61 protein-coding genes (2 of these 61 cut by a window edge) are annotated in these 57671 nt (G+C 40.1%); 33 read left to right on the top strand and 28 right to left on the bottom strand.

Going from position 1 to position 57671, the window contains the following annotated elements; translation table 11 throughout:
* From ASF92_RS10465 to ASF92_RS10495, 7 genes are all read right to left on the bottom strand, one after another.
* Positions 1–1051: the 5' portion of a DNA polymerase Y family protein gene (locus tag ASF92_RS10465; protein ID WP_056092065.1), read on the bottom strand. It extends 446 nt beyond the left edge of the window; the window shows 1051 of its 1497 coding nt (coding positions 1–1051); its start codon is at positions 1049–1051; its stop codon lies off the left edge, out of view.
* Positions 1052–1054: 3 nt separating this feature from the next.
* Positions 1055–1774, bottom strand: a complete 720-nt coding sequence (locus ASF92_RS10470; RefSeq protein ID WP_056092069.1) for an ImuA family protein — start codon at positions 1772–1774, stop codon at positions 1055–1057.
* A gap of 11 nt (positions 1775–1785) precedes the next feature.
* A complete protein-coding gene (locus ASF92_RS10475) occupies positions 1786–2046 on the bottom strand; it encodes a hypothetical protein (RefSeq protein ID WP_157263830.1) in 261 nt (86 codons plus the stop codon).
* A gap of 203 nt (positions 2047–2249) precedes the next feature.
* Positions 2250–3950, bottom strand: a complete 1701-nt coding sequence (locus tag ASF92_RS10480) for an alpha-amylase family protein (protein ID WP_056092075.1) — start codon at positions 3948–3950, stop codon at positions 2250–2252.
* Positions 3940–4212 (bottom strand): hypothetical protein, encoded by a 273-nt coding sequence (locus ASF92_RS10485; protein WP_056092077.1) that lies wholly within the window; start codon positions 4210–4212, stop codon positions 3940–3942. Before ASF92_RS10485 ends, ASF92_RS10480 begins: the two co-directional genes overlap by 11 nt.
* A 135-nt stretch (positions 4213–4347) precedes the next feature.
* Complete coding sequence (locus ASF92_RS10490) at positions 4348–4563, bottom strand: hypothetical protein (protein WP_056092080.1); 216 nt, start codon at positions 4561–4563, stop codon at positions 4348–4350.
* A gap of 173 nt (positions 4564–4736) precedes the next feature.
* Positions 4737–5000: a hypothetical protein gene (locus ASF92_RS10495; RefSeq protein WP_056092083.1), complete on the bottom strand. Its 264-nt coding sequence runs from the start codon at positions 4998–5000 to the stop codon at positions 4737–4739.
* Between the two features lie 270 nt (positions 5001–5270).
* Here ASF92_RS10495 and ASF92_RS10500 point away from each other — a divergent pair, with 270 nt between their 5' ends.
* The 3 genes from ASF92_RS10500 to ASF92_RS10510 all read left to right on the top strand — a co-directional run bounded on the left by ASF92_RS10500 (position 5271) and on the right by ASF92_RS10510 (position 6479).
* Positions 5271–5504: a hypothetical protein gene (locus tag ASF92_RS10500; RefSeq protein WP_056092086.1), complete on the top strand. Its 234-nt coding sequence runs from the start codon at positions 5271–5273 to the stop codon at positions 5502–5504.
* Positions 5505–5715: 211 nt separating this feature from the next.
* Entirely contained in the window at positions 5716–6072 is a 357-nt protein-coding gene (locus tag ASF92_RS10505; RefSeq protein ID WP_197413276.1) for a PleD family two-component system response regulator, read from the top strand.
* A gap of 209 nt (positions 6073–6281) precedes the next feature.
* Positions 6282–6479, top strand: a complete 198-nt coding sequence (locus ASF92_RS10510; protein WP_056092093.1) for a hypothetical protein — start codon at positions 6282–6284, stop codon at positions 6477–6479.
* A gap of 402 nt (positions 6480–6881) precedes the next feature.
* On the opposite strand, the gene ASF92_RS10515 is transcribed toward ASF92_RS10510, so the two are convergent.
* On the bottom strand, positions 6882–7244 hold the full coding sequence (locus tag ASF92_RS10515) for a response regulator transcription factor (RefSeq protein WP_056092096.1): 363 nt from the start codon (positions 7242–7244) through the stop codon (positions 6882–6884).
* A gap of 205 nt (positions 7245–7449) precedes the next feature.
* On the opposite strand from ASF92_RS10515, the gene ASF92_RS10520 reads away from it, so the two are divergent.
* From ASF92_RS10520 to ASF92_RS10540, 5 genes are all read left to right on the top strand, one after another.
* Entirely contained in the window at positions 7450–8529 is a 1080-nt protein-coding gene (locus ASF92_RS10520) for a HAMP domain-containing sensor histidine kinase (RefSeq protein WP_056092099.1), read from the top strand.
* A 199-nt stretch (positions 8530–8728) separates the two neighbouring features.
* A complete protein-coding gene (locus tag ASF92_RS10525; protein ID WP_056092102.1) occupies positions 8729–9109 on the top strand; it encodes a LytTR family DNA-binding domain-containing protein in 381 nt (126 codons plus the stop codon).
* A gap of 356 nt (positions 9110–9465) precedes the next feature.
* Positions 9466–10995, top strand: coding sequence for a DEAD/DEAH box helicase (locus ASF92_RS10530; protein WP_157263832.1), 1530 nt, complete (start codon positions 9466–9468; stop codon positions 10993–10995).
* 168 nt (positions 10996–11163) lie between these two features.
* Positions 11164–12249, top strand: a complete 1086-nt coding sequence (locus ASF92_RS10535) for a glycosyltransferase (RefSeq protein WP_056092108.1) — start codon at positions 11164–11166, stop codon at positions 12247–12249.
* Positions 12233–13303 (top strand): glycosyltransferase, encoded by a 1071-nt coding sequence (locus tag ASF92_RS10540; protein ID WP_082489531.1) that lies wholly within the window; start codon positions 12233–12235, stop codon positions 13301–13303. Before ASF92_RS10535 ends, ASF92_RS10540 begins: the two co-directional genes overlap by 17 nt.
* Here the strand turns inward: ASF92_RS10540 and ASF92_RS10545 are convergent.
* The 4 genes from ASF92_RS10545 to modA all read right to left on the bottom strand — a co-directional run bounded on the left by ASF92_RS10545 (position 13289) and on the right by modA (position 16462).
* Positions 13289–14110: a glycosyltransferase family 2 protein gene (locus ASF92_RS10545; RefSeq protein ID WP_056092114.1), complete on the bottom strand. Its 822-nt coding sequence runs from the start codon at positions 14108–14110 to the stop codon at positions 13289–13291. The genes ASF92_RS10540 and ASF92_RS10545 overlap by 15 nt on opposite strands.
* 269 nt (positions 14111–14379) lie before the next feature.
* A complete protein-coding gene (locus tag ASF92_RS10550) occupies positions 14380–15009 on the bottom strand; it encodes an ATP-binding cassette domain-containing protein (protein WP_056092117.1) in 630 nt (209 codons plus the stop codon).
* The gene (modB, locus tag ASF92_RS10555; RefSeq protein ID WP_231729791.1) at positions 15006–15671 is read right to left on the bottom strand and encodes a molybdate ABC transporter permease subunit; all 666 of its coding nucleotides are present in this window, start codon (positions 15669–15671) and stop codon (positions 15006–15008) included. The genes ASF92_RS10550 and modB overlap by 4 nt, the downstream gene beginning before the upstream one ends.
* 20 nt (positions 15672–15691) lie before the next feature.
* Positions 15692–16462 (bottom strand): molybdate ABC transporter substrate-binding protein, encoded by a 771-nt coding sequence (gene modA / locus ASF92_RS10560; protein ID WP_056092123.1) that lies wholly within the window; start codon positions 16460–16462, stop codon positions 15692–15694.
* A 291-nt stretch (positions 16463–16753) separates the two neighbouring features.
* On the opposite strand from modA, the gene ASF92_RS10565 reads away from it, so the two are divergent.
* The 9 genes from ASF92_RS10565 to ASF92_RS10605 are packed head-to-tail and all read left to right on the top strand — an operon-like array spanning position 16754 to position 24149.
* Entirely contained in the window at positions 16754–17863 is a 1110-nt protein-coding gene (locus tag ASF92_RS10565; RefSeq protein ID WP_056092127.1) for an XdhC family protein, read from the top strand.
* Positions 17863–18450, top strand: a complete 588-nt coding sequence (locus ASF92_RS10570; RefSeq protein ID WP_056092129.1) for an NTP transferase domain-containing protein — start codon at positions 17863–17865, stop codon at positions 18448–18450. The genes ASF92_RS10565 and ASF92_RS10570 overlap by 1 nt, the downstream gene beginning before the upstream one ends.
* On the top strand, positions 18450–19430 hold the full coding sequence (moaA, locus tag ASF92_RS10575) for a GTP 3',8-cyclase MoaA (protein ID WP_056092132.1): 981 nt from the start codon (positions 18450–18452) through the stop codon (positions 19428–19430). Before ASF92_RS10570 ends, moaA begins: the two co-directional genes overlap by 1 nt.
* Before the next feature lie 3 nt (positions 19431–19433).
* Complete coding sequence (glp, locus tag ASF92_RS10580) at positions 19434–20606, top strand: gephyrin-like molybdotransferase Glp (protein ID WP_056092134.1); 1173 nt, start codon at positions 19434–19436, stop codon at positions 20604–20606.
* Between the two features lie 15 nt (positions 20607–20621).
* Positions 20622–20855: a MoaD/ThiS family protein gene (locus tag ASF92_RS10585; RefSeq protein WP_056092137.1), complete on the top strand. Its 234-nt coding sequence runs from the start codon at positions 20622–20624 to the stop codon at positions 20853–20855.
* Between the two features lies 1 nt (position 20856).
* Positions 20857–21963, top strand: a complete 1107-nt coding sequence (locus ASF92_RS10590) for a ThiF family adenylyltransferase (protein ID WP_056092139.1) — start codon at positions 20857–20859, stop codon at positions 21961–21963.
* The gene (locus tag ASF92_RS10595) at positions 21956–22399 is read left to right on the top strand and encodes a molybdenum cofactor biosynthesis protein MoaE (protein WP_056092143.1); all 444 of its coding nucleotides are present in this window, start codon (positions 21956–21958) and stop codon (positions 22397–22399) included. Before ASF92_RS10590 ends, ASF92_RS10595 begins: the two co-directional genes overlap by 8 nt.
* Position 22400: 1 nt before the next feature.
* Complete coding sequence (gene moaCB / locus ASF92_RS10600; RefSeq protein ID WP_056092145.1) at positions 22401–23309, top strand: bifunctional molybdenum cofactor biosynthesis protein MoaC/MoaB; 909 nt, start codon at positions 22401–22403, stop codon at positions 23307–23309.
* 12 nt (positions 23310–23321) lie between these two features.
* Entirely contained in the window at positions 23322–24149 is an 828-nt protein-coding gene (locus ASF92_RS10605) for an MOSC domain-containing protein (protein WP_056092148.1), read from the top strand.
* Positions 24150–24155: 6 nt separating this feature from the next.
* Here the strand turns inward: ASF92_RS10605 and cobA are convergent, their stop codons facing one another.
* On the bottom strand, positions 24156–24938 hold the full coding sequence (gene cobA / locus ASF92_RS10610; protein ID WP_056092151.1) for a uroporphyrinogen-III C-methyltransferase: 783 nt from the start codon (positions 24936–24938) through the stop codon (positions 24156–24158).
* 217 nt (positions 24939–25155) lie between these two features.
* Between cobA and nirB the strand changes: the two genes are divergently transcribed.
* From nirB to ASF92_RS10645, 7 genes are read left to right on the top strand one after another with little or no spacing between them, the layout of a single operon-like run.
* Complete coding sequence (nirB, locus tag ASF92_RS10615; RefSeq protein WP_082489532.1) at positions 25156–27672, top strand: nitrite reductase large subunit NirB; 2517 nt, start codon at positions 25156–25158, stop codon at positions 27670–27672.
* Between the two features lie 39 nt (positions 27673–27711).
* Positions 27712–28056, top strand: a complete 345-nt coding sequence (gene nirD / locus ASF92_RS10620; protein WP_056092154.1) for a nitrite reductase small subunit NirD — start codon at positions 27712–27714, stop codon at positions 28054–28056.
* 43 nt (positions 28057–28099) lie between these two features.
* The gene (locus tag ASF92_RS10625; RefSeq protein ID WP_231729792.1) at positions 28100–28495 is read left to right on the top strand and encodes a hypothetical protein; all 396 of its coding nucleotides are present in this window, start codon (positions 28100–28102) and stop codon (positions 28493–28495) included.
* Between the two features lie 35 nt (positions 28496–28530).
* Positions 28531–29898, top strand: coding sequence for an MFS transporter (locus ASF92_RS10630; protein ID WP_056092160.1), 1368 nt, complete (start codon positions 28531–28533; stop codon positions 29896–29898).
* A gap of 29 nt (positions 29899–29927) precedes the next feature.
* Entirely contained in the window at positions 29928–33476 is a 3549-nt protein-coding gene (locus tag ASF92_RS10635) for a nitrate reductase (RefSeq protein ID WP_056092163.1), read from the top strand.
* A gap of 12 nt (positions 33477–33488) precedes the next feature.
* Positions 33489–33995, top strand: coding sequence for a nitrate reductase associated protein (locus ASF92_RS10640; protein WP_197413277.1), 507 nt, complete (start codon positions 33489–33491; stop codon positions 33993–33995).
* Between the two features lies 1 nt (position 33996).
* Positions 33997–35478, top strand: a complete 1482-nt coding sequence (locus tag ASF92_RS10645; protein ID WP_056092166.1) for a rubredoxin — start codon at positions 33997–33999, stop codon at positions 35476–35478.
* On the opposite strand, the gene ASF92_RS10650 is transcribed toward ASF92_RS10645, so the two are convergent.
* From ASF92_RS10650 to ASF92_RS10665, 4 genes are all read right to left on the bottom strand, one after another.
* Positions 35473–36057: a molybdenum cofactor guanylyltransferase gene (locus ASF92_RS10650; RefSeq protein ID WP_082489533.1), complete on the bottom strand. Its 585-nt coding sequence runs from the start codon at positions 36055–36057 to the stop codon at positions 35473–35475. The genes ASF92_RS10645 and ASF92_RS10650 overlap by 6 nt on opposite strands.
* A gap of 5 nt (positions 36058–36062) precedes the next feature.
* The gene (locus ASF92_RS10655) at positions 36063–36707 is read right to left on the bottom strand and encodes a Crp/Fnr family transcriptional regulator (protein WP_231729793.1); all 645 of its coding nucleotides are present in this window, start codon (positions 36705–36707) and stop codon (positions 36063–36065) included.
* A 128-nt stretch (positions 36708–36835) separates the two neighbouring features.
* Positions 36836–37999: a PepSY domain-containing protein gene (locus tag ASF92_RS10660; protein ID WP_056092177.1), complete on the bottom strand. Its 1164-nt coding sequence runs from the start codon at positions 37997–37999 to the stop codon at positions 36836–36838.
* Between the two features lie 2 nt (positions 38000–38001).
* Positions 38002–40374, bottom strand: coding sequence for a TonB-dependent receptor (locus tag ASF92_RS10665; RefSeq protein WP_082489534.1), 2373 nt, complete (start codon positions 40372–40374; stop codon positions 38002–38004).
* A gap of 350 nt (positions 40375–40724) precedes the next feature.
* Between ASF92_RS10665 and ASF92_RS10670 the strand changes: the two genes are divergently transcribed.
* Positions 40725–41135: a response regulator gene (locus tag ASF92_RS10670; protein WP_056092180.1), complete on the top strand. Its 411-nt coding sequence runs from the start codon at positions 40725–40727 to the stop codon at positions 41133–41135.
* A gap of 184 nt (positions 41136–41319) precedes the next feature.
* Here ASF92_RS10670 and ASF92_RS10675 read toward each other — a convergent pair whose 3' ends face one another.
* The 9 genes from ASF92_RS10675 to ASF92_RS10715 form a co-directional block, all read right to left on the bottom strand.
* The gene (locus ASF92_RS10675) at positions 41320–41814 is read right to left on the bottom strand and encodes a DUF6691 family protein (protein ID WP_056092183.1); all 495 of its coding nucleotides are present in this window, start codon (positions 41812–41814) and stop codon (positions 41320–41322) included.
* Between the two features lie 8 nt (positions 41815–41822).
* Positions 41823–42386 (bottom strand): YeeE/YedE family protein, encoded by a 564-nt coding sequence (locus tag ASF92_RS10680; RefSeq protein ID WP_056092188.1) that lies wholly within the window; start codon positions 42384–42386, stop codon positions 41823–41825.
* A gap of 75 nt (positions 42387–42461) precedes the next feature.
* Positions 42462–43850 (bottom strand): rhodanese-like domain-containing protein, encoded by a 1389-nt coding sequence (locus ASF92_RS10685; protein ID WP_056092190.1) that lies wholly within the window; start codon positions 43848–43850, stop codon positions 42462–42464.
* 74 nt (positions 43851–43924) lie between these two features.
* Positions 43925–44722 (bottom strand): sulfite exporter TauE/SafE family protein, encoded by a 798-nt coding sequence (locus ASF92_RS10690; protein WP_056092194.1) that lies wholly within the window; start codon positions 44720–44722, stop codon positions 43925–43927.
* 58 nt (positions 44723–44780) lie between these two features.
* Positions 44781–45404, bottom strand: a complete 624-nt coding sequence (locus tag ASF92_RS10695) for a Crp/Fnr family transcriptional regulator (RefSeq protein WP_056092198.1) — start codon at positions 45402–45404, stop codon at positions 44781–44783.
* Positions 45405–45425: 21 nt separating this feature from the next.
* Positions 45426–46427 carry an NADP-dependent oxidoreductase gene (locus ASF92_RS10700; protein ID WP_056092201.1) on the bottom strand — a complete coding sequence of 334 codons (1002 nt, stop codon included), beginning with the start codon at positions 46425–46427 and terminating at the stop codon, positions 45426–45428.
* Positions 46428–46437: 10 nt separating this feature from the next.
* Positions 46438–47205 (bottom strand): SDR family oxidoreductase, encoded by a 768-nt coding sequence (locus ASF92_RS10705; protein ID WP_056093259.1) that lies wholly within the window; start codon positions 47203–47205, stop codon positions 46438–46440.
* Positions 47206–47215: 10 nt separating this feature from the next.
* Positions 47216–47944, bottom strand: coding sequence for an SDR family oxidoreductase (locus ASF92_RS10710; protein WP_056092205.1), 729 nt, complete (start codon positions 47942–47944; stop codon positions 47216–47218).
* A gap of 74 nt (positions 47945–48018) precedes the next feature.
* Entirely contained in the window at positions 48019–49113 is a 1095-nt protein-coding gene (locus tag ASF92_RS10715) for an alkene reductase (RefSeq protein WP_056092208.1), read from the bottom strand.
* Between the two features lie 95 nt (positions 49114–49208).
* Between ASF92_RS10715 and ASF92_RS10720 the strand changes: the two genes are divergently transcribed.
* From ASF92_RS10720 to ASF92_RS10730, 3 genes are all read left to right on the top strand, one after another.
* Complete coding sequence (locus tag ASF92_RS10720) at positions 49209–49616, top strand: helix-turn-helix domain-containing protein (protein WP_056092210.1); 408 nt, start codon at positions 49209–49211, stop codon at positions 49614–49616.
* Between the two features lie 144 nt (positions 49617–49760).
* Positions 49761–50504, top strand: a complete 744-nt coding sequence (locus ASF92_RS10725) for a GDSL-type esterase/lipase family protein (protein ID WP_082489536.1) — start codon at positions 49761–49763, stop codon at positions 50502–50504.
* Positions 50505–50648: 144 nt separating this feature from the next.
* The gene (locus tag ASF92_RS10730; protein ID WP_255353113.1) at positions 50649–51446 is read left to right on the top strand and encodes an NADPH-dependent F420 reductase; all 798 of its coding nucleotides are present in this window, start codon (positions 50649–50651) and stop codon (positions 51444–51446) included.
* Between the two features lie 200 nt (positions 51447–51646).
* Here the strand turns inward: ASF92_RS10730 and ASF92_RS10735 are convergent, their stop codons facing one another.
* Complete coding sequence (locus ASF92_RS10735) at positions 51647–52000, bottom strand: helix-turn-helix domain-containing protein (RefSeq protein WP_056093261.1); 354 nt, start codon at positions 51998–52000, stop codon at positions 51647–51649.
* 136 nt (positions 52001–52136) lie between these two features.
* Here ASF92_RS10735 and ASF92_RS10740 point away from each other — a divergent pair, with 136 nt between their 5' ends.
* The 5 genes from ASF92_RS10740 to ASF92_RS10760 all read left to right on the top strand — a co-directional run bounded on the left by ASF92_RS10740 (position 52137) and on the right by ASF92_RS10760 (position 56701).
* The gene (locus tag ASF92_RS10740) at positions 52137–53150 is read left to right on the top strand and encodes an LLM class flavin-dependent oxidoreductase (RefSeq protein WP_056092220.1); all 1014 of its coding nucleotides are present in this window, start codon (positions 52137–52139) and stop codon (positions 53148–53150) included.
* A gap of 14 nt (positions 53151–53164) precedes the next feature.
* Entirely contained in the window at positions 53165–54289 is a 1125-nt protein-coding gene (locus ASF92_RS10745) for an LLM class flavin-dependent oxidoreductase (protein ID WP_056092223.1), read from the top strand.
* A gap of 167 nt (positions 54290–54456) precedes the next feature.
* Entirely contained in the window at positions 54457–55275 is an 819-nt protein-coding gene (locus tag ASF92_RS10750) for an SDR family NAD(P)-dependent oxidoreductase (protein WP_056092227.1), read from the top strand.
* 135 nt (positions 55276–55410) lie between these two features.
* Positions 55411–56232 carry an AraC family transcriptional regulator gene (locus ASF92_RS10755; protein ID WP_231729794.1) on the top strand — a complete coding sequence of 274 codons (822 nt, stop codon included), beginning with the start codon at positions 55411–55413 and terminating at the stop codon, positions 56230–56232.
* Between the two features lie 49 nt (positions 56233–56281).
* Positions 56282–56701 (top strand): OsmC family peroxiredoxin, encoded by a 420-nt coding sequence (locus ASF92_RS10760; RefSeq protein ID WP_056092232.1) that lies wholly within the window; start codon positions 56282–56284, stop codon positions 56699–56701.
* A 669-nt stretch (positions 56702–57370) separates the two neighbouring features.
* Here the strand turns inward: ASF92_RS10760 and ASF92_RS10765 are convergent.
* Positions 57371–57671: the 3' portion of an AraC family transcriptional regulator gene (locus tag ASF92_RS10765; protein WP_157263834.1), read on the bottom strand. 491 nt of this gene lie beyond the right edge of the window; only the last 301 of its 792 coding nucleotides appear in the window; its start codon lies beyond the right edge, outside the window; its stop codon occupies positions 57371–57373.

Genomic DNA, 57671 nt, shown 5'->3' on the forward strand with positions numbered 1-57671 from the left:
TGGCTTCTGCCCATAATTGTTCCTGAACCACATCTACATCCTCAACTTTAAGTGCTTCCAGTATAAAAAGATCGATGCCTAGGGCAGGTTCAATTTTTGCAATTTGTAAATTAAATAATTTACGCAAATGCTGGAGGTTTTGCGATCCCCGGTTTGTGGTAATGCCCACCTGCACTTTTCGCCCATCTATGCGATGGCATTTAAGCACCGCTTTCCGCAGCCCTTTCCCTTCTGTTTTTAAACGAATGCATAAAGCAGACAATAGTTTTTCGATGGCGATTTCTATCCCCAAAGCTGTACGTATTGGTTCGAGACAAGGCAAACGCTCTACATAAGGAACCGGTGGCACAAGAGGCACTAACTCTTCTTCTTTTTTACCCAAAGCCTGATCAATACGAAGCAATAGCATATTGCCAAACCTTCTGCGCAATACGGAAGCAGGTATGGAAATTAAATTACCAACCGTTCTAAAACCCAGTTTTTGCAATCTTTCGAGTATATCCGGCTCAAGCCTTAATGCTGCCGGAGGCAATGTGGCTAATGCTTTTATTTGCATACCGCTTTCAACAATGGGGTTTGTTTTAGCATAACGCGATATGGCCCAGGCTGCACCAGGTGTATCTGCAATCGCCGCCCTGGCATCAAAGCCGGAATTCCTTAATTTTAAAACGATTTCTTTCAGGTAAGTCCGTTCATCTACCCAAAGGTGGGCACAACCTGAAATGTTAAGCATAAGGCCATCGGGCAAATCAATTGCAACCACAGGCGTATAACGGATACACCATAAACCTAAAAGCCTTAATAATTTCGCTGATTTCCCGGGGGTATCATTAATTACCAGTAGTTCTGCTACCGCAGCCCGGGCGTCTGCTGCTGCCATACCAGTAAAAACACCTTGTTGTTCGGCTGCTGCACTGGAAGCTGTAACGATCATTTTGTTCTTGACTGTCGCCGCGAGCACAAAAGGTAATCCCTTCAAATCAGGCCGGCGAAGTGCCAGCCCATCCGTCAGCAAATGCCGGAACCATATGGCCATATACCTTTTCTGCATTGATCACCCTGCCTTTCTTTTTTCTTCCAGAACAAGGTGTTCAACAGGCATGAACCTGCCGTTATTCCATTCCAATACCCAGCTACCTGGTTTACCGTTGCGTACTTTTAATAAATTTACCTGCCAGCGGAAAAAGCCTAAACCTGGCAAGCCATTCAGATCCGCACTTGGCATTGGTTTTACCTGCCAGCGCGCTGTGCAAGCTGTCGCACTCAGCTTAGCAGTGGCATTTCGCAGCACAAAACAAGTTACCCGGCTTTGCTCAACAGTAAGCTGTAAACGCTGCGACTGCTTAAAATTAAGTTCCTGCACCTCACAGACAACTGCAGTTAATCCCGAACATTTCAAGGCTTCCTCCATCACCCAAAGGGCATCTTCATCTTTACTCAGGCTTATAAAAACCACCCGGTGCGGTTCTATACCGAATACCGTCATTGCCGGGGCAAACAGGGGTTTTGCTTTACTAATCCAAACACAGATTCCATCCTGCTTCATCAGTGAGGATAAAATGCCAGTTACCAATCCTCCACCAGCAGCAGCCTGTTCAGCAGAATTGCAAATAAACTCATGTAACGCAGCAACCGGAAAAATACCGTTTGGAAAAGCGGACTCCACAGGACCAAGGCCAATCAAATTGTGCAAACCGGCAAGCGGCGGGCGGTAACCCTCCATTTGCAAAATGTTTTGCCTAAGTTTTTGTATGATGTCTTTCTTGCTTTCCATTTGTCATCAGATCATAAATTGCGAATTGATAAACCATTCAACGAAAGCTGAAAACCTGAACTCATGGCATCAGTACGTGGTTTATAAACAAAATCTTCATTTAAAATCCTGTTGTGGTGAAGCCTGATGTAATCTGCGGGCTGTATTAATAAAGATGGCCTTTTGCCAGAGGCGTGGGATGCAGGTAAAAATTGTGACTTATAAATCACACCCTCCTGCTGAGAAAGTAATTCCTTTGCGTGCCTCCGGGTCAATTTTTGTCTTAATTTCATATCCATACAATTCCAATCTTTAAACTACAAAATAATACTAAAAATATTAGTATTACAAATATTAAAATAGATTTGTTGGATTTATCATTAAGAAATTATCTAACATTTTGATTCTTAATTAATTAAATTAATAATAATCAACCCTTAAAAAACTAAATATTTTAGTAAACCCTTTAGTAGAGTTGCTTAAAAATCAGCGTGCATCAACCTTTAAGCCAGAGTCTTTCATAAGCTTTTAATTTCAATTTTCCTTTTGCCTCTAATCGCTGTTCACCAACAAGAACCTCTTCCTTACCTGTTAGGGGAATTTCTACTTCAATAGCTTTAGCACTGAAATTATGAACAATAGTAATTTGTCCCGAGTGGGATTTGTATCGGATGGCAAAAACGGCGTCGTTTCTTAAATTTAACACCTCCCAGTCTGATGTGCCAATTTCAGGCAAGGATTTTCTTATTCTTATTAAGGATTTTATAAAATTCAGTAAAGATTTCCTATCCTTCAGTTCTGAAGCAACATTAACTTGATGGTATGCATAATCACCCATCGATATCACCGGTCTTACAGTTTGCTTTGCCATGCTGAATCCTGCATTGTTCTTATTGTCCCATTGCATGGGCGTACGAACGGACAGCCTTTCCTGCAATGTCAAATCATCGCCCATTCCAATTTCTTCTCCATACCGTATAACGGCCGCACCTGGCAATGCATACAGGACACTGTATGCCATTTTTAATTGTTCGGGATTGTTAAGCATTGTTGCTAAACGACGCCTGATCCCACGATTGTACAGCTGCATATTTGGTTCGGGGCCAAATTTTTCATAGACTTTATTGCGCTGGGATTTCTTCAGCCTTCCTAAATCAATCTCATCATGGTTACGTAGAAAATAAGCCCACTGCGAAGTTTTTGGTTTTTGCCTGGTTTCATTCAACGCAGTGATAAGCGTTGTTGTTTTTCCTTCGGCCATGGAATAAAACAGATACTGATTCACATAAAAATTGAACATCATTTGTAAACGGTCGCCATTTTTACCGAAGTAGTCGGTATTTTCTTCCGGGCTTACATTAGCTTCACCCAAAAGCAATGTTTCTTTATCAATCAATTTTGCACCTCTTACGATGGAATCCAGTACACCAAACATCTTTGCGGGGTCTGCCGCTCCAGATTCCGGCACATCGATAATGAAAGGAACCGCATCAAGCCTGAAACCATTTATTCCCTTTGCAGACCAGAATTGCAAAATCTTAATGGCTTCCTCCTGCACCTCCTTATTCTGATAATTCAGATCAGGTTGAAAATCATAAAACCGATGGAAGTAATATTGCTTTGCTATTTCATCATAGGACCAGGATTGTGTTTGAAAACCTTCAAATACCATTCCTTTATCAAAATCTTTGGGTTTGGTTGCTGACCATACATATCTTGAACGGTATTTTCTACTGCTGTCGGATCGTGCTTTTTTATACCAGGGATGATCTATAGACGTATGGTTAAGCACCATATCCATCACGATTTTCAATTTATGTTTCTTAGCTTCAGCTATAAAGTTATCAAAATCGGCCATGGTACCTAACCTTGGATCGATTCCATAATAATCAGTTACATCATAACCATCATCTCTATCAGGAGTAGGCTGAAATGGCGAAAGCCATATTACATTAATTCCCAACGAATCCAGGTAAGGAAGTTTCTCGCTTAGCCCTTTAAAATCACCTATCCCATCGCCATCGCTATCTTTAAAGACATCGACATCAAGGTTATAGAAAATGCTATTGCGGTACCACTTATCCGGAACTGCTGCTGAAAAATCTTTAGCCCTTTGTTTGCAGCAGACTAAACTTAGGGAAATGAAAAGGAATAATCTATGAATTAACAGGTATTTATTAAAATACTTAAGTTTCATTTCTAAAAACTTTGTTATTGTTTTGCTTTAGCCTGGTTTTCTCTGGAGGTTTTCGTTTAGCGGAATCATTTTTTGATGGCTTGTTTTTTAAGCTATCCTGCTTTGGCCATTTATTGGATTTAGGATTGTACTTGACTGGCTTTGGAACCGGCTTTTTAATCAGCGTATCATCAGTACTTCTTTGCCGGGTTCCCGTTGGTACCTGACTGAATGCAAAAGTGGAAAAGACTATTGCAAATAAAAAACAGAACAGCAATTTCATCTCAAAACATTTTAAGCGTCATGAATAATTGATATGCTAAGACTAGCAACAACTGCGGCCTGTTCTTACAACCAGCTTAAACCGCAGTTGGGCTTATTAAACCTTAGATATTCCTATAAAAGCATAGGCATACCATTATCTACCTGAACCAGGTGTGTTCAGGCTATCTCTTTTACTGCTATCAGCCATTGTTGTATCCTGCATAGTAGAATCCTGCATTGGTTCGGTAGCACTCATGGAACTCATACTTGTATCAGATCCTGTTGAATCCGCACTGCCGGATTTAGAGTTTGAATTACAAGCCACTGCAATGGATACAAGCATACTTGCTAAAAAAAGGTACTTTTTCATCGTTTTTTAATTAAGAGTTTACCCTTAAAGAATGGTCTTTCGATTAAAAAAGTTTTAGGGTTTAATGATTCCATGATAAAACAGGTATTTATCATAACGCCTACGTATTTAACGCATAGGTGCGTGATTTGCTTCAAAATTTATATCTGAGCCGGGATAAAACCACCAATGTTCTAGTTTTTCTTTACAGTATTAGGCATGTTTCCTGCATGACCGTCATTGCCTTTATCTGGGTCTGCCCTGGCTTCCTCCGAGCCAAAATCACCCTCTCCCACTTCACGACTCAAAAAACCGGCATCGCTTTTTACTTTATTAATTTCATTATTGTCATTACTGCGATACCTTGGCACTTGGTTATCGGGCATATTGGTTCGTTCAGCACTATTTTCTGCTTGCGGATCGCCAAGATTTTCGTTTTTTTCATTTTTAGTTTCCATAGTCTTATATCTTTTAAAATATAACAACCTGTTTAGCTTAAGGTTTTAGTGATGTGAATTGAAAGCACTTCATAAATTTATAAACACATCCCGGGTTGTCAGGCAAGTGGAGGAAATGCAAATGTTATCATGCGTTCATAACGGATGGATTATCTTTATTAAGTTAAAACTAAAAAAATACGCAGTTGTTAATTAACTAAAGAGTCAGAATAGAAGACAGATAAATTATTGAAATTTTATGTCCATCTAAGATATAATGTATAAATAATTATGGCACAAAAAAATAACAATAGCGCTGATACCGATGATGCGCAGGAAAAACAAAACCAAAAGGCCTTAGGCAATACGGATGTAAGCAGTACAACAGGAGCTGATGAACTAAAAAGCACTCCGAAAATTACAGGTACTGGCTCCAATCCTCCTGCAGCTGCTCCTGAATCCCTAATTGTGCATGAAGATGAGGATGATGAAAACAGATATGAAAATCATAAACCCGGGAATTAGAACTCATCAAAAAAGACATTATACTATTTAAATATAGCACCAACAGAAAGTAATTTTCTTCATTGCACAGGCATCTTAAATAATTAAGGTTACGGAAAATACGTAATCATTGATTTAAACTACCTTTTTACAAGTAAAATGAATTCAAATACGAATAGATTTGCTAAATTCATTTATCTAAAATTGAGCTTAGTAGTTTAAATTAATGAAAATGTCGAAAATTCTTGTTCTCGATGATGATTTCAGCAATGCTGATGCAATCAAAACAGTCCTGGAAGATCAGGACTTCCTTGTAACCAGCATCAATCAGTCAGATGCCTTGAAAGAAACCATAAATAGCTTTAAGCCAGACCTTATTGTAATGGATATTTTACTTGACAAAGGAGATGGGCGTGAGTTATGCAACGAATTGAAAATTGATCGTCAGACAAAACATATTCCGGTTTTGCTGATTACCGCAATGCTTGAATCACAGGCCTCAAAAATACCTAATCTGGCAGACGATATTATTTTTAAACCCTTTAATTACAACGCACTTCAAGACAAGGTGACCAGGTTAATACATTAAAATGCCAGGTAATGCGAGACTTTTTCATCTTAAGAACTTTTTAGTTCTATGATAATTCCTTCGTCTGCCGCTACATATCCCCAGTCTTAAATAAGGTTAGCCTACGGTAAATACGCATACATGCTACAAATCAGCAAGTAACTACCTGAAAATAAAAAAACTAAACCATTTTTTTTTCGCTTCGTTTTTTCAATAAAATAATAATAGATATGGAACAAGAGAAAAGCAGTGCTCGAAGGGATCGGATCTCCATAGCAGAAAAAGCAATTGATGAAAGCCTACAGTATAAGCAACCTGAAAGCAATCAGGACCTGGCAAAAAAACTGTACAAACTCAGGGAAATAAAAGGAGAAATTTCCCCTTTGAAATGGAAGTCACCAACAAACGGAATAGCCGGTTTGTTGTAAAATGACATGCAGAACCAGCGGTCGAAACTGCTGGTTCTGCTTTATTTACCAGGATAGCATTTTGGCGGTTAACTATTAAATTATTCCTTTCTGACCGAAGATGATAAAAGTCATGAGCAGGGAACAAATGCTTTTAAATTCCTGTATTAAAACCAGTATAATTCCGAAACGAAATCCATATTTAAGGTATTTAACCTATAAAATTTTTCAGATTAGCTATTGATTTCCTGAAATTATCCAAAATCGCTCTCAATTTGGATCAAGGATAAGATATAATTAAGTTATCCTTGGTGTATCGATTGCAAACACCCATTCATCCTTACCAAACTATGTTTAAAGCTTTCATCAAAACAACAACCACGCCCTATTTTTGAAAAAGGATTATCTTATATGAAATTCCTTCTATGTCTGAACGCTTTCTACTTTCAATATAAGTTTGTCAATATCAAATGGCTTTGCAACATGGCCATCGGCCATACAATTTCTTGCGAGGGTTTCTAAATCCGTTTCGGCAGATAGGAGAACGACCGGAAATATCTGATCAGCAGGTAGCTTCTTGATATCTGCACAAATTTCATCCCCTCTTTTTGATGAGCCGGTAAGATTAATATCCAGCAAAACCACGTCTGGTGAAAGTAATGCGATTTCCATTACTTCCATGCTTTTTGCAAAAGAGCTCACATGATAGCCTTCATTTTCGAAAAGGTAAACCAGAAGTTCGAGGATATTATCATCATCTTCGATTATTACGATGCGCTTGGCCATGATCAAAGATGGGTTTAGTATTGTTCATTTATAACCCTGTCTATTCCATATTGTTTTACCTTTTCATTTTAAGGGGTTACCGAACTATTGAAGCATTGCTTGCAGCTTTTAGTACCTGAAATTTAGATTCCGGATGTATAAAAATACCTGAAAATATTGCATACCTTGCATTGCCTCTGCGGATTGATCCATGTGGCAAATTTGCATGCAAAATAAGAACGAACAAATAAGCTCGCTCATTGAACTTAATGAAGAGTTGGAGAATTATTTCAGAAATACGATAATACCACAACTTTTCATTGATGCGCATCTTATTTTAAGAAAATTTACCCCACCTGCAATGCGCCAGTTCAGTCTAAAGCTCACAGATGTAGGCAGGCCGCTGGCTGATATCAGGGAACATTTTCGTTTTCCCACCATAATGGAGAATATCCAGCATGTAATCGATACTGGTGAAGTTCTTGAAAAAGAGATCCAAACCACCGACCTCCGATGGTATCAAATGAACATCATTCCCTATCTCGTTCTAAAAGGCAAGAAGACGAATGGTGTAATTGTAACGTTTGTAGAGATTACCATGCGGATACGTGACTTAAAAGAGCAGGAAAAGCTTATCGCAGAGCATGAGCTTCTGCTAGACACGATTTCTCATGATATTAAGACACCACTGACCAGTTTGGGTCTAACGATAGAGATGTTAAAGCAATTGCCGGAAAAAGGCATGCAACGATTTCCCGTGTTATTGGAAAAGGTAGAGAACAGTCTGATAAAAATGCAGCATATCATCCACGACCTTACCGATTCACGTGAACATGAACACCGTTACAAAGCTGTTGAAGAAATCCTGGATTTTGAGCACATTCTGGAAGACGTGAGACTCACATTAGCGCCACAAATTAAAGAAGCTAATGTGAAGATTAAAACGGATATCGGTTTTTCAGAAATCGTATTTATCCGTAGAAAGCTACGAAGCGCAATATACAATTTGGTAAACAACTCCATTAAGTACCGATCGGAGGACCGGACTCCGCAAATTCTTATCAAAACCTACAAAGAAGACGATAATATGGTGATTACGGTATCGGATAACGGCATGGGCATTGCGGAATCAGAGACAGCTAACATCTTTCATAAGTACCACCGTGTATCCGGATCGGGAGAAGGCTCCGGAATAGGACTTTACCTGGTGAAAGAAATCATGGAGGCTTCGGGTGGCAGGATTACCGTTTCAAGTGAACTTGGCAAGGGTTCCGTATTTACGCTCTATATAAAAATTACTAATTAACATTATTCTTCCTGAATTAGCACAGGAATGTTTAAAAAACGGTATAGCTCAATTTGAGTCATCCCAAACTAGTCGAAATCGGTGATGCAAAAGCCTGAACTTTCCTGCTTGATTTATATCTTAAATTATATTTGTGGCTTAAACGATATTCCAAAAAGTTGTGAACCAAACTTTTAGGGCTTCTTCGAGTTTAACATAAATGAAACATTCGGATAAGCAATACAGATGCGTAATTATTGATGATGATTTCAGTTCAATCAATATTTTAAAAGAATATATTTCAATGACCCCTAAACTGACGCTTGTTAAAAGCTATCTCAGCCCGGTTATGGCGGTTAATGAAATAAAAATGTTCGAAAAAATAGACTTTCTCTTTCTGGATATTAACATGTCTATCTCCGGATTGGATGTCGCCAAGATGCTGCGAGATACTACGGAATTTATCATTTTAATAACCGGTCATCCGGAGCATGCATTGCAAGCTTTTAGTGCACATGTAGATAAATTCTTAGTTAAACCCATTCCATTTGAAAAATTCCTGACTTCTGTAAATCAATTGTTGAAAAGGGAAATAAGATAGACTTTGGACATATTTAGCAGGTCGTAAATATACTGAACCGTAGAGCGCTCGGGAGTAAATTTATAGTCATCTTGCGATGGATTACAACACACTTATCTTCGCAGTTCGATATGTCCGGAGAGCCAAAAGAACAGCGCAAAGACCAATGTATATTATTCTAACCACCCATTCTGGGCTAATTACTCAATCTATATCAGCTAATCCCCCTTAAGATATTGTTCTATCTCTAAAAAAAATGCGCGCCAATATAGAGCATAAACACTGCTAAACACCGTGCATTTTTTATTTTTATCAATGCCATAAATTTTCCTCTGCACCAAACTTTTGTTTGCCTTCTAAGTTATCAATACATGGAGATGAACCCGATAGAACAAACGTTACCTGCCAATAAGAAGAAGCTTTATAATTATCAAAAACACGACCTGGATGTCTTATTCCAAAAACTTTCTGGTCATCCAGACGGGAGGGCCAGGTTATTATACCAGTTGCCAACGGGCGGAGGTAAAACAGTTGTTTTTTCTGAAATTGCAAAAAAATTTATAAGGGACTTTGGTAAAAAAGTGATTGTGCTCACCCACCGTATAGAACTCTGCCGCCAAACCACAACGGCATTAAAAAACAGTGGTGTTATTAACAAAGTGGTAGATTCTAAAGTTAAAAGTATCTCCAATAAAGATAAATTTGAGTGCTATGTGGCCATGGTGGAAACGCTAAAGCATAGAATCGATGACGGGCTAATCAACACTAAAGATGTTGGCCTGGTCATCGTTGATGAGGCACATCATAATTCATTTCATAAGTTGCTGGGCAAATTTGAAAATGCAGCAATAATTGGGGTTACCGCTACTCCTTTTTCTTCTGATGTAAATTTACCTATGAAACGGTTCTACAATGAGCTCATCCTTGGCGAACCCATATCTTCCCTAATCCAGCAGGGCTTCCTTGCCAGGCCAAGGATTAATAGCTATGAAGTAGAACTGAATTCCTTGCTCACGGGCCTGACCGGAGATTTCACGGTTAACTCTTCCGATGCTTTATATGGATCAGACGTAATGCTCGACCTGCTGATTCATGCCTATAAAACCTATTCATTTAAAAAGAAAACACTCATCTTTAACAATGGGATATTTGCTTCAAGGCGAGTCGAGGAAAAGTTCATAAAGGCCGGGCTACCGATCCGTCATCTCGACAATAAGACTCCGGCATCCGAGCGCACAGAAATACTCAGGTGGTTCAAAAAAACACGTGGTGCGATTTTGACATCCGTTTCTATATTGACCACAGGATTTGACGAGCCTTCTATCCAGTCTGTAATACTTTACAGAGCAACAACCTCTTTAACACTATACCACCAAATGGTGGGCCGTGGGGCACGTAGGTTCAACGGGAAGAAGACTTTTACATTGGTCGATTTGGGCAACAATACGGACAGGTTTGGTGATTGGGATGGCGAAGTGGACTGGCACCACGTATTTAACCATCCGGAAGTATATCATGAAAACCTCCACCACAGCGTTCAGCAAAATCATTTGATACCTGCTGAAATGAGAAACAATTTTCCCAATAGCTTAGAAGTCGCTTTTGATGTAACTCATGAATACCAAAAAGCTATTGATTCAGGACAAAAGTCAAAAATTGTCATTAGAGATTCTATTCGTCAGCACGCACTGATGTGCATTGATAATTGCGGAGGAGATATCAGCAGGGCGCTTGAATTAAGCAAATCGCTGGATAAAGAAATAGATTTTCGTATCAAACAGTACGGAAAATGCCTTACAAAGGTGACCAGAGATTACCTTAAATGGCTGGGCGAAGATTATCGTAGCAGATTAAATAAGCTGATACAAAAACTAATTAACAAGCAGGTATTGGCCCGAACCGGATAATCACATATCAGTTATTAAAAGCTGCATCCTGTCTATTGGAAAGCAATAATTTAAACACATTGGCTTTCAGATTCAATATGGTAACCAGGATTATTTAATCTTTTTCCATAATGCATTTCTTTAAAAAGACAAAACTTAGAGACGATTTTAGTTTATAAATAATTATCTATGAATATTGGCGTAATAGCACACCTCAAACATCCAATTAAAAAACCCTTTATGGGAGGCCTCGAAGCTTTCACATATGAAATTACCCAAAGATTAATCGCTAAAGGTCACCAGGTGACGTTATATGCCAGTGAACAGTCGGACCCGACGTTAAATGTTTCTGTCATCATCAGCGACATTGATTACGACCGGGAGACTTTTAGCAGGTTCCGTTCACATGAGCTTAGTGAAGATTTTATTTCTACTCATCACGCCTATCTGGAACTTATGCAGGACATAGACGGCAAGGGGCATGATGTGATATTCAATAATAGCTTAAACTATGTTCCCGTAACCATGGCTACGCTTATCAATACCCCGATGGTTACGGTTTTGCATACACCTCCGATTTTTGAATTAAAACGGGCAATGTCGCATGAGCGAAAAAGTGGTAAAATCAGGTATGTCAGTGTATCCAACTCGAATGCAATTGCGTGGCAACCTTACCTAAATGCCTGTGAGGTGATTACGAATGGTGTTGATGTTGATAAATGGAGGTATATTGACCAACCCACCGGTAAATATGTAATCTGGTTCGGCCGTATCCATCCGGATAAGGGTACACATATTGCCATCCAGGCCGCAAAAATTGCGGGTTTCAAAATCAAGGTTGCAGGCAGTATTGCAGATCATCACTATTACCACACTTATGTGGAATCCCTATTGGATGATCAGGTAGAACTTTTAGGAAACTGTTCTCATGAGGAACTAAATTTGTTGATTGGAAATGCATTATGCTCCGTTATCACACCTTGCTGGGAAGAACCTTTTGGATTGGTTGTTGCCGAAAGCCTGGCTTGCGGGACGCCGGTTGCAGGCATAGCGAAAGGCGCACTACCCTACTTGCTCGATAATCAAACAGGTTGCTTAACCGATAGTAATAATCCCGCTGAATTGGCTGTTTGTATCAATAAGGCAATACAGCTGAATAGAGAAAACTGCAGAAAATATGCAGAAGAAAAACTTAATGTCGAGTGCATGGTAGATGCATACGAAATGTTATTAATGGATACAATTGAGCAGCAAAAGAATGTCCCGGCCTATTAACATTGCTTTTTACGTTCATCACCATGGTTCAGGTCACATTATGCGTACCCTGGCAATTGCAAAGGCTTTGCAACACAGTAATATTACGCTGATCGGAAGCAGGCTAACGGATTATGCAGGCATTATTCCGCCAGCCTATAATGTGATTAATCTGCCCATGGATACACCTGAAAATACGGATACAAATTTTAGGCCTTCCGACCCTGAAGGCATACATTATGCCCCGTTAAATATTGAAGGGCTGCGAAAAAGGATCGCTTTAATGACAGATTTTTTCGCTGAAACATTCCCTTTATTATTGGTGATCGATGTTTCGGTAGAGGTTGCCATGCTTGCAGCAATAGCGGGGGTACCTTTTATCGTGATAAAGCAACATGGATACCGAAAAGACTTACCACATTTGCATGCTTATCATAATGCTATCGGCATATTGGCGCCTTATCCGGAAATAATGAAAGATAACGACTTACCATGGGTGTTAAAGAAAACCTTTTTTGCCGGCGGAATCTCTCGTTTTGAGTTACAGCATGATGTGTCCAGCCCCGACAAAAAACTAATCGCAATAATTACCGGTAAGGGTGGTACAAGTATTACTACCGCTTTAATTGAACATATTGCCCGCTCTTGCCCGGAATGGCATTTTCAAATAATGGGAGGCCTGACATCGTCTACCAACAAACAAGAAAACGTGACCTACCTTGGGAATATAGAAGACCCAAAGCATATACTGGCAAATTGCACCATTGTTATCGGGAATGCCGGCCACAATACGGTTATGGAACTAGCCGCTTTAAATAAAAGATTTATAGCGATACCCGAACAACGGCCTTTTGATGAACAATCGATTAAAGCGGGAATTCTAAAGCAGCTTAACCTCGCATACATTATTAATCCCGAAAGCCTGTTCAAAGTTAATTGGAATGAATTGTTTCAATATACCAGTAAACAAAACCCTGACTGGACATCAATCGCATCAGATAATGCGGCGACTGAGGCAGCCAATTATTTGATACAAACCTATCATGAGTTATTTAAAAACTCAGCTATGCTTTAAAACAGCGGATATTTCGTCGGGTGTCGGTAACTTCAATAGGTTTATCTGCCCGTTAATAAACCTGGTATATCCCATTTCACAAAATTTTTTCAGCCAGCCCTCCATTGGCCATAGCCCCCATTTAGCTTTGAAACGCGTTGCATTTTTAACAATAGGTTCAATATGATTTATGGGCGGGTCATAACTTGGATGGTACTGATGGTACGCAAATGCATCAATTGTTATGAAATCAACTCCGTTTTTATTTGCTGAAAAAGCAAAATCTGTATCCTCTGCGCCATAGCCGGAAAAACCTTCATCAAAACCGCCGATTTTTGAATAAGTAGCCTTTGAGCAACCGAAATTTAATGACCAGAACAATTGATAGGGATATTGATCTAGCTCACCGCGTACGGGATCAGGAATACTAACCTGAGACATTACCTGGAGTAAATCGGGTGCCTTCATAACGGTTTTTGTTAAATATTTTACCCGTCCTGAAATCAGGATGTTTTCTTCATTCAGTATCTTATCATAAGCCTCAATAAAATTGACTGATGGAATACAGTCCGCATCCAGGAATATCATAGTATCAAAAGAAGCCTTTCGTACGGCAAAATTTCTGGCATGGGCCAGTGGCAGTAAGTCGATTGAAGACAATGTATATTCTTTAACGGGAAAAGGCAAGCCGGACAATCCGTATTTATCCTCATTCATGTGTACAATCACGAGTTCAGCAGGCAAACTTGTGCCATTGCACAGTCCGCTTATCATATTAAGTATGGCAGATTTGCGGTTTTTTACGATCGTTAGGAGCGATATATTCATATTTTTCTAACCAATATTATCAAAAATGGTTTGGTTACCCGACAGCTCTATGTTTTAAGCCTATTGCATAGCATAAAAGTTTGATTTGATAATTCATTTAAGGTTGTCTTTTTAGGTAAGCAAAAGATAACCCCAGGGTAAGCATAGGTTCAGGCACTGCATGTCCGTTAACCCAGATGCCCGTTAACAAGTGGTTGAACTACAAAAGATATGATTGGTGTCTGGTATCAATTGTCGATGATAAAACCAGGAAGATATAATCCATTATTTTAATTTCCGTAGCTTTTAAAGTTAAATACATAACCACTATGCTCACCAAATTCATTATCGTGATGGCTGGCGAAGATTACCGTGGTTTTTTGCTCCGCCAGCAAGGGTATGAGTTTATTTATAAACCTCAATTTTAATTCAGCATCAAGTGCGGCAAATGGCTCGTCTAATAAGAGCAGCTTAGGTTTTGTAGATAATGCCCGGAGTATGGCGAGGCGTTGTTGCTGTCCGCCTGAAAGTTGTTTGGGAAGCCTGTTTTCCAAATGCGCCATTTCACCAAATTCCAGCAGCCTGTTAATATAAGCCAGGTCATCTGTGCCATATTTGAGATGCGCTTTAACCGTCATATTCGGGAACAAAGCATAGTCTTGGAAAACAAAACCAATTTGACGTTCCTGAACCTCTTTCGAAATTTTTTCTTCTTTATCAAACCACACCTTATCGTCGACGGTGATGGTTCCGGCATCTGGTAGGATGAGTCCTGCAAGTATTTTGAGTAAAGTCGTTTTTCCGATTCCCGAAGGACCAGCTATTCGTGTAATAGAATTGGAATGGAAAGCGGTATTAACTTTAAGTTCAAAATTTCCATATCTGCCGCCGATGCGCTTAATGATATCAATCTTTATCATTCGAATGGACTTTTTACAGCATTTCTGTTTACTACGAAAACGCCTATTACAATAATAAAAGTTATCGCAAATAAAATAAGTGCGTAGGAATTTGCAGAATTGTAATCCATCGTCTCCACGGCATCATAAATAGCTACCGAGGCAACCCTGGTTTCCCCAGGGATATTTCCACCTATCATCAAAACAACGCCAAACTCACCGAGCGTATGTGCGAAGGTGAGTACCGCAGCCGTAAGAATAGAAGGTTTAATGTTCGGCAAGAGCACGTAAAAAAAAGTCTGAATTTTTGATTTTCCCATTAAATAGGAGGCCTGCGATATAGATTGGGGTAGATGAGCAAACGCTGCTTTTATGGGGCTAATCATAAATGGAAGGCTATAAATAATGGATGCAATTACAAGACCTTTAAAAGAAAACACCAGTTGTAAATCAAAATTACGGTGCAGCCAAATCCCAAATGCATTTTTGGGACTGAAAGCAAGGAGCAAATAAAACCCAAGTACAGATGGAGGCAATACCAGTGGCATCGTAATCAATCCTTCAATAACCAGCTTTATAATGTTTTGTTTTCGCGATAACCAGTAGGCTATTGGTATTCCAATAAACAGAAGTAAAATTGTTGTAATGATGGCCAGTTTTATACTCAACCAAATCGGTTCCATGTCCATTTTACTTATAATATTTATTTAGGAAGATGATAACCATTACTTGCTATAATTTTTCTTGCATATGATGAAGAAAGATAATCATAAAATTTTTGAGCATTACCATTTCCAGATTTTTTAGCGTAGGAAAGTAGGATCACAGCCTGTTCAATTTTTCCATAACTTTTTTCCTCCACCCTTGCCCATTTCAATTTTGTTTTATCGCTTTTTTCGTATAGGAAGGATTCAGTTGTAAAACCCAAATCAACAACACCTGTTTGAATATAGGTATTTACCTGAGCGATACTTTCTCCGTAGACCAGCTTATTTTTAAGTTTTTTATCCAGTTTATAAAACTTTAAGCTTTCCTCGGCTGCCTTGCCGTAGGGCGCAGTTTTTGGATTTGAAATTGCAACCTTACTAACCTGTCCTGAGCTCAACAAAGCCGGCCAGTTCTTTAAATCTGCAATGGCAGAACCACAAACAATTAAACTGCCTAAAGCATAAACCTTAGGTTTCGCCAATCCGAATCCATCATTAAAAAGCCTGTGTGGAAACGCAGTATCTGCTGATAAAAACACCTCATAAGGTGCGCCATTGATAATTTGACTAGTAAGTTTACCCGACGCACCAATGACGGCTTCAGTTTCAATGCCAGTTCGTTTCTTAAAATCGGACTGCAACTTTTTGATAAGACCATGTGCATTAGCGGCGACAGCAATACGCAGTTTTTGAGCTGATAAATTAAAATTAATTGTCAGTAAAATTAATAGAAATACACCGGCACAAAAAGACTTTATACTAATCATAAGCGATAAAATTAATGAATTTAATCTTTTTATTTTCCTAAACGCTCTAGAAAACAGGCAAACCGCTTTTAACTTTTCTCTGATAATTCTTCTTCTTTTTGCGCATGCCTAAGCATTATGTTTGCCACGGAAGCACGAAAAACTTTGATTTCCTCCGTGATTTCCGTGTTTCCGTGGCTAATAATTTTTGCAAATGTTTTAAAGCAATTTCCCTGCGCCAGAAAAACCCTTTGATATGGAAAAATTTAAGTTAATTTTATCCGGGGCTTTAGTCCCGGCTTTTAACATCCTATGAAAGAAATAGCCGACATCATTGGCGCCTATAATAGCGCCCTTAAAGAAAATCGCAAAGCAGCACTGGCAACCGTGGTTAAAGTAGAAGGATCTTCTTACCGGAGGCCTGGCGCCCGAATGCTCGTAACTGATGACGGTATGTTAACCGGTGCCATTAGCGGTGGCTGTCTGGAGGGCGACGCACTTCGTAAAGCGCTTTCGGCAATCCATCAAGGGGAAAACAAACTCGTAACCTACGATACAACGGATGAAGATGATGCCAAGTTTGGCGTTCAATTGGGTTGTAACGGCATCGTTTATATTCTTTTCGAACCCATTTTCGAGGAAGATGAGTTTAACCCGATTGAAATGTTAAAATCAGCAAATGCGAAAAGAGAAAATTGTGTAATCGCAACTTTATTCTCGCTTGAAAACAAAAAGCAGCCAGGCACAGTAATGCTATTCCGGGAGCAGGAATGGCTTGAAAAAATTACAGATGAAATTTCAGGATCAGTTAAAAATGATGCTTTCGATGTACTGAAATTAAAGCTATCCAGATTCGAGAATTATACTCTAGGAGAAGATGATTTCGAAGCTTTTCTCGAATTTATCACCCCTCCTGTTCAACTGATTATCGCCGGCGCCGGGAACGATGCACAACCATTAGCTGAAATGGCTCATATTTTAGGCTGGGAAGTTATTGTAGCCGATGGACGTCAGACGCATTGTTCATTTCAAAGGTTTCCAAATGCCAGGCAGGTTTTAATTGCAAAACCCGACCAGCTTCTTTCAAAGATTGAAATTGACGGCCAGACTGCTTTCGTGCTCATGACACACAATTACAACTATGATGCGGCACTTTTAAACCTGCTTTTAGATACAAACGCACCTTACATTGGCAGCCTTGGACCGAAAAAGAAATTAATCAGAATGCTGGAAGAACTCAATAAAACTGACCAGGAATATCGAATTCATGGCCCGATTGGTTTAGACATTGGCGCAGAAACTGCCGAAGAAATTGCTGTATCCATCATCGCTGAAATTAAGGCTGTGTTTTCAGGTGCATCAGCAGGCATGCTAAAGGAAAAGAAAAATCCGATACATTTTTACGATTTAAAGCGGAATTAATGAGTACAGCAATTGTTATCTTAGCTGCAGGCGATTCAAGCAGAATGGGAAGACCAAAGCAGTTGCTAAAATTTAACGGACAAACTTTGTTGAATATAGTGATAATAGAATCGCTGAAAACAATATTCAGGCCGGTAGTTGTTGTACTCGGCGCCTATGCAGTAGAAATACAGCAAGCGTCAGCAAATCCGGATGTGATTTACAGCGTTAATAAAGATTGGGAAAACGGGATGTCATCAAGTATTTCTTTGGGATTGAAAGTAGCGCTGGAGAACAATCCGAAAATTGAGGATGTAATTATAACAGTAGCCGACCAGGCTCATATTTCATGGGAAATATTTGAAGAACTACGAAGCAAACAGGAAAAGTCGCAAAAAAATATTGTGGCTTCAGCTTATGCGCAAACAACAGGCACGCCTGCATTGTTCAATAAAAAGTATTTCGAAGAATTACTAACCTTGAATGGTGCGAAAGGTGCTAAAAGTTTAATAAAACAATATGTTGAAGACACTACAACTATCCCTTTTGAATTGGGACATATTGATATCGACACAGAAACAGACTATAATAATTTAATAAACAATTAATGATAGCGGATTCGTTTGGAAGAGTGCATGATTATTTGCGAATATCATTAACCGATAATTGCAATTTCCGTTGCTTTTATTGCATGCCCGAAGAGGACTACGATTTTACTCCGGCATCCAGATTGATGCAACCTAACGAGGTTTTGGCTCTGGCAAGCACTTTTGTGGAACAGGGTGTAAAGAAAATCCGTTTGACCGGCGGCGAACCATTGGTTCGTAAAGATGCAGCAGAAATTATTTTAGCCCTCGGCAAACTTCCCGTTGAACTGGTTATTACAACCAACGGAACAAGAATTGCAGAAATGCTGCCTGTTTTAATTGAAGCCGGAATTAAATCTGTCAACATCAGCCTGGATACTTTACAGCCAGAGAAATTCTTCATGATTACCAGGCGGGATGTTTTTCATCAGATAAGAAGCAACATCGAATTATTATTGCAGCACAAGATTGCTGTAAAAATAAATATGGTGGTGATGAAAGGACTTAACGATGGTGAAATAAAAGATTTTATCGATTGGACAAAACACAATCCAGTTCAAATCAGGTTTATCGAATTTATGCCTTTTGCCGGCAACAAATGGACCAGCAATAAAATGTTTTCTCTTGAAGAAATATTGGCTGTGGTAGAAAAATATTTTGTGGTTTTGCCTGTAAAATCGGCGCCTAACGATACAGCGAAAAGCTTTATGATTCCCGGACACGAAGGTTCGTTTGCCATCATCAGCACCATGACGGCCCCGTTCTGCAGCACCTGCAACCGAATGCGGTTAACCGCAGATGGCAAAATAAAAAACTGCCTGTTTTCTGATGGTGAAACTGATTTACTAACCGCACTCAGAAATAATGAAGACGTACTTCCGCTGATAAAGGCTTCGATCTGGAGCAAGAAAAAAGAACTGGGCGGACAGCTTCTAACCAACTTCGAAAACATTGATGCAGATGCCATCAAAAACAGGAGCATGATTACCATTGGAGGATAAAAAATGATTGGTGTTGAGGAAGCCAAAAAACTGATAAGTGAAAATATTTCACCTTTGAAATCCAGGTTGAAGCCGCTGGAGGCATCTTCAGAACACATTCTTGCTCAGGATGTATCCGGTGCTTACGATATCCCGGCTTTTCGCCAATCTTCTATGGATGGCTACGCCATTATTTTCGATGACAAGGACAAGGAACTTGATTTAGTTGGAGAAATGGCGGCCGGAACTGCAAATCAGTTTATATTGAAAAATGGTCAGACCAGCAGAATATTTACGGGTGCGCCACTTCCTGAAGGCGCAGATACCGTTGTAATGCAGGAACGAACCATCAAAAATGGAAATCAAATAAGTTTCAGCGACGACAAATTGATTTCAGGTTCCAACGTTCGGAAGGTGGGTTCAGAAATTCGTTCAGGTGAACTGGCCATGCAAAAAGGAGATTTACTTACACCTGCTGCAATGGCTTTTCTGGCGGGAATTGGAATCAGCGAGGTTGAGGTTTATCCCATGCCTAGGGTTGCAATTATCCTTACGGGAAATGAGTTGCAACAGCCCGGCTTGCCGCTAAACTTCGGTCAGGTTTACGAATCAAACTCCTATTCGCTTTCAGCAGCGCTAAAAAAAGAAGGTATTCACGACATAGAAATTTTAAAAGCGGAAGATACTTTGGAAATACTTACTGAAGTATTAAAGTCAGCACTCGAAAATAATGATGTTGTATTGTTAACTGGCGGTGTTAGTGTGGGCGATTATGATTTTGTAATCAAGGCTGCTGGAGATTGCGGTGTAAAGCAAATTTTCCACAAGGTGAAACAGAAACCAGGAAAACCTTTATTTTTTGGAAAACAAAAGGATAAAGTTATTTTTGGCTTGCCGGGAAATCCGTCGTCAGTACTCAATTGCTACTATAATTATGTTGTTCCAGCGGTTAAAATGCTGTCGAATAAGCAAAACAGTATATTGGAAATTAGTGCCGAACTAACGCACAACTATACCAAACCTAAAGGTCTGACACATTTTTTAAAAGGCAATTATAAAGATGGAAAAGCAACACCACTAGGTGCCCAGGAATCTTACCGTTTGAGTTCTTTTGCGCAGGCAAATTGCCTGATTCAATTAAATGAAGAAGATGAAAATTTTACTACAGGCAAAATTGTAAATGTAATTTTAATTTAGATTTTAGATCAAAAAATGCAAATAGAATTAATCAGTTTTGGAAAGATTTCAGACTTCATCAGCAATCAAATTCTTGAAATTGAAGGAATTGAAACTACGGATGATTTGAAAAAACACCTGGAAAAAAATTTCCCTGGTCTCGCTGATATCAAATATAAATTAGCATTGAATAAAAACCTGGTTCAGCAAAACAGCGAGATTAAAAACAGAGACAGCATTGCCATAATGCCGCCATTTTCCGGAGGATAAAATGAATACGGAACGATATCAAAGGCAAATCATCTTAAAGGGTTTTGGCATGGAGGGGCAAGAACGTCTTACTATGGCGAAAATTCTGGTTATCGGAGCCGGCGGTTTAGGCTGTCCTGCCTTGCAATATCTGGTTGCCGCGGGTGTTGGCTTAATAGGCATTGCAGACCATGATGTTGTCGAGATTTCGAACTTACAGCGGCAGGTTTTGTTTGGATCATCAGATTTAGGCTTATTGAAAGTTGAAGTCGCAGCGAAACGCCTTAAACAATTGAATCCGGAAGTTAAAATCATCCTTCATCCTGTTTCAATTGATAAACAAAATATACTCGAAATCATCAGCCACTATGACTTTATATTTGATGGGACCGATAATTTCGAATCCAGATACCTGATTAACGATGCTTGTACACTGCTTAAAAAGCCCCTGATTTTTGCAGCCGTTTCAGGCTTTGAAGGTCAGCTGGCTGTTTTCAATGTAGAAGATGAAAGTGGAATAAAAACCAATTACCGTGATTTATTTCCTGTTTCGCCAGCGACCGGAGAAATCCCAAACTGTTCTGAAAATGGTGTTTTAGGTGTTGTGCCGGGGATTATCGGAACAATGGCAGCGGGCGAAATCATTAAATTGATTGCCGGAATCGGGAAGCCTCTGATAAACAAACTGCTCCATTATAACCTGCTGACCCAGGAACAATATGAAATTAATATATCTCCATCTGATGAATACAAGCAATTGGATTCCAAAGCAGATTTCATGAATCATTACAAAGAAAACACGAGCCAAAGTTACATGGAAATTAATCTGCAGCAAATGAACGAGTTGCGTAATCATCCATCAACAGTCATTATCGATGTTCGTGAGCGGCATGAATTTCCTCAATTGGATTCCAATATTTACAAACAAATACCAATGGCAGAATTTGCAGGCTTTGCATCATCTGAAATTGAACAACAAAACATTATATTAATTTGCCAGCATGGAATAAGAAGTGTAGCCGCAGCCGAAACCTTGCATCAGAAATATGGCGAAACAAAAAACATATATAGCCTTAAAGGCGGAATTTCCAAATGGCGCCGCCATTTTTTAACAAAACAGCATGAGTGAAAAAAAAATCAAAAACATATTTGTAACCGGATCAATCGCACCTGAGTTTATTGCAAAAAGCATCAGTAACCACAGCCCAAAAACAAGTATCGGCGGTCACAGTATTTTTTTAGGCCAGGTACGGAAAGATGAGGTAGACGGCAAATTGGTTTCTGCAGTTGAATATACCGCCTTTGAAGAATTGGCATTGACCAAGATGCATGAAATAAGGGAGGCTATTTTTTCTAAATACCCGCTTAGTTGCCTGCATGTTCATCACAGTCTGGGTGACATCAAAGCAGGTGAAATTTGCCTTTTTGTATTCACATCTTCAAAACACAGAAAACCTGCCATTGAAGCCTGCAATGAATTGGTAGAAAGAATAAAAGCAGAACTCCCGATTTGGGGAAAGGAAATATTTACTGACGAAACACATCAGTGGAAAGAAAACAGTTAACATGGTAAACATTACAAAGAAATCCAATACTTTAAGAAAAGCAATTGCCAGCGCAACACTATGTGTTTCCAAACAGGAAACGATTGATGCCGTAGTGCAAAGAAAAGTGCCCAAAGGCGATGTTTTTGAATTTGCAAGGGCGGCAGGTTTATTTGGAGTGAAAAGAACAAGTGATGTAATTCCTGACTGCCATCCACTTCCTGTTGAATACACTTCGATAACCTTCGAAATCAGCGGATTGGAAATAAATATTCTTGTTGAAGTACATACGATTTACAAAACAGGCGTAGAAGTTGAGGCCATGCATGGTGCCTCCGTTACGGCTTTAACGATGTACGATATGCTGAAACCCATTGATAAAGGTATCGAAATCAGAAACATTAAGTTACTCGAAAAATCAGGTGGGAAATCAGACTTAAAAAACAAACAGTTTCCCGAACTTAAAGCAGCAGTTGTGGTGTGCTCGGATTCTGTTTTTGAAAAACAAAGTGAAGACTACTCAGGAAAGGCTGTTATTTCAAGACTGGAACAATTAGGGATAGAAACCCTGAAATACGACGTCGTTCCCGATGAGATTGAATCAATAAAAAGTAAGGCTTTGCAATTATCCGGAAGCGAACATCAGCTTTTAATTTTTACAGGTGGTACTGGCTTGTCGCCACGTGATGTTACGCCCGAGGCCATTTCACCACTTCTTAATAGAACAATTGACGGCATTATGGAAACAGCAAGACGTTATGGCCAGGAACGGATGCCCTATGCCATGCTGTCAAGAGGTGTTGCAGGTTTCATTGGTGAAACACTTGTGATAACATTGCCGGGCTCAAAAAATGGCGTTGAAGAAACAATGGATGCTTTATTCCCTCAGGTACTCCATCTGTTCAAAATCAATAAAGGTCAAAAACATTGATATCTTTAGCACATGAGTAAGTTAGTCGTTTCAGGCATCTATGTTTATCCAATCAAATCTCTTGGAGGAATAAGCTTAAGCGAATCTCTGGTTGAAGAAAAAGGCCTGCAGTACGATAGAAGATGGGTCTTAACAGATGATACGGGTTTATTTATTACCCAACGGAAATATCCCCTGCTATCTCTGCTGCAGGTTAGCATCTCTGATGATGTAGTTACTGTTTTCCATAAAGAAAATCCAAAGCAAAAAATTTCCTTCGGTATTAGCCAACAAATCGGCGAACAGATCCCGGTTACAATATGGGATGACCTGACCAAAGGCATTGAGGTTGATGCGGAGGTGAGCAAATGGTTTTCCGATTATATGAATATGGAAGTAAAGCTCTTGCGGATGCCAGAGCAAGAACGCAGAAATGTAGATTCAAGGTATGCCGGCAATGATGAAATTGTGAGTTTTGCTGATGGTTATCCTTGTCTGATAATCGGGCAATCATCCCTTGATGAACTCAATACGAAACTCGAAAAACCAATTTTAATGGATCGCTTTCGTCCAAATATTGTGTTTACCGGAGGCGAACCGCATGCTGAAGATGGCATTAGCGAATTCGAAATCGATAAAATTTCATTCTCAGCCGTTAAACCCTGCGCCAGGTGCGTTTTAGTTACAGTTGACCAGCAGCACGGTACTAAAAGCCCGGAACCTTTGAAAACATTGGCCAAATACAGAACGTTGAACAATAAGATAATGTTTGGGCAAAACCTCATTCACAAGGGTTCAGGCTCCATTAAAATTGGAGCAGAAATAAAAATTAAGTCTACAAAAGAAAAAATTTTTAGCTAACCTATTTTAAGCACTAAACCTCACTGGCTTCATCTTCTGGTAATATTGCTGTCCGGACATAATTTCTCTTGCTTTAACAACATCCCCTATTATGATAATTGCAGGAAAAGCTAAACCTTCTCTTAACGCCATCTCCTGAAGGTCTTTTACCTCACACTTACCCTGTCTTTGTTGTGGTAGTGTGGCATGTTGTATAATTGCCGCAGGCGTATCACCCAAACCAGCCATTTTATATGCCGTTGATATCTCTGCAAGTTTTTTCATTCCCATATAGATAACTACTGTTGCCGATGTTTGCATGGCACAAGCCAAATCTTTAGATAAGCTGCCATCCTTCTTCGTTCCGGTGATAATCCATACGCTTTCACTGATACCGCGATGCGTTAAGGGAACATCGATAAAACCAGAACCTTGCATACTGCTGATGCCGGGAATATATTTAGAAGTTATTCCATGTGTCTCTGCATACAACAGTTCTTCAAATCCTCTGCCAAAAATAAATGGGTCGCCGCCCTTTAAACGAACAACAACTTTATGACTTTTGGCATATTTAACGATTAATTCGTTAATTCTTTCTTGTGGCGTGCAGTTTTCGTACGGTTTTTTACCTACATAAACCATTTTGCATCTTTCAGGTGCAATATCCAGCAATTCAGCGTTACTTAAGTTATCATAAAGTATAACTTCAGCTCTTTTTAACACATTATATGCTTTTAAGGTCAATAATTCTGGATCTCCAGGGCCCGCACCTATTATAAAAAGCCCAAAATCTTCACTTTTTAACTCCATAATTTTAATGATTTAGCTATTTAAATATAAAAGTGATGAAAATTTATTAAAAATTATAATATTTTATGACATAAATCATATTTTTATAAAATTAATTAAACAAATACATATATTTGAATATCAAAAATCATAAAATATACACAATCATTAAAATAAAGCTCACTCAAATCCAATAATTATCCAAAAAACTCCAATTCTTAACAAAACACTTAACGTCATGAATAAATTAAAAATAATTGTAATCGGAAATGGAATGGTAGGATACAAATTCTGCGAGAAATTAAAATCTAAATCTGATTCGTTTAAATTAATTGTTTTCGGAGAAGAACCCAGGAGAGCATATGACCGGGTTCATTTAAGTGCTTATTTTAGTGGCAAAACAGCTGAAGACCTTTCTATGTCCACAGCATCCTGGTATGAGGAGCAAGAGATTGATTTATATTTAAACAATCCTGTAACCGGTGTTAACAGAGTCACCAAAACCGTTTCTACTTTATCAGGTGAACAGTTTAGTTATGATTTTTTAGTTTTCGCAACGGGTTCGGCAGCATTTGTACCTAATATAAAAGGTATAGAGAAAGAAGGTGTTTTTGTGTATCGAACCATCGAAGATTTGGATTTAATTTCAGCATACTCAAAAAACGCAAAAAAAGCATCTGTTATCGGTGGCGGGTTATTGGGCCTTGAGGCGGCAAAAGCGTTAATAGATTTAGGAATTGAAGAAACCAGTATCATTGAGTTTGCGCCGCGATTGATGCCCAGGCAAATTGATATGGCGGGAAGCGAAATGCTGAAATCAATGCTAACGGATCTTGGTTTACAAATCCTCCTGAATAAAAACACGAGTAGCATAGCGGGCGAAAACAACATCATCGGATTAAAATTTAGTGATGATACCGAACTGGCAGTTGATATGCTCGTGATCTCAGCGGGAATTAAGCCCAGAGATGAATTGGCCAGACAATGCGGAATTACAGTTGGCCCAAGGGGCGGAATTGTGGTAGATGCCGAGATGCAAACCAACGACCCATGTGTTTTCGCTATTGGTGAATGTGCGCTCTTTGAGGAAATGATTTACGGACTTATTGCTCCGGGTTATGAAATGGCGGAAGTACTGGCATCCAACCTTTGCGCACAAAGTAAATCTTTCAAAAGCTTTGATATGAGCACAAAACTTAAACTCATTGGTATCGACGTTGCAAGTTTTGGCGACCCATTCATCAATGAGCCGGATTGCCGCACCATAGTTTTTGAAAATAAGCACAAAGGAATTTATAAAAGAATAAACATTAGTAATGACGGGCAGTACCTTTTAGGAGGTATTTTAATTGGCGATGCAACAGCATATAATATGCTGTTGCAAACCAGTGTAAACCGAATCGCATTGCCCGAAAATCCTGAAGAATTAATCCTGGGCAGCCGGGGCGGCGAGCAGGCTGGCGCAGGCATTACGAGTTTGCCCGATGAGGCGCTGATTTGCAGTTGCGAAGGTGTAACTAAAGGCGATATCTGTAATTCTGTTACTGAACAGGGCTGTGAAACACTAGATGGCATAAAAAAATGCACCAAAGCCGGAACAGGTTGCGGTGGTTGTTTACCAATGGTAAAAGATTTAATGCTCCATACCCTGAAAGCACAGGGCAAATATGTCAGGAATGTGATTTGTGAACACTTCAACTACAGCCGCCAGGAATTGTACGACCTGATTCACATTCATGAGCTAAAAAGTTATGATGAAGTGTTAGATAAATTAGGCGAATCTGATGGTTGCGAAACCTGCAAACCTTTAGTTTCCTCACTCCTTGCCAGTCTTTGGAATGAGATGATTCTCAAAAAAGGCAATGATACTGCTCAGGATAGCAATGACCGCTTTTTGGCCAATATTCAAAAAGGAGGCTCTTATTCTGTTGTTCCCCGTGTGGCTGGTGGAGAAATTACCCCCGAAAAACTTATTGTTATTGGCGAAGTAGCCAAAAAATACAACTTATATACTAAAATTACCGGCGGCCAAAGAATTGATATGTTCGGCGCCCATTTAAATGATTTGCCAATTATATGGGAAGAGTTAATCGCTGCAGGTTTTGAAAGCGGTCATGCCTATGGCAAAGGCTTAAGAACCGTAAAAAGTTGTGTGGGAAGTACCTGGTGCAGATTCGGATTACATGACAGCGTAAGTTTTGCCATCCGGATTGAAGAAAGATACCGTGGAATCAGAGCGCCACACAAATTTAAATCTGCCGTAAGCGGCTGCATACGTGAATGTGCAGAGGCCCAAAGCAAGGATTTTGGAATCATCGCTACCGAAAAAGGCTGGAACCTTTATGTATGTGGTAATGGCGGTAGCAAACCGCAGCACGCTTTGTTATTAGCTTCGGATGTAGATAGCGAAACCTGTATCAAATACATCGACAGGTTCCTAATGTTCTATATCAGAACAGCCGACCCTTTAACGCGTACGGCCACCTGGCTGAATAAAATGGAAGGCGGCATAGACTACCTGCGGAATGTGGTGGTTAATGATAGCCTTGGTATGGCTGCAAAGTGGGAATCGGAAATTGAAAAACTCGTGGATACATACAAATGTGAATGGAAAGAGGCCGTTGAAAATCCGGCAATCAGAAAACGCTTTTCGCACTTCGTTAACGCGCCAGAAGAAAAAGACCCAACAATCGAATTTGTAGAAATGAGAGGGCAGAAACGCACGCCTGAATGGAATACTTCTAACCAAATATAAAATCAACCAACAAATTATCAAACCTAAACTCAAAATATTATGACAGAAACAAAAAACAATTGGTTAGCCGCCTGTCGTGTTGAGGATGCAGTAGAGAATGGAGGCGTGTGTGTAAAAAACGGAGACGAACAAATTGCGCTCTTTTATTTCACTAGAAGAAATGAATGGTATGCGACACAGAATGAATGTCCGCATCGTAAGCAAATGGCCCTAAGCCGGGGCATGATTGGAACACTTACTGACGAACCTAAAGTAGCGTGTCCATTTCATAAAAAGAATTTTTCCTTGAAAACCGGCGAATGCTTAAGTGGAGATGAGTGTGCGATTAAAACCTATCCGGTAAAAGTAGAAGACGGAACGGTTTACATCGCCGTAAATTCTTAGCATGTAGCCCCATAACCCAGCAGACAAACCAAAACTAAACATCATGAAAATTAAAAAATATGTAGCTTTTTTAAGCTGCCTTGCTATATCCATGCTTTCATTCGTGGTTAAAGCTCAAACCAAGGCGACCTTATTCGATGGAACAATTGTAGCAGGCTATGTAGACCATGGCGCTTACCTCAATTGCGTTGGACCGAGTATTAAGTTTAGCAAAAAACCTTTTTCCATTTCTGCCGGTTTACTTCCGAGTTTAAGAATAAAAGAAGACAAAGTACCGTCCGGAGCTACAAAGAACAGCTTACTGACACCCAATCTCGGTTTTGGCTTAACCGCCGCCTTTCATCATTTCGCTGTTCAGCTGCCATTTTATTATAATGCGAAAACAGCTGTAAAGAACGGCGAATGGAATGTAGGTGCAGGACTAGGCTACAAATTTTAACAGGAATCAGCTTTTTAAAATCTAAACCAATCCTCATGACAGCTCAAACAACAAATAAACCTTTAGAAAAACTTAATATATTTTCATTGAAAGGGGTTCAAATGAAAACCTTTCACATTACCTGGCTTACCTTCTTCTTTTGCTTTTTTGCATGGTTTGGAATGGCGCCCCTGATGAAAATAGCTAGGGAACAATTGCACCTCACCAAAGACCAGGTAGGAAACATACAAATTGCATCTGTTTCGGCAACCATTCTGGCCAGGCTTTTAATCGGAAGGCTAATCGATAAATTTGGGCCCAAGTCAATTTACACCTGGCTTTTAGTGCTTTGCGCAATACCTGTTCTACTTATCGGAACCAGCCAATCCTACACCTCATTTTTACTCTTTCGATTAGCCATCGGTATTATCGGCGCATCTTTCGTAATTACGCAATTCCATACCTCAATTATGTTTGCATCCAACATAAAAGGAACAGCAAATGCTACTGCAGGTGGTTTCGGAAATGCCGGAGGCGGTGCTGCAAATGTTTTTATGCCATTAATCGCATCAGCATTAACGGCTCTTGGTTTTTGCAGTTCGGCAGATAGCTGGCGTTACGCGATGATTTTCCCGGGCATAATGCTTTTAGTCTGCGCTTTTTTATACCATCGTTATACGCAGGATAGCCCACAAGGTGATTTTAAAAATCTGGAAGATGAAACCATTAAAAGCAGCAAGAACACCTTCTTAATTGCTGCGAAAGATTACCGTACCTGGATTTTAACCATCGCTTATGCCGCCTGTTTCGGTGTAGAGATAACGGTTGATAATTTCGCACCTATTTTCTTTACAGATTCCTTTGGTGCAACCATAGCCATAGCAGGTTTAGTTGCCGGAATTTTTGGATGGATTAATATTTTCGCCAGGCCCATGGGTGGTATCGTGGCCGATAAAATTGGAAAAGTATGGGGTTTTGATGGCAAAACACTTTTACTTTCCATTCTACTTTTGATTGAAGGAATTGGCCTGCTCTGGTTTGCTAAATCAGGCAATATCGGAATGGCGATTTTCATGATGTTCATTTTCGGGCTAAGTTTAAAAATGGCTAATGGCGCTACATACAGTCTTGTTCCTTTTATAAATCCTGTAGCAGTTGGTAGTGTGGCCGGAATTGTTGGCGCCGGAGGAAATATTGGCGCCATGTTAATTGCTTTCCTGTTTAAATCGCAAGCCGGCCACCTTACAAAATCAGCTATCGAAAACGGGAAAACTGTTCAGAAAGATTTGATTGATTATACCGCAGCTTTCACATCACTCGGCTACATTATCCTGGGTATAGGCATTGCTGTTTTTATTTTCAGAACAGTAATGGCACAAAAGAAAGCAAAGGTTGAGGAACTCACGCTAGCCACGGGCAATTAATTTCATTTACACCCTTCAAAAAATCTTAATTGAATATAGAGCACAACAAAGCAAACACCAATACAACAACCTGCTGCTACTGCGGAGTGGGTTGCGGCATTGTGCTTAATAAGGATAATCAGGAAAGAATTACCGTTGAAGGAGATAAAAACCATCCGGTAAACAAGGGCATGCTTTGCAGCAAGGGCATGAACCTGCATTATACAGCAAACGACAAGAGCGATCGCCTGCTTTATCCGGCAATGCGTTACAACAAAAATATGCCACTGCAACAGGTAAGCTGGGATATGGCACTTGAACGAACTGCAATGGTTTTTAAAGCACTGATAGCGAAATATGGTCCTGACAGCGTGGCTTTTTATGCGAGCGGACAATGCCTGACCGAAGAATATTATGTTGTAAATAAATTAATGAAAGGCTTTATCGGTAGCAATAATATCGATACCAACAGCCGCTTATGTATGAGCAGTGCGGTTGTTGGTTATAAAATGAGTCTGGGCGAAGATACCGTTCCAATTAGTTATGATGATATTGAAATTGCGGACTGTATTTTCGTTGCCGGTGCTAACCCAGCCTGGTGCCACCCTATTTTATGGCGAAGGGTTGAGGCTGCAAAGGCCAGTAATCCTGATTTAAAAATCATTGTTAGCGACCCAAGGAAAACCCAAACCTGCTCATTGGCAGATGTCCATTTACAACTTAATCCCGGCACGGATATAACCTTACACCATGCTTTAGGAAGGTGTTTAATTGAAGATGGAAAAATTGATGTTGATTTTATCTCAGCCAGTACAAATGGTTATGAAAAATACCGCTCTACGGTTTTTGAAACTTCGGTAGCCGGGGCAGCCAAAATTTGTGGCATTGAAGAAAGCGATATTCGGTTGGCTGCATCTTTTATCGGCAACGCTACGGGTTTCATTTCGATGTGGACCATGGGGCTTAATCAAAGTGTCGTCGGCACAAACAAAAACCTTTCCCTCATTAACCTCAATTTAATTACAGGCAACATTGGCAAACCAGGCAGCGGTCCTTTTTCCCTTACCGGGCAGCCAAATGCCATGGGTGGCAGAGAAGTTGGCGGATTGAGTAGTTTACTTCCGGCACATCGAAATTTAGCGGATGAAAGCCACCGCAACGAAGTAGAAAAGTTCTGGCAGATTCCACTTGGAACCATTCAGCCAAAACCCGGACTTACCGCTACCGAAATGTTTGATGAACTGAATACCGGAAAGCTTAAAGCCATCTGGATTTTATGCACCAATCCACTCATTAGCCTGCCCGATGTTCGCCGGGCAGAAGAAGGTCTGAAAAAAGCGAAGTTTGTGGTTGTTCAGGACATCAGCAATAAAGTAGAAACTTTAAAATACGCTGATGTGGTTTTACCGGCAGCGGCCTGGGCCGAAAAAGAAGGTACCATGACCAATGCCGGTCGCTATATTTCCTATTTAAGTAAAGTGTTACAAGCGCCAGGCGAGGCTTTGCCTGATGCAGAAATTATTTGTCGCTTTGCAAAAAAAATGGGTTACAAAGGATTTGACTTTGAGGATTCATCAGCTATTTACGATGAACACGCCGCGTTAACCGAGGGAACAAACATCGATATCAGCGGACTGAATTATCAGATTCTGAAAGAAAAAAGAGCTGTCCAATGGCCATACCCAAAAGGTGAGCTATCATCGGGAACGAAAAGGTTGTTCGAAAACCATCAATTTTACACGCCAGACAAAAAAGCAAATATCATTTCTTTTGATAGCCAGAATCAATCGGAGCCATTAACCCCTGAACACCCACTCATTTTAACGACAGGAAGAATCAGAGACCAATGGCATACCCGCAGCAAAACCGGAAAAGTAAACAAACTGAATCAGCACATAAGCGAATCTTTTCTGGAAATCCATCCCGCGGATGCGGAAAAAAGAAATATTAAGGACAATGATGTCGTGGAGATGTCCAGCCTGAGGGGAAACGTGAGGTTAAAGGCAAAATTATCAGCAGATATAAAACCCGGCGTTGTTTTTATGCCCATGCACTGGGGTAAAATTCTAAAAAGTGACCTTAACAGGGCTAACAATGTGACCAATAACCTTGTCGACCCACTAAGTAAAGAACCCGATTTTAAATTTACAGCGGTAGAGGTAAACTTGTATAAGAAACCACGCCAAAAGATTATTGTTATAGGCGCCGGTGCGGGCGCTTGTGGTTTTGTAAAAAGTTACAGGGCTTTAAATGTTGAAGATGATATCGAAATATTCAGCAAAGAAGATTTTCCATTTTACAACCGTGTGCTCCTGCCCGATTACATTGTTGGCACGCTACCCTGGCATAACCTTGTTAAAATGAGCGATAGTGAGGAATCTGATTACCGGATTAAACTTCACCGCGGCTTAGGAATAGAAAAAATCAACAAAAACGATAAAACTATTCTGGATGGTAAAGGTGAAATTCATCATTACGACATCCTTATCCTGGCAACAGGCAGCAGGGCTTTTATGCTTAAAGACCTTCCCCCGCTTAAAGGAATATTTACCATGAGAAGCCGCACTGATGCGGATAACTTTAAAAAACATGCCACCATGACAAATGGCAAAGTTGTTATTGTTGGCGGTGGCTTATTAGGTATTGAGCTTGCCTCTTCACTGGCAGAGAAAGGGTCAAAAGTTACGGTTATTCAGCGAATTTCAAGATTAATGGGCAGACAGCTTGATGCTTTAGGCAGTCAGTTGCTGCATGAGGAACTGCTGAGTAAAGGCATCGAAATTTTATATAATGATGAGATTGGCCGTGTGATTGGAGAAAAGGAAATATCAGGCGTTCGTTTAAAAAGCGGTTTATACCTGGATTGTGAATCGCTGATTATTGCAATTGGAACCGTGCCAAATACAGAGTTGATTAAAGATGCGGGTATTGAATGTAAACGAGGTGTCGTTGTAGATGAGTACTTGAAAACAAGTGAAAATGATGTTTATGCCATCGGCGAAATTGCCGAACTTTATGGTCAGATGTACGGCATTACCGCAGCAGCGGAACAACAGGCAGAAATTGTAGCCCGATATTTATGTGGCGATATCTCTAAATTTTATCAGGGTAGCTTGCTGATGAATATACTTAAAATGCATAGCCTGGAATTATGTTCTTTGGGTTTGGCGGAAGTACCTGAAAACGACCCTGAATACGAAGAAATTACATTTATCGACAAAGCAAAACGTTATTACAAAAAGTGTATCGTTCATAACGATAAGCTGGTTGGCGCAATATTAATCGGCGATAAAAATGAGTTTCTTGAGTTCAGAAACCTGATAGAAAACAAAATGGAGCTGAGCGAAAAAAGGCTGCAGCTTTTAAGAAGCGGAAAAACAGCCGAACCTGTTCTTGGCAAAACCGTTTGCACCTGTAATAATGTTGGCGAGGGCAATTTAATTAACAAGATCAAAGACGGCTGCAAAGACCATTTACAACTTTGTCAGCTTACCGGTGCCGGAATGGGTTGCGGAAGTTGCCGCCCGGAAGTTAAAGCCATTCTCGATTCCTTTGTAAATGTTTTAAAAACCAAACCCGAAACTGTTTTAGCAAACTAAATTTATTTAAAGATGATGAAATTAAAGCATGCGCCCTCAGAATTTATTAATCTCCGTGGGATTGAATATTTCAGCTTTGAAGAAGATTTTATGGAAGAGAATATCCGTTGCATTCCGATGTCGGTTCGTTTTAAAATGGATCTGGCTGGCATCAAGCTGAAACTTTCGGAATGGGGAAGATTTTATTCATCAGAAAGGATTGAATTGGCGTTACTACCCACCTCTTCGAAAACAGAAATCAATCATTACCGAAATAATCTTCGCGAACTAATTATAAAGCATACAGGAAAAGAAGCTACAGAATTGGTTATAGAACAATACCCCGCATGGCAAAACCTGAATGAACTTCCATATATTCTGAAAGAAAAAACAGAAGAATTACAGCTCGAAATCTCCCTTAACCAATGGCAAAGCTTGACTAATATCCAGCGATTTGCCCTTTTAAAACTCTGCCGTCCGGGGCATGAAAATCAAAATTTTCCAAAAGCAGTAGCCGAATTTGGGCTGATTAAAACATAGTATGGATCAAACTGTTATCATCAACTTTCCAGGGGGAATAATTTCGCCTGGGACTTTAAATAATATACTCGTCGCTGCATCAAAAGCAAAAATCACTTTTGTTCGCTTCGGACTCCGGCAACAGTTACTGGTTGATGTGGCAAGTTATAATCTTTCCAATTTCACCAATAAACTGGGTAAAATAAATGTGGAATACGAAGTTGATGAAAATAAGTTTCCTAACATTATCAGCTCTTATCCTGCTGAAGAAATATTTATCACAAACACGTGGCTAACCGGGGGCGTTTACAAAGATATTTTAGATGAAATTGACTTTAAGCCTAAAGTAAAAGTAAACATTTGCGACAGTAACCAGAGCTTTACGCCCATGCTTACCGGCAATATTAATTGGATAGCATCTTCACAGGCGGAACATTATTGGCATTTGATTATCCGCTTCCCTAAAACAAACGTAACCTATGAATGGAAACAACTTTGCTACACCAATCACATCGCAAAACTGACCAAAACGCTCGAAAAATTAATTACCGGTGATCCTGCGCAATTTATAGATAACCCCGATGCCAATGGAGCGGAACTTTTTGCACTTTTAAACGAAGAAGGCTTTGTTCTTAAAAGTGCTGATAAACCAGTAGAACTATCCTCATTCAACCTGCCTTATTATGAGGGACTCAATCGTTATAACAACAAATACTGGCTGGGCATATACCGTCGGGATGAGTTATTCAAAGTATCTTTCTTAAAACGTCTATGTCAGCTATGTTTAAAAACCAAGCTTGGTCAGCTTTGCTGCACTTCATGGAAAACCATTATTGTTAAGGAAATTGACGAAAAGGATAAAAAATTGTGGAACGATCTGCTTGAAGAGTTCGAAATCAATATGAGGCATGCAGCCAACGAGCTTAACTTTCAGGTAGAGGATAATTGCATGGAAGGTTTGGAATTGAAAAACTTTCTCATCAGAAATTTAAGTATTAACGATACCAGGACTTTCGGCATTTGCTTTGGCATAAAAACCCGAAAAAAAAGTGAGGTTTTCAGCAGCATATTGATCCGTAAGCGTCACTTAATTAATCTATGGATACTAAAACTATTCCCGGTTTATGATATTCTATGCGCTAAGGATTTTAACCCCAATGAACGTACAGGCAAAGTATTCAGTAGCAGTAACCCCAGGGGCATATTGCCGGAGCAAATCCGAAGAGCAATCTACAGTTTTTATAAATACCGGTTGAATGCCCTGGAAATCAATAAAAAATACAGCAACGTTAAAACAGAAGAATTAACCAAAGATGCGGGTATTTCCCTTGAGCAATGTAAGAACTGCCTGACGGTTTACAATGAATTAATTGGTGAGCCGGAAAACGATATTCCAGCCGGAACCCGATTTGAAGATTTACCTGAGGAGTACCGCTGCCCGCTCTGTGAAGGAGAAAAAGCTAATTTTTTCCGAATTGAACAATCTGAACTACAGTCGCTATAAACCGTTTACCTCGGCATGTGAGTTAAAATTATCAAACGAGTGATAATCTTTAGCTTCAACGGGAATTTCGAGAACGTTAAGTTGTGATAAAACAAATTTCATACTATGCTTTTCCAGAACACCTGTTTGCAACATCTTCATTATTTTTCTCAAGCCGACAGCTGTGTAGATGCCACACAAGGGTTCCTGATGGCCGTTTTTCTTAAAAATATACGCTTCAAAAGATTTCTCAGAAATGAAAGTATTCATTAGTTGCTGTAAAACAGCTACATCCATTGATAACATATCGCAGGCAAGGAGGAATAAGTCATCATCAGGATTTAACAAATGTACAGAGAGCACGCCATGTAAAGGCCCTTTAACATCCAATGATGGATTATCCAAAATAAGTTTATCCTCACTGAAATGCCCGGCATAAGCTGATTCCTGATTTTTATTAACTGAAAATTTTACTTCAAAGCCCAGCGATCTTAATTTGTCGCTTGCTAAAGTTGCCCAAAGCTTATCCTGGTGATTTAACAAACCTTTATCTGCACCCATCCGCAAGCTAAGGCCTCCGCATAAAACAATTCCCAACATAAAATCTATTTTTTACTCAGGTCTATCAGCCTTTCTTCATCCAGAATCCCAATCATTTTATTCTTAACATGAATGAGCTTTTCAGAAAGTAATTCATTCATCGTTCTAAAAACAGTCTCATAAGTAGCCCCCGTAAACGCAGCAAGATCCTGGCGGCTTAATGCTAAATTTAAAAAACCCTCCTCGTTTAAACCAAATTGATCGCGAAGATTTAAAATAGCAACAGCCAGTCTGCCTTTTACCGACATCAGTGCAAGATTCCTCATTTTCTTTTCAGAAGCCTGAAGTTCATCAGCATAGAACATTAAAAGTTCATAAGCAAAATCATGATTAACTTTTAAGGTTGCTTTGAAAAATTCGATATCGACAAAACAGAGTGAAGTTGTTTCCAGAGCGGTAGCAGATATAGGATAAACTAAATTTGTTGAGCTTATCCCCCGGTGGCCGAATATGGCTCCGTTATTTGCGAAACGAATAATCAGCTCTTTATCGCCCCATTGCTTATGTACTTTTATATTTCCGGAGGTTACGAAATATACCCCGGTTACAGGATCGCCTTCTCTTATAATCAGTTCCCCTTTTTTTGCAGTGAAATTGCGTTTATGACTGTTTATTGCAGCATGCCACTCTGGTAATGTGTGCTTACACATAAAACAGGATTTTAAATCGCAGTTTTCCCCTTTTTTCATAATCAGTAGATTCACACAAACATAATACTTTACATTGAAACTACTGATTAACCCGACAACTCAATTGACATTTTACCTTGCAGGAATAACTAGACCACTATCGGTTTTCTTTTTTGCTTCTTCTTTCCATTGGCTTTATTGTACCACATCAAAAATCCGGTGACTGGCATGGCTGAACAGATAAGTGCGATTAAAAAGGCGATAATTTTTGTAGGGATGCCGGAAAATGCACCGGTATGCAAATCATAATTCATGGTCCTGAACTGCTCGCCGCCAACAACATTTCTATCATTGTAATGCATCAGCATTTTTCCTGTATTTCTGTCAAAGTAATACCATTCAAACAGGTGTGTTCTGTTTCTGGCCAACCTTACCTGCACATCCATTGGATCGGTTTCTTTTTCCCTGAATCGCATTGAAAGTACATCAGCCTTACTGTGTTGGCGTAGAAGTGAAGTAACAACACTATCCATTGGAGCTGTAGGATAGGTTTTATTGGGCGTCGATTTTGGGATTTTTCGCTTTTCAATTACTTTCGCGCCATTGGCTACAAACTGTACAGATGCATCTGCCCAGGCAAAGGTAAAAACCAACCCGGTAAGGGCAATCAGTAAAGCAGGGATCAAAGCATAAAAGCCCAATACATTATGCAAATCATATATCAATCTTTTTATTCCAACCTTCGGATCAATGAAAAGTCCTTTTTTAAATCCCCTAACCGTCCATTTTCGTGGGAACCAGATGACTAACCCGGTGAGCAGAAGAACGAAAAAACAAAGCACAGAGATTCCGGTTATTAAGGTTCCTACCGGCTCCCCCAATAACAAATTCATGTGCAGGTTCAGCACCAATTGAAAAAACTCATTTTTTGTGTTCTCAATGTAGACTACTTCCCCTGTATAAGGGTTCATATACACCCGGTAATAGTATTTGTAATAGTTCCAGTAACCGATACGCTTTTTATCTGTTAGTGAGGCTCGGAATATCCAGGTTCTCCCTTTGCCAGGATAAATTTCGGCCCGGGATATTTTGATCTCTGGACCAAGCGCTTTTTGGGCATTATCCCGAAGTTTACTGAAAGCAATAAACGGGGTACTGGAACTGGTTCTTACATAATATTTATCATGATAAAAATATTCCTTCAATTCATCTGAAAAGACATTTACGCATGCAGTAAGGCTCACAATCAAAACCACAAGGCCTGTAACCAGCCCCAACCACGTATGTATCCAGAAAAATATTTTGCGCGCCATTATTAAAAACTGTAGGAAAGATTCAAACTCATTGTCGCACCGTTTCCACGTACATATTCCGCATCAATAGCACGGTACTGGCTAACCACAGGAAAATACGAGCTATTTAAAATATTTTCTACCCCAAGCCCTGCCGACCATTTCCGGTTAAAGCGGTATCCCGCAGATAAATTAAACAGGCTTACCTCTTTTACATCTCCTTCACTATTGGCAAATAATCCATTTGCACGCACATCAAAACGGTCGCGACTTCCGGTATAAACCCAAAATAATTTCAAATCAAGTGCCGAAACCGGACGATAGCTTAGGTAAGCAGTAGCCTTAGGCGGTGCGATACGTAAACCATTCATGTAAACTTTAGTTCCGTTAGCCTGCTCCGCTTTTCCCTCAACATAAGAATAACTTCCACCGACTGCCCATTGTATACTCAAATTTAAATCAGCAGTGATTTCATAACCTTTAATTCGTTCAGGCTCACGTTGAGGAACAAGAAATCCACCTACATCAACCAGGTTCGCACCCAGTTTGGATGTACTAATGAAATAAGCACCGGTTAGGTTTAAGATGCCGACTTTACTGCTGAATCCTGCCTCATAATTATTTGTTATAATTGGATCTGTTGCAATACTTTCCAGCGTGCTGCTCGTTGCCGTTCTCAGAATACGTCCAAGTTCGTTAATCGCAAAGCCCTGAGAAAAACTTACAAAGGGGTTAAAAAAATCATATTTATTATACCTCAAACCAGCATTAAAAGTTGTCGCCTTGTATGGTATTTTACCACCGGTTACCGGAATACTACCCTGCCCATTAGGACCTCTTGCAATCGTATTGAAATCATGAACCTTCACCCTGGCATTTTCATAACGAATGCCGGCTTTAAGTACAAAATTTGTAAGTATATCAAATTTCATCTGTGCATATGGCGCCACGTTTAACATATTCATATCGGGAATATAAACCCGTCCGTCTGTAAGAACCTGATTGGTGCGATCGTTCAATAAATCAAGTCCGTAGGTAATTTCGCCATCGCCGAAGCTTCCGGCTTTCCATGGCGTATTCAGCGTTAGGCGAATGCCTTTTTTAAAGGACTGTATTTTAGTCTGACCCGGGCCATACCATGCGGTTCCCTGTGCCACATACCTGTTCATGGAAACAAAACCATTATAATACGCCGAAACATCAAGTGAACTTCCCAATGGCAAAGCATTGTTATGATATGAAATCAATGCATTATGGTTGTATGGTGTTCCTGCTGGCTCACCTGGATCAATCCCCTCCTGCCCAACTGAAGGGGTTATGCCATATTTGCCGACAACATTCACATAGTCACTTTTTTGCAGGCTTCTGAATAAATTATATGAAGCAACAAGTTCACTATGGTCGTTTGGCTTGTAAGCTAGTTTAACAAAGGCGTTGTAAAGTTTATTTTCACCCAATCCATCAGGCTGGGCATTTACATTTCCCTTTGCGTCTTTCAGCACACCGGTATAATTATAAGTACCATTAACCACATACGAAAATTTGTTTATCGTGCCACTCAAGGTTTGAGAGAAACGGTAACCCAGCGTATTAGATGGATGTGCAAGATTACCATTTACACCTGCGCTTGTTGTTCCACTGATTACTTTATCGCCTGTAGCTTTTTTTGTGATAAAATTAATAATCCCACCTGCAGAACCGTTTCCATAAATTGACGTAGCACCTTTTATAACCTCAACTCTTTCAATAACGGAAGGATCCAGTGTTCTGATGTCCCTGCTACCGTTCATTAACGGGGTCGATTGGGGAATACCATCTATTAATACAAGTACCTGACGTCCGCGAAGCGTTTGGCCGGCATTTGTGGCTTTATTGTTTGATGTTCCTAGTCCCGGGACTGTGTTTCCCAGGATGGCCGTTATTGATGGATTTACATTTAGTTGCTCTTTTACATCCCTTGCACTTAGTATTGTAACAGATGACGGTACATCTTTCAAACTTTCCGGTTTTCTTCCAGCAGTTACAACGACCTCATTAAGCGAGTTCCCTTGTTGAAGGGTAAAGCTTAGATTAGTAATGCTGTCTGTTAAAGCAAATGATTTATAGAGGGTTTCGTAACCAATAAGGCTAATCGTTAACTGATGTTTGCCTGGTGAGAGGTCTTTTATTTCAAATTTTCCTAGGTTATCGGTTGCTGTACTACGGGAATCGACTTTTATAGTAGCGTAACTTAAAGGATTTCCGTCTGCATCAGCTACAAAGCCAGAAAGCGTCACTATGTTTTCAATATTGTTTTGTGCACGGGAAAGTAGCGGAATTAAGATTAGAAAGGAAAAAGCAGCAGAAACTAAGTTGATACATACTTTCCTGGTAATGCGGTTAATTCTATATAGCATCGGATAGGTATAAATTTAAAATAATGGATTTGCAATGATTAATTTTCTGCAAAGATATTTTTATTTAGACTCAATACAAATTGTATTGGTAAAATTCTGGCATTATTTCTCTTCTAACGCGTTTGAAGCAATTATTTGCCGGGGTGTAACTTTTTCAGAAATCGAACTGAAATAACTTCAGAATTCCTGAAAATTTTTCAGCTCATATTATAAAAAAATATATAAAATTCACCAAAATTAAATTGGCATATCACTTGATATCAATACTTTAAACCATTAGCTTTAAGTGGACTTCAGGCATAGCCATGGATGTACTGAAAAATGGTAAATATTGAATGACGTATAAAGGGATGGGAGAAGCAAAAAAAATATTTATCGTAGAAGACGATTTGGTATTATTGGAAACCCTGCAGGAAATCTTAGAGATGCATGGTTATCAATGTCAGGGCTGCCATGAACCGGAAAAAGCAGTCAAACTAATCGAGAACTATCGTCCTGATCTTATAATAATGGATTATTTGTTGCCTGACTGGAATGGCGGTGAGCTTTGTGCAGCTGTCCGATCTGTTAAGGGGTTTGAAAACATTCCGGTCATCATTACTTCAGCCTATGCGAAAATAGTATACTCGTTATCTGAATACGGTTGTAATGCGGTGTTGGAAAAACCTTTTTCCATCCATGAAATGATCAGTCTGGTTAATAAACTGCTTTTTAAAAAAAACAGTCGAAATTCTCTTTTTCCAAAGATTAAATTTCCCTGAAGCTTCTCTTATTCACTTCAAATATCGATTATCGATGGGAATTGAACTTTGAAATACAAAAAAACGCTAACGTTTTCAACAAAGGAAATTACAGCCTCAACAAAACCTCCCCTTCAGCAACCACAATTTTGGAAATTAACCATCGGTACACTAATCATAAACCTGAACAGCGTATGGCAATAACCTAATGTGGCAGTTTATTCCTGAAAAAACCATACACCCAAGTACCAGCAATGGCACTCAAAAGCGTAACTACAGTCACAGTCGCGCCTGTACCGATTTGTGCAAACAGCGGACCAGGACAGGCGCCTGTAATGGCCCAACCCAAACCGAATATTAATCCACCATAGATCTGACCTTTGTTGAAAGTCTTGGGATGAAATTCGATTGGCTCACCGTAAATGGTTTTGACATTAAATTTTTTAATCAAAAAAATTGATACCATACCTACCATAATCGCACTACCAATAATGCCATACATATGGAAGGATTGCAGGCGAAACATCTCCTGTATGCGGAACCAGCTGATGACCTCCGATTTAACGAAGACGATACCGAACAGTATACCTACAACCAGGTATTTTATGTTTTGGTACCACGTTGTTTTTACCTGGCTTTCGTTCAGGCCAACTGTGTCTAAAGAACTGGTTTCAAAACCGGTATTTTTCTTATTTTCCATGTTTATTTTTAAAGCGCTAAAATGTGAGGTAAAATTAAATTGGCCATCAGGAATCCCCCAATCATAAAACAAATAGTGGCGACCAGCGATGGCCATTGCAGATTGGACAATCCCATAATGGCATGTCCGCTGGTACAACCACCCGCGTACCGAGTGCCAAAACCCACCATAAACCCGCCAACTATCATTAGCAGAAATCCTTTTAAGGTAAATAAGGCAGGCCAGTTCATAATCTCCAGTGGAACGAGGTTATCGTAATTGCTTATGCCATAAACTGCCAGTTCTTTCGCCAGCTTTGGGTTAACCACAACAGGGTTTAGATTAGCGAGCAGCGCCATAGCAAGCGCACCGCCAATTAAAATTCCAAAAACAAAGAATAAATTCCATACTTCTTTTTTCCAATCGTACTTAAAAAATGAGATATTTGCCGGCAGGCATGCCGCACAGATATGCCTTAGCGAAGAGCTGATGCCAAACGACTTGTTGCCGAGGACGAGTAGTGCAGGCACGGTCAGTCCAATTAACGGGCCAGCAATGTACCAGGGCCATGGTTGCTTTAAAAATTCTAACATATTGATTGGATCCGTTTAATTACTTCTGTAAATGTTTTGTCTTCTATTTTGTCCAGATGAAATAAAAAATATCAATCAGACCGTTTCGCCTCCGTTAGCCAACCATTCTTTGATGCCGCCCGAATAGTTTTTGATGTTGTCGAAACCATTATTTATCAAAATAGAATAGGCAATGGTGGCACGGTCGCCACTTTGGCAATGGATCACCACCTGTTTATCTTTACTGATCTTGTGCAGGTTATCCGGCAGTGTACCAACAAAAACATGTTCAGCGCCTTCAATATGCCCATCATTATATTCCTTTAAATTACGTACATCAACAATTTGTGCGTCTTCGGAATTTAGATAAGCCCTGAATGAATTCAGATCAATTACTTCCGCAGTTTGTAATTCAATACCAGGACTATTTACATTTTCCAGAAAACCGTAAATATTGTCTAGGCCAATGCGCATTAGCTTTCTGGTAATATCTTCCATTTCATCATCATTGGCCACTAAGATAAATTGCTCCTGGTAGTTTAAAATCCAGCCAGCCCAGGTAGCTAAACTATTGTTATGTTGAATGTTGATGCTGCCTGGAATAAAACACTTTGCAAAGTCCATTTTATTGCGGGTATCTATCACGCTAACGCCGTCTTCATATGCTTTTTTAAAGGCTTCGTCAGATAATTGGATATGCTTTGGCACTTCAACCAATAGTGGCCTTTCAACTTTGTTCAAGTGTTTCATCATGGCAAAATATTTGGGAGGCTCGGGTTGTCCGGCGAGCAAATTGTCTACAAAGCTATTTTCATCATTCTGATATTGAAACGCCCAATTTCTAATTTTCTCATAGCCTACCGTTGAGCTTGGCACAGCGCCAAGCGCTTTGCCACAGGACGAACCGGCACCATGGCCCGGCCAAACCTGTATAAATTGCGGAAGTGCTGCGAAAGCCTGTACAGATTTGTACATCTGTTTGGCACCTATTTCCTGACTTCCCGCTAATCCGGCTGCTTTCTCAAGTAGATCCGGTCGGCCGATATCCCCTACGAATACAAAATCTCCGGTAAAGATCATCACAGGTTCACTGGTTGTGGGATGGTCGGTGAGCAAAAAGCTGATGCTCTCTGGCGTATGGCCGGGCGTATGCAAAACTTTTAATGTCAGATTTCCCACCCTGATAACGTCGGCATCTTTCAAGCCAACATGCTCGAATTGGTATTGCCAATCTTCACCACCTTCGGCTGATAAGTACAATTTAGCGCCCGTTACTGCTGCCAATTCTCTGGAGCCAGCTAAAAAATCAGCAATGATATGCGTTTCGGCAATGTGGGTGATGGTGAGGTTATGCTGCGCTGCAATTTTTAAATACACATCCATATCACGTTGTGCATCAATCACAATTGCTTCGCCTTTGGCTTGGCAACCTATTAGATAGCTCGCCTGGGCTAAGCTTTTATCATATATGTGTTCAAAAAACATCAGTTTTGGTTTTATAATTCTGTTGTAAAGTTGGGGCTATTATTTTTTTTGTACAGTTACTTTAGTTACAAAGGCTATATTCTTTTTAATAATATTTCTTTAATCAAGATGTAGATGCCCATAACCAGCACAAACCATCCAAAAGCGGGTTTTAGTTTTTTACCCTCTATTTTGGCGGATAGATAGCTGCCGATAAAAATGCCAAATATAGCAATTATGGTAACGGTGAGTAAAAAAGGCCAGCGAACAGGGCTTTGGTCCATAGAAAACGCAAATCCTGCTAATGAATTCACCGCAATGATGACAAGCGAAGTACCTACAGCGGTTTTCATTGTTAGTTTTAACAGCTTAATCAATGCCGGTATAATTAAGAAACCACCACCGGCACCGATAAGGCCAGTTACAATGCCTACCAAGAGACCTCGTACCACTATCCAAATCATATGGGCAGTCCTATTACATTCCTCCTCGCCTTCAACAGCTTTTTTAATCATGCTGTAAGCGGCAAGTAACATTAAAACTGCAAAAAAAAGCATCAGTAAGATAGACCTGGTCAGCTCGAAACCGCCTACATTCATCACCAGTTCCGGAATTCGCGGTAGCAAGTAATGACGGGTTAAGAACACAGAAATGGTAGAAGGCAGACCAAAAAACAGGACAATCCTTACCTCTACCCACCCCTTTTTTAAATAGGAAAGTGAGCCTACCGAACTTGTAAACCCTACCACAAAAAGAGAGTAGGTTGTTGCAAGAACCGTATCGATCGAAAAGAGATAAACCAGCACTGGAACTGTTAATATGCTACCCCCTCCGCCAATTAACCCTAATGATATGCCAATAAGAACTGATGCCAGATAGCCAATAATTTCCATGTGCTTGCTTTATTAGCTCAAAGCTAGTGCAAATGAAAAATGGACACAGCTACTTTAGTTACACAAGGATAATTTTATTTCTTCCCAAATTTACGGTGCCTTGATCTTCCAGTTGTTTAAGTAGACGAGAAACTACCACGCGGGCCGTACCCAGTTCGTTGGCCAATTGCTCGTGGGTAATGGCAATGATTTTACTATCGGTAAGGGCAGCCTTTTTATGTAGCAGGTTAAGCAACCGTTCATCCACTTTTTTGAAGGCTATGGCGTTAACCATTTCTAAAAGTTCTTCGAACCGCTTATGGTATAAACGGAAAATATAATCCAGCCACTGCGGATACTCCTTAATAAAGAGTGACGCTTTATCAATCGGAAGGAATAAAATTTCGGCATCTTCTTCCACTTCAGCTTTTACCTTACTCGTTTCGTTGTGCATGCCGCCCAGAAACGACATGATACAACTCTCGCCGGCTTTAATATAGTAAAGCAGGATCTCGCGTCCATCTTCTTCTGTGCGCATTACTTTCATACTGCCTTTTACCACAATAGGTATGGCTCTGATGTGTGCCTGCTCATTCAGAATGGCGCTACCCGCTTCATATTTCTTAAGCGTACTGTGCTCGTAGAGTTTTGCTACTAACTCTGGCGACGACTTAAGTGCTTCAACTTGGTTTAGATTTTCCATAAATTAAATAAACAAATTAACTTATTGAATATTAACGACCACTTTTCCCTTAGCACGGCCACTCTCCACGTATTCCATCGCATCATTGATTTTTTCAAAAGGAAAGACCTTGTCTAACACAGGTTTAATAACGCCCTGTTCGATCAGTTTAGAAATTTGCTGCAATTGCTTTCCATCAGCTTTCATAAATAGAAATGAATAATCTACACCCAGTTTTCTGGCCTTTTTTCTGATGCCAAAACTAGTTAACGATAGAACGGTTCTGATGATCCATGATGCACCAATTGCCTTGGCAAAATCGGGTGTTGGTGGTCCGGAGATTGAAATTGCCTTACCTCCAGGCTTTAGGATATTTAATGATTTTTTCAATGTCTTGCCGTCCTGGCTGTTCAGCACAACATCATAATCTTTTAAGATAGCCTCAAAATCTTCATTTTTGTAATCGATCAGCACATCTGCGCCAAGTTCCTTCAACATGGCAAAGCTCCTTTCACTTGCCGTTGTGGCTACCGTTGCACCCAGGTATTTAGCCAGTTGTATCGCAATTGTGCCTACACCACCAGATCCCGCTTGGATAAATACTTTCTGTCCCTTTTTGAGGCTTCCTCTTTCTACCAGGGCTTGCCAGGCCGTGAGCGCCACAAGGGGAACCGATGCTGCCTCTTCCATAGAAAGGTTCGCTGGTTTTAAGGCTAAATCTTTTTCATTGATCGCTATAAATTCGGCAAAGGTGCCGATTTTGAAATCTGCTGGACGTGCGAAAACCTCATCACCGACCTTGAACTGTTTAACATTTTTTCCGATCTGACTCACTATACCAGCTGCATCATGTCCAAGAATAAGTGGCAGTTTATAAGGCAGTATCAGCTTAAACTCACCAGACTTTATCTTAGAATCCAAGAGATTGAGACCAGAAGCATGGACTTTTACCAAAATCTCGTCATCCTTGATGAGTGGAATAGTTGAATCGGTAAATTCAAGAACCCCCTTTTTATCATATTTTTTTACTATGCATGCTTTCATTTGAAGATGGTTATGATTTTAGTAGTGAATTTAGCTTTTTTGGGTTGATAAGGCTGAACGCCAGGTTGGGTAAAATCCGGTTAAACATAAATATAATTTTGGAGTCGCCCACCCGAATAGTATACTGATCTTGTTGAAGTCCTTTTATCAGTCCTGCTACCAACTGCCCGGTACTCATCTTTTTATCATCCCTGTCGGCTACCATTTCCGTATCAACCAGGGGTGGCAGGAGTTCAAAAACTTTCACTTTAGCACCTATGATATTGAGATGCGCTCTTAACGATCTGGTGTAGAAAGCCAGGGCCGTTTTAGATGCCGAATAAGTGGCTTCAATTAAAGAGGGAACTATGCTGAGAATGGAAGTGGTCATGATGATGGCACTTTCGTTTCTGGATCTAAGCATTTCCATAAAAAGGTTGTTTAAACGGATTACCCCTAGGTAATTAACCTGCATTTCATATTCCGCTCCTTTAAAATGGTCGTCGCTGGAAATACCCAGGTTTTTTGGAGCTACACCCACACCAGCGTTGTTGTATAAGATATCAATGCCGCCAAGTTCGCTTACCTTTTTGAAAAGTGCCAAAGCATCTTCCCCGCTACCTGCATCGCTTTTGATGCAAACAAGTGTTGGGTAGGCATTTTTTGCCAAATCCAGTTTCTGCTGATTTCTACCGGTAACAATCACCTTTGCACCTAGTTCTAAAAATTGCTTCGCGGCTTCAAGCCCTATGCCAGAGCCCCCGCCAGTAATGAGTATGGTTTTACCTTTTATGTTCATTGCCGTGCGATTAATGGGGAACATTCTCCGTAATCGGGAAAACCAGTTCATGGATTTTTTTCGTATCGCCCACCGGAACTTCAAACTGGTTTTTCTCCAACGCAATAAACAGTTCATCCGCTACTTCCGATGCTGGAATGCCATTTGCTCCACCAATCCCCGCAGAAAATTCTGTATTTACCAAGGGTGGGTAGAGTTCATAAACATTTAATTTGTCGTTTTCTGCAAAAGTATCCCTAAGTCCTTGGGTATAACCATGGAGCGCGGCCTTGCTTGCAGAATAGGTAGGCAGGTATTTGTTAGACCTGAATACTGCAATCGAAGAAACGTTTACAATGGCAGCTTCTTCTTGTTTTAAAAGCTGTGGCAAAGTTAAAGCCGTAAAGTCTATTACGCTGATGTAATTGGTGTTAATTTCCTCGTAAGCTTTATCTGCTGTGTTACTACTGCTGTCGCTCAAATCGTTCATAAAAGCTGCGCCAGCATTATTGATGATGATATTTAGATTTGGATGATTGTTTTTTAGTTCTTCAACAATCTTTAACCGATCTGCCTTCACTGATAAATCGCCCTGTATGGCAATGGCGTTATCCAACTGGGTCAGGGCACTTTGCAGGCGCGCTTGTTTTCGACCATTAATGATAATTTTGTTGCCTGCTGCGCTAAATTTTTTGGCGATAGCTAAGCCAATTCCGGCGCTCCCGCCGCTAATAAATATGGTGTTTCCGGTTGTTTCCATTTTTTCCTTTGTTTCTTTATTTTGCTGTTTGCGACAGGGAACAGCTGAAAGCCTGCCCGATCGAACAAATATTTTTAATTGTTAAGGCTTGGATAGTCTGTATATCCTTTTTCGCCCGGGGTGTAAAAGGTAGCCTGATCTGGTTGGTCAAGCGCTGCATCTGTCTTGAATCGTAGTACCAAATCTGGATTGGCTATAAACGGAACACCAAAAGATACCAAATCGGCATCACCAGCGGCTAAAACCTGATTAGCCGTCTCTTTATTGAAACCCCTGTTGATGATAATGGTTCCCTTGTATATTTTACGAAAATGTTTGGAAACCTGCTGTATAGCCTCCGGAATTGCCGAAACGTCTGTAAATGGTTCTATCAGGTGAATGTATAACAGGTCGAAATCATTAAGTCTTCTCACGATATAATTGTATAAATCGATAGTCTCATCGTCAACTGAAATGCCCATGATGCCATTTAAAGATGGATTTAAACGAACTCCTACCCGTTTCATATCAACCACCTCTTTCAGTTCATCCAGAATGTCGAACAAAATGCGGGCACGGTTTTCAACAGAACCGCCATACTCGTCTGTTCTATGGTTTGTATTTTTACTGAAGAATTGCTGCAACAGGTAACCATTGGCGCCATGCAGTTCCACACCATCAAAACCAGCCTCAAAAGCGTTAATGGCGGCTTGCTTAAAATCATTGATTGTTCTCTTGATATCTTCAACCGTCATTGGTTGTGGCGCTTCAGATGGTTTAAAGCCCTCAGCGGTAAATACCTGTTGCTCCGGATTTACAGCCGAGGGTGCCAATGGCTTTTTCCCCCCATGCAAGTCGGGATGAGAATATGCCCCGGTATGCCAAAGCTGGGCAACAATTTTACCGCCTTCAGTATGTACTGCCTCTGTGGTAAGCTTCCATCCCTTCACCTGTTCTTGACTATAAATACCTGGTACATTTATTACACCAACTGCCTCTTTACTTATAAAAGTGCCTTCAGTGATGATCAATCCGGCGGTTGCACGCTGTTTATAATAATGTGCAGTAAGTTCTGTTGCAACGTTATCTGGGTTGGCAGAGCGGCTCCTGGTCATTGGTGCCATAACAATTCTGTTGTTTAATTTCAGCTCATTCAAGCTATATGATTCAAAAATTTGTGGTGTTTCCATTGCAATTTAATTTAACTTTTGTAGATTTGCTTGCGTTTTGCAAGTGCAAATATACAAACAACTTTCATTTTGCAAGTAATTTATTGTTTTATTTTATGGCGGTTTTAAAAAGAAGGTCTGAATGCCCAATTAGCAGCTCTTTAGACATATGGGGAGACAAATGGTCTTTGTTGATTGTTAGGGACTTAATGTTTGCTAAACAGTGTACTTATGGCGATTTCTTGAAATCGGACGAAAGGATAGCGACCAATATTTTAGCTGCCCGGTTACAGATGCTGGAAGAGAATGGGGTAATTATTAAACAAGGCCATCCGGATAGCAAGGCCAAAGTTTTGTATAAACTGACTGAAAAAGGGATTGATTTACTTCCCTTAATGATCGAGATTAATTTGTGGGCCGATAAATATTTTACCCTGCCGTTAGATAGGAAAGCCTTGCTTGCTGAGGTTAAAAAGGATAAGGAAGTTTTTGTGAAAAGGAAAATGCAAGAGCTAAGAGCATAATAAGCGTAGAAAAGTGCATTAAAGATAGCCAGTTTTTGACAACCAAAACATATGTTGATATACTCATAGGAATTGGGAAGAGCAAAGTACAGTCTAGTAATATTAATGAAGTTGGATTAATAAAAAAAACATAAATTGACAATTATGAAAAAACGATTCATGGTCTTATTTCTAATTGTTTTAGATATTAACAGTTTTGCACAAACAACAGAACGCGGAGCTGAATTGTATCCTGCCAAAATAAAAATATCCCGTTACCACAACAACTGGACACAAAAGTATTACCCTAAACGTATTCAGGAGTTTAAACAGCATCCGCTGAATTTTGGAGACATTGTATTTATTGGCAATAGCATAACTGAAGGGGGGCAAGATTGGAGCAGTAAATTCGGTGTGGCGCACATTCGCAACAGAGGAATTGCAGGGGATGTTACCGATGGAGTATTAAAACGTTTAACTGAAATCATCTTTTTTAAACCAAAAGCAGTATTCATCCTGATAGGGATTAATGATCTCTTTAGCCTTCATCATAAAGAAGATAATCCCGCTCTTAAGTATGATAAAGTCGTTCCATCATCAAATTATATAGGAAAAAACATACTGAAAATTACAAAAACAATTCATCGCGGTTCGCCGGATACGGAAATTTATGTGCGTACATTATTGCCTACCCAAAGGACATTCCTGAAGGAAGATATTCTTTTATTAAATAAAATGATAAGGCAAAATGAGCAAAAAGGCTATTATAAGGCAATTGACCTGTATGCCCAATTTGTGGATGACAAAGGTGAACTGTCGGGAAAATTTACCAAAGATGGCGTTCACTTGAACGATTCAGGATATGAGAAGTGGGTTAATTTTGAGAAGCCAATAATTGAAAGATGGTAAAGGTCGTTTTGATCTGTTTGTAATCTGAAAGCAAGGAAGTAGACCTAATATTTACCATCACATCACCATGACGCATATGACCTCAGCACAGTTTGCTTTCCTAGACGAAAGTCCTATAGTAGTAGAAGCACTTTTTGGTTAATTTTGTATTTAATTTATAAGATCATTACCATGAAAATAGGAATTATAGGCGTAGGCCTGATAGGAAAAACATTAGCATTAAGACTAGCTGAATCAGGGCATGACGTTTCAGTCGCCAATTCTTCGGGACCGGAAAACATCAATAAGGATGTTCTCTCTACCGGGGCAAAAGCAGTAACTACGGAAGATTTAGTTCGTGACAAGGATGTAATCATTCTCTCTATTCCATTAAACCGAATTCCGGAAATTGCGTCTCTTCTTTCCAGCGTTCCCGAAGAAACAACGCTGATTGATACTTCAAACTATTATCCCGCCCGTGATAACAAGATTGAAAGCATTGAATCGGGATTGGTAGAAAGTGTATGGGTAATGCAGCAACTGGGTCGCCCCTTTGCAAAGGCCTGGAACGCGATTGGTTCGCACTCTTTTGCGGTACATGGCAAACCAGAAGGCTGTGATGACAGAATCGCAATTCCTGTAGCAGCAGATCGTGATATAGATAAAGATGTTGCTATTAAATTAATAAACGATACGGGATTTGATGCATATTATACAGGATCTCTGGCTGATTCATGGAGACAGCAACCAGGCTCACCAGTATATTGCACTGACCTTACTGTAAGCGAATTAAAGGAATGGACCGATAAAGCCGAAAAGGAACGTTTGCCTAAGCGCAGGGATCTTGCCATCCTTGTCTTTATGGAAAGAATGGGCAACGATTTTACCAAACGTATAGGGAATGCTACTATTGAGGAAGACGCAGCGTTCGCCATTCGTCTAAACCGTACACTCTTCATGTAACCAGGTACAAGAATTCTTTTGCAGTAACAACCAGGATTCAGGAATGACTACAGTCTGATGAAACTTCATATAACCAGTGGACTATATCATAACTTGATATAGTCCCTGCTTTGAATATGATGTGACCATAAAAAAACGGGTAAAGCACCGTTAGGCAGGGGATTGTTAAATACCACCTTATCCAATCAAACTGAAAAGAATTAAACTGTTTTATTAGAGAATAACCTGTTACGATGGTTCAGCCCCCAGTCTTTCAGGGAATAGATGATGGGTGTAAGCGTGTCTGCATACCTATCTAATGTATAAGATATTTTTACAGGGTAACCATCGGTGATGGCCCTCCTTACCAGTTGGTGCTGTTCCAACGTCTTTAGTTCCTTCGCAAGTACCTTTGGGGTTATACCCGGTATGCTTTCCTGTATGTCGGTAAAACGATTATTCCCAACGCCTATCGAGATAATAATTTGTAACTTCCATTTACCACTGATCACCTCCAGGGCATCCCTTACCGGTCTGATCGTGTCAAGACATTCGCAACATTTTTTTTCTGCCATTCTGTATTTTACTTTCCTTGGGGAAAGCACTATACAAAGTAAAGTAATTTCATTTACCTTTGCAATAATATTTTCATGTTCGGAGATTTGGCTGGTTGCCCAGGCCAAAATGTCGATCAGCAGCTAATGAGAAAAGATGAAAAGAGATAAAATAGCTTACTCAATTTTGGAACTCGCCGTTGTTTCCCAAGGCAGTACCTTCAAACAAACGCTCAACAATTCGCTCAGCCTGGCCAGGGCAGCTGAAAACCTTGGCTACCAACGCTATTGGTTTGCGGAACATCATAATTCCGGAAGTGTGGGCAGTAGTGCCACTACTATACTGATCGGTTACGTAGCTGAAAACACCGAGAACATCAGGGTCGGTTCGGGAGGCATCATGCTTCCAAACCACTCACCTTTAATCGTTGCAGAACAGTTCGGGACCCTGGCCCAATTGTATCCCGGTAGAATTGATTTGGGTCTGGGCAGGGCGCCCGGTACTGATACGCTTACCGCACAGGCGATCCGGCCCGATTTTATACAGGCTGCCCAGTCATTTCCTGCCGAGGTTGCCAGGATTCAAAATTACTTTTCCTTGGATAACAAGAATTCAAAAGTTAGGGTTGTCATTGCTGAAGGCACTGATGTGCCAATTTATATTCTAGGTTCCAGTACGGACAGTGCCCATCTGGCAGCGCAAAAAGGCCTGCCCTATGCGTTTGCCAGCCATTTTGCATCAACTCACTTATCAGGGGCACTGGATATTTACCGGAAGGAGTTTCAGCCTTCCCCTTTTCTGGATCGGCCTTATACGATGGCGGGCGTGAATATATTTGTAGGTGATACCGATGATGAAGCCGAGCGATGGTTCACTTCCCTGATCAGGATGTTTGTAGGCGTATTGACCGGGGCCACTGAGCCCCTGCAACCGCCATCTGAACTGACTGGTGATCTAAAAGAGCTCCTGAAACACCCAGCGCTTAATCAAATGTTGAAATATTCCTTTGTAGGAAGTAAGGCTACGGTCAAAAATAAAATCCAGGCATTTCTAGAGGAGACTCAGGTAGATGAACTTATCATGGTATCAACGATATATTCCATAGAAGACCGTATAAAATCCGCCAGACTTTTTGCCCAGCTGATGGGCGAAATCAACGAAAGAATCTAAAATCGCATAAGCAGATGAAGAATAGAAAAAAATTAAAACTGGCGGCCGGCATCGATGGTACAGGATGGAACTTTACTTCCTGGCGCCATCCCCACATGCCGGCAGATGCAGGAGAAAACATTGACTTTTATATACAACAGGCGCAACTTGCAGAGAGTGCAAAATTCGAGACCCTTTTTCTCTTTGATGTGAGCCACGTTGGCCCGGGCAATATTCCCCATTACCTGAGCATGTTTGAAGGGGCGACTATCATGTCGGCCATTGCAATGAAGACACACCGTATGGGGCTTTCTTTTACTGCTTCCAGTTCGTATACCGATCCTTATAATGTAGCCAGGCAGGTTTTGTCACTGGATAAAATCAGCAAAGGAAGGGCCTCGCTCAATATCGTTACCTCAAATCCTGGCGGCATGGTAAATTTTAGCAGGGGGCATTTGGGTAAAGCGGACCAATATCCAATGCACAAGGAATTTCTGGAAATCCTTCTCGGACTCTGGGATACCTACGAAGATGATGCCTTTATGCGGGATAAGCACAGTGGCATTTTCCTTAAGCCGGGCAAGATGCATCCCATAAATTATAGGGGCGATTACTTCTCTGTCGATGGGCCGCTGAATATCAGTAGATCCGTACAGGGAAGGCCGGTAGTTTACACCGCAGGAGGTTCTCCAACCTTTGTAGACATTGCCGCCACCTACACAGACGGTGCCTTTATCGCCGGCAGCACAATAGATGAAGCTTTATATACCGCTAATGCCTTAAGAGCAAAACTTGTTGAAAAAGGGCGGTCGCCGGAGGATTATGTTGTGGCACTATCACACAATCCCATTGTTGGGCGTACCATTGCCGAAGCGGAAAAGAAGTATCTGGAATTGGCTTCACTGGCACCGTACCACCGGATTCCGGTTCCTCAATTTTTTGGTACGGCCGAAAAAATTGCCGATGAGATAACAACATGGCATGAAGCTGGCGCCATGGATATGCTGGTGGTACGGCAGGACCATCCGCACGGACTCAGGGATTTTATTGAGCTTGTGGTTCCGATTTTGCAGGAGCGTGGCGTATTCCATACTGAGTATGAATCGGATACGCTTAGAGGCAACCTGGAACTGCCTAGACCTGCCTTTAGGAAAATTTAAGCAAAGCAATAGAACAGTTAAAAGTTACAATCATACAAATGCGAATATAGAATTGGCAAAAGAGTGGCGTTTCGTTAAAATGTTCCATTATTGCCTACTTATGTATCATTATAATGCTTGATAACTGCATAATTTTGTCTACAACAAATAGCTAAAAAAATAAAATAATGGCAAAAACAATTTTTATAACAGGAGCATCCCGTGGATTCGGAAGGATCTGGACAGAGGCATTTCTGGAACGTGGCGATAATGTAGTAGCAACCGTTCGTAACCTTGATGCATTAACGGCATTAACAACGCAATTCCCGTCAAACTTATTGGTATTAAAACTTGATGTAACTGATAAAAACGCGAGTTTTGAAGCCATTGAAGCAGCAAAAAACCATTTTGGAACAATCGATGTATTGATCAATAACGCAGGCTTTGGCCATGTTGGGGCTATAGAAGAACTTGAGGAGAAAGATGTAAGGGCACAATTTGAAACCAATGTACTGGGTTCGTTATGGACTATTCAAGCGGTTTTACCAATTATGCGTGAGCAAAAATCAGGACAGATCATTCAGCTTTCAAGTGCTCTGGGCATCAATACTGTTCCGTTGATGGGAATTTATAGTGCAGCCAAATTTGCTGTTGAAGGCCTTACGGAAACATTGGCGAGTGAAGTGAGCGGTTTTGGAATTAAGGTAACGATAGTAGAACCAGGCGGGTACTCCACAGATTTTTTTGGAAGCAATTCTCTGGCAGTAAGCCCACCTGTTCCTGCTTACGAGGCAATAAGAACGCATTTTTATGAGCATGCAGGAGATCAGGATTCCGGTAATCCAGCAGCAACGGCCGGAGCAATTTTAAGTTTAGTAGATGCTGAAAATCCGCCATTGAGACTGATTTTAGGTAAAATTGCCTTACCTTGGGTAAAACACACATACGAAGAGCGTCTTAAAACATGGGAATCTTGGCAAGATGTATCTGTGGCAGCACATGGTTAGTAGGGAAAGTTAACAAAGACAGCATCCGGATATATCGGACGCTGTCTTTTAAGGCTAAAAATGAAACACTTTACCAAAATAAGCGACCTGCATGATGCATTCTGTATCAAGCCACCCGAACATACGCTGTTCAGCGTGGTTTATGGTGAGCAAAACATGTGCAGCGGTAATAACGAACTCGAGTTTTCTTCAGCATTCTATATCATAGGATTTAAAAAGATGAAGTCGGGCAGCATGCTATATGGAAAAACAAAATATGACCATGACCTGGGATCGTTGTCGTTTATAAAGCCCCAACAAAGGGTGGCCTTTCAAAATGTAAAGTTAGAGGAAAAAGGATTTTTGATCATTATCCATGAAGACTTTTTATTGGGAACCGCAATTTACGAGGATATTAAAAAATACAGTTATTTCGATTATGAAGTGAATGAGGCATTGCATGTTTCACCTTCGGAAGAAGATATCGTCTGGAATCTGTATTTTAGCATAGAAAAAGAATATAATAATAATACTGACGAACTCAGCAAGGCGATTATTGTCAGCCATCTTGATTCCATGCTAAAGTATGCGCAACGATTTTATAGAAGACAATTTATTAACCGTAAAGAATTAACAGGTTTTACTTTGACTAAGTTTAATGCGCTACTTGCCGGTAATTTTGAAAAAACAAAAATAAAAGAAATTGGATTACCTACAGTGGCTTTTATGGCAGAAAAGCTACACCTATCACCCCGCTATCTAACCGATGTACTAAAACAGGAAACCGGAAAAACAGCCTTGGAACTGATCCATCTTTTCTTGATTTCTAAGGCAAAAAATCTGTTAACCGAAGGCGAACTCAATATTTCAGAAATTTCGTATTTGCTTGGATTTGAGAACACAACATATTTTTCCCGTCTGTTTAAAAAAGAAGTGGGAATAACTCCAAATCAATTTAAAAGACACTTCTTAAACTAATATTGGCAGCAGTTAATAAAGATCTATAAATTTTTAACAATCACAAAAGATGAAACGTACAGCAAAAGCACATTGGTCGGGCACAATAAAGGAAGGCAAAGGAGAGTTGACTACCCAAAGTAATATTCTAAACAAGACCAATTACAATTTTAAGACACGTCTTGAAGAAGATCAAAAAGGAACAAATCCTGAAGAATTGTTGGCTGCAGCACATTCAGCATGCTTTACTATGGCTGTCAGTTTTGCATTAACAGAGAAAGGCCTCAATCCAACAGCATTGGATACCGAAGCTACACTGACGATGGAAGGGTTTGCGATAACGGGGATGCATCTTTCAATCTCAGGAGCTGTGTCTGGCATTAGTCCAGATGAATTTGAAACCATTACAAAAGATGCGGAAAAAAATTGCTTAATTTCTAAAGTGTTAAACATACCAATCAGTTCAGAAGCACATCTAATAGCCTGGTAATTCAAAACGTCATAGATCCTTTTATTTATATCCAAACCCCATTCCAAACTTTAAAATAGTCATCCAAAAACCCATCAAAGCAGAAGTGCCGGCGTCGTGCCAATGCCAAGGCTTCAAATGCATATTCCATTTTTTAGATAAGTAAAGCATCTTTATTATCAAATATTAGCTGGCATCCCAGGAGATTACTGCTGGCACCGGACCTAATGGAATTTCAAAGCTGGCTGATCTAAATAGTATTCCCGACTGCCAGAAGCTAATACTGACTACTTATTTTACTCTGGTTCGTAATTATTGTTTCATTGATAACACTGACACCATAGCCCCGTATAGTTTAACTATTTCCATCAACCCTATTTATTTTTTTTGAAGACCTTAAGATATATACCTGTTAAAACTACTAAGCAAATAATTACTACAGCTAAAAAGTATGCCGGAAAATCTATACTAAGGGATTCTAATTCCATATCATTTTTCAAGCAATTTTGCATTACTTTCACATTAAAGCGCATTTTGATAATATTACCTTATCAGTAAAGACACACACTTATAAAAAAGGGGTAAGGAGAATTTAATTTTTATGCAAAAAACAGCATGATATCATCATCTTCAAACAAGAATATCAAGAGATAAGCTTTTCCGTCTTTAACCACGCAGCTGGAGGAAAATTTACGCTTTATCTTTTCCTACCCGCCTTGTCTGATTGGCCTTGATATAATTAGTAGGGCTCGCACCGGTAAACTTTTTGAAAGTTCTGCTGAAGTTGCTTAAGGTATTATATCCTATCTCATAGCTGATCTGCTCGATGTTGTCTTTATTGTCTGACATTAGCTCAATAGATCTGATGATCCGTTGGTAGTTTAGATAGTTATTGAAACTAAGGTTTTCACTTTTGAACGTTCTACTGAGATTTCTTTCCGTAAAACCAAAAAGACCGGCCACCTCCGGAAGTTTAAGCTCAAGCATATAA

Origin of the sequence: Pedobacter sp. Leaf176, assembly GCF_001424305.1 — a bacterium.
In the GTDB taxonomy this organism is placed as follows: Bacteria; Bacteroidota; Bacteroidia; order Sphingobacteriales; family Sphingobacteriaceae; genus Pedobacter.

Bases quoted from the DNA above. Each gene is read 5' to 3' on its own strand.
- ASF92_RS10470 (WP_056092069.1), bottom strand. From the start codon at position 1,774: ATGGAAAGCAAGAAAGACATCATACAAAAACTTAGGCAAAACATTTTG.
- ASF92_RS10475 (WP_157263830.1), bottom strand. From the start codon at position 2,046: ATGAAATTAAGACAAAAATTGACCCGGAGGCACGCAAAGGAATTACTT.
- ASF92_RS10480 (WP_056092075.1), bottom strand. From the start codon at position 3,950: ATGAAACTTAAGTATTTTAATAAATACCTGTTAATTCATAGATTATTC.
- ASF92_RS10485 (WP_056092077.1), bottom strand. From the start codon at position 4,212: ATGAAATTGCTGTTCTGTTTTTTATTTGCAATAGTCTTTTCCACTTTT.
- ASF92_RS10490 (WP_056092080.1), bottom strand. From the start codon at position 4,563: ATGAAAAAGTACCTTTTTTTAGCAAGTATGCTTGTATCCATTGCAGTG.
- ASF92_RS10495 (WP_056092083.1), bottom strand. From the start codon at position 5,000: ATGGAAACTAAAAATGAAAAAAACGAAAATCTTGGCGATCCGCAAGCA.
- ASF92_RS10500 (WP_056092086.1), top strand. From the start codon at position 5,271: ATGGCACAAAAAAATAACAATAGCGCTGATACCGATGATGCGCAGGAA.
- ASF92_RS10505 (WP_197413276.1), top strand. From the start codon at position 5,716: ATGTCGAAAATTCTTGTTCTCGATGATGATTTCAGCAATGCTGATGCA.
- ASF92_RS10510 (WP_056092093.1), top strand. From the start codon at position 6,282: ATGGAACAAGAGAAAAGCAGTGCTCGAAGGGATCGGATCTCCATAGCA.
- ASF92_RS10515 (WP_056092096.1), bottom strand. From the start codon at position 7,244: ATGGCCAAGCGCATCGTAATAATCGAAGATGATGATAATATCCTCGAA.
- ASF92_RS10520 (WP_056092099.1), top strand. From the start codon at position 7,450: ATGCAAAATAAGAACGAACAAATAAGCTCGCTCATTGAACTTAATGAA.
- ASF92_RS10525 (WP_056092102.1), top strand. From the start codon at position 8,729: ATGAAACATTCGGATAAGCAATACAGATGCGTAATTATTGATGATGAT.
- ASF92_RS10530 (WP_157263832.1), top strand. From the start codon at position 9,466: ATGAACCCGATAGAACAAACGTTACCTGCCAATAAGAAGAAGCTTTAT.
- ASF92_RS10535 (WP_056092108.1), top strand. From the start codon at position 11,164: ATGAATATTGGCGTAATAGCACACCTCAAACATCCAATTAAAAAACCC.
- ASF92_RS10540 (WP_082489531.1), top strand. From the start codon at position 12,233: ATGTCCCGGCCTATTAACATTGCTTTTTACGTTCATCACCATGGTTCA.
- ASF92_RS10545 (WP_056092114.1), bottom strand. From the start codon at position 14,110: ATGAATATATCGCTCCTAACGATCGTAAAAAACCGCAAATCTGCCATA.
- ASF92_RS10550 (WP_056092117.1), bottom strand. From the start codon at position 15,009: ATGATAAAGATTGATATCATTAAGCGCATCGGCGGCAGATATGGAAAT.
- modB (WP_231729791.1), bottom strand. From the start codon at position 15,671: ATGGAACCGATTTGGTTGAGTATAAAACTGGCCATCATTACAACAATT.
- modA (WP_056092123.1), bottom strand. From the start codon at position 16,462: ATGATTAGTATAAAGTCTTTTTGTGCCGGTGTATTTCTATTAATTTTA.
- ASF92_RS10565 (WP_056092127.1), top strand. From the start codon at position 16,754: ATGAAAGAAATAGCCGACATCATTGGCGCCTATAATAGCGCCCTTAAA.
- ASF92_RS10570 (WP_056092129.1), top strand. From the start codon at position 17,863: ATGAGTACAGCAATTGTTATCTTAGCTGCAGGCGATTCAAGCAGAATG.
- moaA (WP_056092132.1), top strand. From the start codon at position 18,450: ATGATAGCGGATTCGTTTGGAAGAGTGCATGATTATTTGCGAATATCA.
- glp (WP_056092134.1), top strand. From the start codon at position 19,434: ATGATTGGTGTTGAGGAAGCCAAAAAACTGATAAGTGAAAATATTTCA.
- ASF92_RS10585 (WP_056092137.1), top strand. From the start codon at position 20,622: ATGCAAATAGAATTAATCAGTTTTGGAAAGATTTCAGACTTCATCAGC.
- ASF92_RS10590 (WP_056092139.1), top strand. From the start codon at position 20,857: ATGAATACGGAACGATATCAAAGGCAAATCATCTTAAAGGGTTTTGGC.
- ASF92_RS10595 (WP_056092143.1), top strand. From the start codon at position 21,956: ATGAGTGAAAAAAAAATCAAAAACATATTTGTAACCGGATCAATCGCA.
- moaCB (WP_056092145.1), top strand. From the start codon at position 22,401: ATGGTAAACATTACAAAGAAATCCAATACTTTAAGAAAAGCAATTGCC.
- ASF92_RS10605 (WP_056092148.1), top strand. From the start codon at position 23,322: ATGAGTAAGTTAGTCGTTTCAGGCATCTATGTTTATCCAATCAAATCT.
- cobA (WP_056092151.1), bottom strand. From the start codon at position 24,938: ATGGAGTTAAAAAGTGAAGATTTTGGGCTTTTTATAATAGGTGCGGGC.
- nirB (WP_082489532.1), top strand. From the start codon at position 25,156: ATGAATAAATTAAAAATAATTGTAATCGGAAATGGAATGGTAGGATAC.
- nirD (WP_056092154.1), top strand. From the start codon at position 27,712: ATGACAGAAACAAAAAACAATTGGTTAGCCGCCTGTCGTGTTGAGGAT.
- ASF92_RS10625 (WP_231729792.1), top strand. From the start codon at position 28,100: ATGAAAATTAAAAAATATGTAGCTTTTTTAAGCTGCCTTGCTATATCC.
- ASF92_RS10630 (WP_056092160.1), top strand. From the start codon at position 28,531: ATGACAGCTCAAACAACAAATAAACCTTTAGAAAAACTTAATATATTT.
- ASF92_RS10640 (WP_197413277.1), top strand. From the start codon at position 33,489: ATGATGAAATTAAAGCATGCGCCCTCAGAATTTATTAATCTCCGTGGG.
- ASF92_RS10645 (WP_056092166.1), top strand. From the start codon at position 33,997: ATGGATCAAACTGTTATCATCAACTTTCCAGGGGGAATAATTTCGCCT.
- ASF92_RS10650 (WP_082489533.1), bottom strand. From the start codon at position 36,057: ATGTTGGGAATTGTTTTATGCGGAGGCCTTAGCTTGCGGATGGGTGCA.
- ASF92_RS10655 (WP_231729793.1), bottom strand. From the start codon at position 36,707: ATGTGTAAGCACACATTACCAGAGTGGCATGCTGCAATAAACAGTCAT.
- ASF92_RS10660 (WP_056092177.1), bottom strand. From the start codon at position 37,999: ATGGCGCGCAAAATATTTTTCTGGATACATACGTGGTTGGGGCTGGTT.
- ASF92_RS10665 (WP_082489534.1), bottom strand. From the start codon at position 40,374: ATGCTATATAGAATTAACCGCATTACCAGGAAAGTATGTATCAACTTA.
- ASF92_RS10670 (WP_056092180.1), top strand. From the start codon at position 40,725: ATGGGAGAAGCAAAAAAAATATTTATCGTAGAAGACGATTTGGTATTA.
- ASF92_RS10675 (WP_056092183.1), bottom strand. From the start codon at position 41,814: ATGGAAAATAAGAAAAATACCGGTTTTGAAACCAGTTCTTTAGACACA.
- ASF92_RS10680 (WP_056092188.1), bottom strand. From the start codon at position 42,386: ATGTTAGAATTTTTAAAGCAACCATGGCCCTGGTACATTGCTGGCCCG.
- ASF92_RS10685 (WP_056092190.1), bottom strand. From the start codon at position 43,850: ATGTTTTTTGAACACATATATGATAAAAGCTTAGCCCAGGCGAGCTAT.
- ASF92_RS10690 (WP_056092194.1), bottom strand. From the start codon at position 44,722: ATGGAAATTATTGGCTATCTGGCATCAGTTCTTATTGGCATATCATTA.
- ASF92_RS10695 (WP_056092198.1), bottom strand. From the start codon at position 45,404: ATGGAAAATCTAAACCAAGTTGAAGCACTTAAGTCGTCGCCAGAGTTA.
- ASF92_RS10700 (WP_056092201.1), bottom strand. From the start codon at position 46,427: ATGAAAGCATGCATAGTAAAAAAATATGATAAAAAGGGGGTTCTTGAA.
- ASF92_RS10705 (WP_056093259.1), bottom strand. From the start codon at position 47,205: ATGAACATAAAAGGTAAAACCATACTCATTACTGGCGGGGGCTCTGGC.
- ASF92_RS10710 (WP_056092205.1), bottom strand. From the start codon at position 47,944: ATGGAAACAACCGGAAACACCATATTTATTAGCGGCGGGAGCGCCGGA.
- ASF92_RS10715 (WP_056092208.1), bottom strand. From the start codon at position 49,113: ATGGAAACACCACAAATTTTTGAATCATATAGCTTGAATGAGCTGAAA.
- ASF92_RS10720 (WP_056092210.1), top strand. From the start codon at position 49,209: ATGGCGGTTTTAAAAAGAAGGTCTGAATGCCCAATTAGCAGCTCTTTA.
- ASF92_RS10725 (WP_082489536.1), top strand. From the start codon at position 49,761: ATGAAAAAACGATTCATGGTCTTATTTCTAATTGTTTTAGATATTAAC.
- ASF92_RS10735 (WP_056093261.1), bottom strand. From the start codon at position 52,000: ATGGCAGAAAAAAAATGTTGCGAATGTCTTGACACGATCAGACCGGTA.
- ASF92_RS10740 (WP_056092220.1), top strand. From the start codon at position 52,137: ATGAAAAGAGATAAAATAGCTTACTCAATTTTGGAACTCGCCGTTGTT.
- ASF92_RS10745 (WP_056092223.1), top strand. From the start codon at position 53,165: ATGAAGAATAGAAAAAAATTAAAACTGGCGGCCGGCATCGATGGTACA.
- ASF92_RS10750 (WP_056092227.1), top strand. From the start codon at position 54,457: ATGGCAAAAACAATTTTTATAACAGGAGCATCCCGTGGATTCGGAAGG.
- ASF92_RS10760 (WP_056092232.1), top strand. From the start codon at position 56,282: ATGAAACGTACAGCAAAAGCACATTGGTCGGGCACAATAAAGGAAGGC.